A 55,241-nucleotide genomic window follows, 5' to 3' on the forward strand; every position below is an offset into this window, starting at 1 on the left:
ATTTGGCCGATGTGCAAGTCGGCGAGATCATGACCCATCGCAAAGGCGTCAGCGCCATCAATGCAACGGATCCGGTTGAGAGCATCATCACCCAAGTGCTCGAAAGCCCCTATTCCCGTCTGCCCTTATGGCGTGATGAACCGGACAACATCGTCGGCGTTTTGCACGCCAAAGCCCTGTTGCGCGAAGTGCGTGAACACGCCAACGATCCTAAAAAACTCGAGCACCTCGACATCCTTTCGGTTGCCGCCAAGCCGTGGTTCGTTCCCGAATCCACGCAGCTTTTGGATCAATTGCAGGCGTTTCGTGCGCGGCGCGAACACTTCGCCATGGTCGTCGATGAATATGGCAGCCTGTTGGGTATCGTCACCCTTGAAGATGTGCTCGAAGAAATTGTCGGTGAGATCGACGACGAAACCGATATCTTCGTGCCCGGTGTGCACATCCATACCGACGGCACCTTGGTGGTTCAAGGCGACGTCACCATTCGCGACCTCAACCGTCAATTCGACTGGGAACTGCCTGACGAAGAAGCCGCTACCATCGCCGGATTGATCTTACACGAATCCCGGCGCATTCCCGACGTTGGGCAATCGTTCCGCTTTTTTGGGTTCCGCTTTGAAATTATGCGGCGCTATCACCACCAAATCAAAACCATACGCATCACGCCGCCCGTCAAAGACGATACTGCGCCCTAGCTCGAAAAAAGACTGGAACCATTGGTGTTATCAAACAGCACATGACTTTCACCAAATAATTCTGTAAAAAAGTGCAGCGCAGCATTCTTTATGAGAGCATAATGGCGGCTGATCAGTTCGGAAGGAAGACAACCCAAATGGGGAGAACCTCTGTCATGCAACGGCGCATCATTCCCGACGTTGTGTCCGCCCAAGACGTTGTGGCGCTCAACACGTCCAGTTCCGTTCACACCGCCGTGCAGGCCATGAGCACGCACAACATTGCGGCCATCGCTGTAACGGATGGAAACCAGCGCCTGCTGGGCATTGTGACCGAACGCGACATCACTCACCGCGTTCTTGCATGTGGGCTCAACCCACTGAACACGCCATTGAGCGATATCATGACGGAAAATCCTGAACATCTGCGCCCCACGGACAGTTGTTTAGATGCCATCGAATTGATGCTGTCGCGCAACATTCGTCACTTGCCGGTTATCGACATGGACCGTCGGGTCATTGCGGTGGTGTCCATGCGAGACCTGTTGGAAACCGCGTTGGAAGTCCTCAACATCGACATTGACGAAGCGCGCTACGACGCATTCGCCCCTGAAGAAGAATAGTCCTCAAGAACAAAACACACCGGACCAAAGGCGCAATGCCATCAGTCTAACAATGAGCCTGTGCGGACCACACCCTGGGATTTCGGGCTCCGCTCCCGCTTTGCCAGACGTCCATGCCCCACACGCGCATGCCCGGCATCGGACGCCGCAGCGCGGAAGTAGCCGAGAATAAAGGTCCGAACTGCCGCCGTCCGGCTAGAGCCTTTGCGGTGCTGGTCGACGTGAGTGCAGGTCTCATGCACGGTCATCTTTTCGCGTTCGCAAATTTCTTCGAGCGCCTCCCAGACATCTCTTTCTAGACGCAAGCTGGTGCGATGGCCATTTACGGACACGTTTCTGCTTTGAAGACGGCTATTCATACCTGCGCGAGCCTCATTATTGATTGTTTCAATGTTTGGAAAGCAACATGCTTTCCCCATCCACATCGATCACGCGACAAGCGATATCCACCGATGTAACAAACCAACAATACGGACATGCAACGCACTTTTCAATTGTATATATTATCTACTCGTCAACCTTTTATAATAACAAAATGCACTTGTTCAGAAAATTTGCCCCCATAATCGCGCCATAACGCTTTAAAGGCCCATTTATTCCTTAACTTCGCTTGGAGAGAACGTCTTCAGTTCCAAAGCATGAATTTGAGCGGTCATTTCTTGGGCCAAGGCCGCATACACCATGCGCTGCCTCTGTACCCGACTTTGACCTTCGAAAGCGCTGGAGACCACGGTTACGGCAAAATGGCTTTCCCCACTGGGGTGCGCACCGGCATGGCCAGCATGCTTGGCACTGTTATCAATAACTTCAAGGTGCTCGGGGCTTAATGCCGCCGTCAATTTTTGTTCGATGGTCGTGCACACGCGCATAATGTCATCCTCAATAGGGCTGTTCCTGGAAAGAGAAGTAAGGTATTTGTCCGCAAGATCAAGACCCAATGCAGCTCAACGCCCCCTATCGTGCGTCTTTATGCACGCAGGTGTGTGCAGCTTGCATGACGAACACGGAAGTCCCATAGTTAAAATATGGCCAACCAAGCACGCAAACCTGGGCTAGACGCCCCGTTTAAAACGCGTTCCAAGCGTGCTCGTACGGAACAAGCGCCCAGTATGCGCGTCTGTGATCGGCAAGGCTGCTCACAAGAGGGCACTTTTCGCACCCACCGATCACCGCGCGAAATGGGCAGTCATGTGTGGTATTGCGACGACCACATCCGCGAACACAATAAGGCGTGGAATTATTTTGACGGCCTCACCGACGAAGAAGTCGAAGCCGTCATCAAAAACGATACCGTCTGGCAACGCCCCACGTGGGAGCTGGGCTCCAAGGCCGACCAAGCGAAGGCCCGCGCTTTTGCCGCGGGGGGGCGCATTCAAGACGACTTTGGCCTGTTTAACGATGCAACGGGGCATACCCAAGATCAAAGAAAAAATCGCATTTTCCACCCCGACACCCCGGAAGCCAAGGCTTATGCGATCCTTGACCTGTCGCCCCCCATCACCATCGAAGATTTAAAGGCGCGCTATAAGAAGCTTGTCAAACGCCACCATCCCGACGCCAACGGCGGCAGCAAGGAGGCGGAAGAGGCGTTCAAAGAAATCGCCCTTGCATATCAGACGATCCTGAAACACTTTAGTGGCTAGGGCAACGCCCCCTAAATCGTCTTTACTTCGCCTCCCCTGGGCACCGATACCCAAGCGCCATCGGGCCCAACACACAAACGGAATGCATTATGACCGTCGCCATCAAAACAGCCGCGCACAAGTCCGCCTTTCCCTTAAGCGCCCCAGACATCAGCGTTGATGTGCGCCAGACCTTCGGTCTGGACGTGGACATGGAAACGCCCGCCTTTTCCCAAGGTGAAGAGCACGTGCCCGCCATTGATGAAAACTATCAGTTTGATTTCGACACCACGTTGGCCATCTTGGCGGGTTTCAAGCACAACCGCCGGGTGATGATTCAAGGCTATCACGGCACCGGAAAATCAACCCATATCGAACAAGTGGCGGCGCGTCTGAACTGGCCCATGATCCGCGTCAACTTAGACAGTCACGTCAGCCGCATTGATTTGGTGGGCAAAGACGCCATCGTCTTAAAAGACGGTCAACAAGTAACGGAATTTCGCGAAGGCATTTTGCCGTGGGCATTGCAAAACCCGGTGGCGATTGTGTTCGACGAATACGACGCGGGCCGTCCCGACGTGATGTTCGTGATTCAGCGCGTTTTGGAAGTCGAAGGCAAACTGACGTTGCTCGACCAAAGCCGCGTGATCAAACCGCACCCCTACTTTCGCCTGTTTTCCACCACCAACACCATCGGTCTGGGCGACACCACGGGGCTGTACCACGGCACCCAGCAAATCAACCAAGGGCAAATGGACCGTTGGAACATCGTCGCAACGTTGAACTACCTGCCCCACGATGATGAGACGAAAATCATTTTGTCCAAGGTCAAAGACTATCAAAATGACGAAGGCCGGGCCATCGTGTCCGCCATGGTGCGGGTGGCCGATCTCACCCGTGAAGGCTTTGTCAGCGGCGACATCTCCACCGTTATGAGCCCGCGTACGGTTCTGACGTGGGCGGAAAATGCACAAATTTTCAGCGATGTCGGCACCGCATTCCGCATGAGTTTCCTCAACAAATGCGACGAGATGGAACGCGCCATCGTGGCTGAATATTACCAGCGCTGCTTTAACAAAGAGCTGCCCGAATCGCTGATCAAAACCAAAACCTGAGCCCAGCTGGAGAGCCCCTTAGGCCATGTCCAAGGCAGAACCGCTCAACGAAACGCTGAAACGCGCCACCGCGTCAACGCTCAAGGCCATGAGCCAAAAGCGCGACATGGTGGTGAGCTTCGCGCGCGGTCAAAGTGGGGCGTCGTATACGAACGCAGCCGCCATCTTGCCGGAACCCGAACCTGAACCGCATTTGAAGCCCAACGATATTTTGCGTCTGCGCGGCCAATCGGATGCCTTGGCGATGCGTTTGCAGTTTCATGACAAAAATCTGCACAACCGTCTAATGCCTGCGGGTGACGAAGCCCGCAGTGTTTTCAATGCCTTAGAACAGGCGCGCGTCGAAGCGGTGGGTGGCCGCATCTACCCCGGTGCCGGACACAACATGGCGACCATGCACGAACAGGCCGCCGCCCCATTTCGCACCGTGTTTGATCGCGACCCTCAACACATGGCCCAGGCTTTGGCCATGATGGCTCGCGAACGTTTTACGGGGGAAACTATTCCCGAAGCGGCAGGGACGCTGATTGAACAATGGCGTCCTTGGTTGGACACCAAAGCCCCTGGGCAACTGGACAAGCTGGCACAAGCGCTCGCCAACCAAGCCGACTTCGCGCGGGAAGCCGGCATGTTGATGAAAGCGCTTGAACTGCTGAACGAACTGCCCGGCGAAAGTGAATCCGACGCACAATCTGACAACGATGCACAAAACCAAGACCAGGACGATCAAACGTCCGATGACGAAAGTCCGGAAGGCAGCGACGATCAAGACGGTGCGGGCGCGGTGGGCACTGATGCGCTCAGCGCTGAGTTTTCCGACGGCCTTGACGGCGATGGTGGACAAGACGAAGACATGATGACGGGCGGCGAAACGCCTGCGGGTCCCACCGAGCATGACGATGCCTGGCCGCTGAACGCCCCCAACGACAACAAGCCCTACCGCCCTTACACCACCCAATTCGATCAAGTGATCGACGCGGAGGACTTAAGTGAAGCGGACGAGTTGCACCGCCTGCGTGAACAGCTCGATCGGCAATTGGACAAACTGCAAGGGGTGGTGACCAAACTCGCCAATCGCCTGCAACGGCGCTTGCTGGCCAAGCAAACCCGATCATGGGAATTCGATTTGGAAGAAGGCTTACTGGATGTCGCGCGGCTGTCGCGGGTGGTGATTGACCCCTATGCGCCGCTGTCGTTCAAAGAAGAAAAAGACGCTGATTTCCGCGATACCGTGGTGTCGTTGCTGATTGATAATTCCGGCTCCATGCGCGGACGGCCGATCACCATCGCCGCCATCAGTGCAGATGTCATGGCGCGCACCCTGGAACGCTGTGGCGTCAAAGTCGAAATCTTGGGATTTACCACCCGCGCCTGGAAAGGCGGGCTGTCGCGTGAGCATTGGGTTGAACAGCACAAACCGGAAAACCCCGGTCGCCTGAACGATTTGCGCCACATCATCTACAAAGCCGCCGATGCCCCATGGCGGCGCGTGCGGCGCAATTTGGGGCTGATGCTGAAAGAAGGCATTCTTAAGGAAAACATCGATGGTGAGGCCTTGATGTGGGCGCACAACCGGTTGCTGGCCCGCCCCGAACAACGGCGTATTTTGATGGTGATTTCCGACGGTGCGCCGGTCGATGACGCCACCCTCAGCGTCAATCCCGGCAATTATTTAGAACGCCACCTGCGCGATGCCATTGAATGGATCGAAACCAAATCCTCGGTTGAACTGATCGCCATCGGCATCGGTCACGATGTCACGCGCTATTACAAACACGCCGTGACGCTGCTGGACGCCGAAGACTTAGGCGGCACAATCATGTCGGAACTGGCTGATTTGTTTGATGAAGACAGCAAAACTTCCGCGCAAAAGAAGCACCGGAAACATCGCGCTTTATAAAAACAGCGAACATAATTCTTGCCTCTTGTCCTATATCGCATAAGATCAATGTAATGAAAGCGAACGTAAAGTTCGTATACGATTTGCAACGGGACATTGAACCCGGCCGATAGAGTGGCCGACCATGAGTCCATGAAAAGGATGAACTTGATACGCGTGCAGTTCTCACGTGCAATCCGGTACATGCGCAACACCCTTCAGATTTCACATCGGGGTGCGGCGCAAATGGCGTTGTTCGCCATGCTTTTCCAGGCCATGGTCCCGCTGAGTGTGGCCATCCCGCTTCCGGCGGATTCGGACCTTCATGATGGTCGTTCCGCCTCCAACTTCTACCTCGTAATTTGCACGGCCTTTGGTGCACAGTCCCAAGCGGACGTTTCCGGGGAACCTCTGGACAAGGTTCCTTCCGACGTTATGCCTTGGGACTGCCCGGTCTGCCAAGTGCAGACCATCGCCCAAGGACTGGTTCCGCCGTCGCCCCAGGTGACGTTCATCCCCTCCTTCCTCCCTCGGGGATGCCCATTACCTGATGCGCGCGACCAACGAACTGCGCTTTGGAGCGCCGCGCCCGGCCAAGCCCGCGCCCCGCCCCTGGCTTAACCCACACTTACTTCCCAACCAATCCGCACTCAGGCCGGCAATTAGGACGGTCGGCCTGGGTGTGTGATGGTGCTAATCTATTCACTGTTTTTATGCCGCCCATGCCCCGCGCCACCGCGCTGAATGGTCTGAGCGATGCTCTGCAAAATTTTAAGGATCACACAACATGTACACGTTCAAATCACTTTTTGCCGCCACCGCACTTGCCGCCGTGACCTTTTCGGGCGCTGCCCTGGCCGGTGACATGACGATCTCCCAGCCTTGGGCACGGGCCTCTGCAGGCATGGCCAAAGCAGGCGCGGCATTCATGACCCTTCACAATGATACGGGCATGGACGACACCCTGATCGCCGCAAAATCTGACGTGGCATCGCGCGTTGAACTGCACACCCACCTGATGGAAGGCGGAGTGATGAAAATGCGCGAAGTCAAAGGTGGCATTCCCGTCAAAAACGGCGCGTCCCAAGACCTTAAACCCGGCAGCTACCACGTGATGTTTATGGGCCTGAAGGCGCCGTTTCAAGAAAACAGCACCTTCCCCGTGACATTGGTGTTTGAACACGCGGGCGAAAAATCCATTGTCGTTGAAGTCAAAGGCCCCGGCGCCATGTCAGGCGCCATGTCAGGTGATATGACGCCGCACAATATGGGCGGCATGAAGCAAATGAAGCAGATGCAGGAAATGCAACACTCCACCATGCCTCCGATGAAGTAATCGCTTTTAGCTTCCATTAAAAAGGCCGGGGCTTATCGCTCCGGCCTTTTTTTCTGCATTTTTTCAAATGAAAACGGGGGCGTCAGGAAATCGCCATGCTGACCCCGGCAGCCGCGATCGCCGCACCACCGACACGCGCCACAAGCATCGCAGACTTTTCAATATACGCGCGCAGAGCCAGGCTGAGCCCCATCCCCAAGGCGTGAAGCGTCGCCGTTACCAGAATGAAGCCAATGCTGTATTGTGCGCCGTGTGCATTCATGGGCATTTCCGTGCCGTGTGCATATCCATGAAACAAGGCGAATACCCCGACCAGCGCCATGGCAGCCGACAACGGCATTTTGCCGCCCCAAGCAACCACAGCGCCCAAAATAATCACGGAACCAATAATGCCTTGTTCAACAAAAGGCACACCAACACCAGTGACACCAAGAACGCCCCCCAATGCCATCACCGACACAAAGCTGGCAGGCACCAACCACAGGCCACGCCCCCCCAACTGGACCGCCAAAACACCCACCGCAACCATGACCAAAATATGATCCAAGCCGCTGATCGGGTGAGAAAGGCCTGCCAGAAGGCCACTGACCTCACCGGCCCCCGTATGCGCCATCGCCGGGCTCGCCAATAAAGTCACCAATCCTGCAAATCCAAAAATCACACGTTTCATCTTCAATCCCCTGTATAGTTAGAAACTTATGTTTCAATAACAAAAAGCGAGTATGACGAATCTTATATTAATCATATTCAGATTTTTGGGGCGTGCAATGAAAGAAAAAAAAATGATGGAACGGGTCACCATCACACTCGATGCAGACCTGTTGTCGCAGTTCGATGCTTACATGGACAAACACGGCTATGACAATCGTTCGGAAGGCATTCGTGATGCGATTCGCCAACTTCTGGCCGATGACCGGATCGCCGCCGACGAAAACGCCCCGTGTGTAGGGTGTGTCACATACGTCTACGATCACCAAGAACGCCTGCTGTCCTCACGACTGATGGAAGCCCAACACCATCACCACGACGTTCCCGCCGCAACGTTGCATCTGCATATTGATGAAAGAAACTGCCTAGAGGCCACGGTGCTGAGAGGCTCTGTCAAAGATGTGCGCCACCTGTCCAATCACTTGACCTCACAGACCGGGGTCAAGCATGGCCGCCTGCACCTCATTCCCGTGGACGCACCGAAATAAAAGACGGCCCTAAGCCCAAGGCCCTCGTTTGCCTGGGCGGGCGCGGGTACGCGCCCCGGCGCGGGGCACGGAACTGGATCGCCGAGAACGTTGCTCGGGCCTTTCTGGGTGGGGTTGGTGGGCACGTACAGATGTGGGCGCCTCTTGGGCCATGTCTTCCGCCAACGCCTGCAACCGGGCGATGCGGTTTTTCATGTTGGGGTGGGTGGAAAACAGATTGTCCATGGATTTGGTGTGCAGCGGATTGACGATAAACATATGCGCCGTGGCTGGATTTTGCTCGGCCCGCGCATTATCGATGTGCTTGGCCCCTTGCTCCAATTTGGCCAGTGCGGACGCCAACCACGATGGTTGGCCACATATTTCGCTGCCGATACGATCGGCCTCGTATTCCCGAGTACGGGAAATGGCCATCTGCACCATCATTGCCGCCAGCGGAGCCAAGATCATCACCAAGATGACACCGACGATCCCCAACGGGTTATTGCGACTATCGCCGCGGCCAAAAAACATCGCGAAATTGGCGAGCATCGACAGCGCACCGGCAATCGTTGCGGTCACGGTCATAATCAGCGTATCGCGGTTTTTCACATGCGCCAATTCGTGCGCCATAACCCCCGCCAACTCGCTGGGGCTCAAAAGCTTCAACAGCCCTGACGTTGCCGCCACGGCAGCATTTTGCGGGTTGCGCCCGGTGGCAAAGGCATTGGGCTGGTCTTCGTCAATGATGTAAACCTTGGGCATCGGCAGGCCGGCTTGACGCGACAACATCGCCACCAAGTCGTAAAACTCAGGCTGCGCGCCCCGGCTGACTTCGCGCGCGCCATACATCTTGAGGACCATTTTATCGGATGACCAATAGGCCCAGAAATTCACCCCAATGCCAAACACCAGGGCAATCGCCATACCCGTCTCGCCGCCCAGCATCAGGCCTGCGCCCATAAATAGCGCCATCAGGCCTGCCAGCAAAATGGCCGTGCGCATGTAACCCATCAAAAGTCCTTTCGCCTAAGCATCAAATGCTGTGCATCAAACGTATTGTGTTCCTAGCCCGTGAGATAGGCGCGCCCCCCCTTGGGCGTCAAGACCCGTACTTCACAATAGACCGCATCAGGAAATGCGGGTTTTGCTTTACCGTTTGCCTGAAACCCAGTTAAAATGCCCTCCACTTTGGCCCACGTCTCAATCAACAATCGGACAACCGATGCAAATGACTTTTAATCTTGATCTCATCATCCCCGCGCGCGAGCGTTTGGCCCGACATCCCGTTTACGAATCCGTGCGTACGGTCAACGATTTACGCGTGTTTATGCAGCACCATGTCTTTTCAGTGTGGGATTTCATGTCGCTGGGCAAAACCCTGCAAAACGAGCTCGCCCCCATCCAGGTGCCCTGGGCCCCCAAGGGTGACCCGGTGGTGCGCCGCTTCATCAATTCAATTATTTTGGAAGAAGAGACCGACGTGGGCCTGCCCGACAGCGGCCCGGAATTTCTCAGCCATTATGAGCTCTATCTAACCGCCATGGGTGAAATTGGCGCAAACACCGATACCGTGCAAGCTTTTGTCAACGTGGCTGCCAGCAAAGGCATTCACAAAGCCCTCAGCACCGAGGCTCTTCCCGATGCGTCGCGGGCCTTTACATCCCAGACCTTTGCCTTCATTGAAACGGGCAAACCCCATATTGTGGCAGCGGCGTTTGCGCTGGGACGCGAGCACATCATCCCCACCATGTTTCGCTCAATCCTCAAAGACATGTCGATCACTGCCGATGATGCACCGGCCTTTCACTTCTATCTGGAACGCCACATTCATTTAGACGAAGATTTTCACGCGCCATTGTCCTTGCGCATGTTGGACGCCTTCATCGATGGCGATGCCAAAAAAGCCCGCGAGGCCGAAGAGGCCGCCCTGCAGGCGCTTGAGGCACGGACGCGGTTTTGGGATGGTGTCTTTGAGGCCCTGCCCGGCAACCAGGAAGCCGCAGCGCAGTAACGCGCTAAAGGTTCGACTTACGGTTTGAACGCAGGGTCATAACGGGTGTATGGCGGTGCCCCGGGCTCGTCAAACGGCGGTATGCGGTTCACCAGCGCTTCCAGCATCCGCAGCTCGGCGTCTGAGTGATCAATCACTTTGGCCTTCTCAATGGCAATCGGCGCGTCCGGACCGTAGATGTAGCGCGGCATATCGTGATGTCTGCTGAACACGGTTTCCAGCGCTTGGCCGCTGACGGCACTGGCCAAATCGGCGGTGCCATAACACACACACGCGTAGGTCCTCTCAGGCTCTATGGACGTGTAACAGGCGGTGCCGCGAATGCCGATGGTGGCCATCGGCGTAACGATGGACGTATCGGTTTTGCCAAACACCGCCAGCATCGCCCCCGCCGCCATCTTGATGGAGCCCGATAGGGCGCTGGCAGCTTCTGCCGCCTCTTCAAAGAGTTCGGGATAAAATTCGACTTCTGACATTTCGCGCAGCAAATAGACATGCTCTCCCAAAACGATCACACAACTGCTTTCTGCGCCCGTCATGCACACATCGCCGGGACGGACCACTTGGCCCACCTTTGCGGGCCGACCATTCAAGCGTACATCGCCCACAAGCTCTTGCACCCCGGCCTTAATCGGCAGCTGAGCCGCCTCTGCTGCCCCGGCACGCGCAACAAGGCTGAGCAACGCAGGCGCAAAACCTGATGCCAACAGCACGGAACGGATAAAGCCCCGTCGGGTGGGATGAAATTTTGAAAGATCCATTGTCAAAGTGTGCACGCCAGACCGTTAGAGATCAAGCTCTCTTGAAACATAGGTCCACAAAACAAAAGACCCGCTCAAATGAGCGGGTCTCTTGAATCTCTTATCCACAAAAGCGTGGATGAAGCACTTTTTACCGATTAAGCGGCTTTCGCAAGAGCGCGACGGATGCGGCGCTTCAGCTTCTGGGCTTCTTCGGTCAGCTTCAGATTGGATGTGCCCAACAGATAGGCGTCGAGGCCTCCATTGTGCTCAATCGTGCGGATGGTGCTGGCGCACACGCGCATGCTGACAGCATGGCCCATGGCGTCGCTCATCAACGAGACGTCCTGCAAATTCGGCAGGAAACGGCGGCGGGTCGTGTTGTGTGCGTGAGACACATTGTTACCGGTCTGAACGCCACGGCCGGTTAGGGCGCATTTACGGGCCATTGTTCGGCTCCTCAAGTGAAAACGGTGCAGGGCTACACCGCGTGCAGCCCCGAGTGCGCGGGTTTTACGTAATTTAGGACTATCCGTCAAGGGGGAAATGCCCAAAATCACGCAAGTTCTGATGAGAAAATGCCTACTATTTCCCCGCCTTGCGAATAAAGGACATCAATTCAAGCGAGAAGCGCGGGCCTTTTTTGATCAAGGTGGTGTGCGGCGGCAACGATTCGAGCGCTTCGTCACTGATCTCGTCAGCGGTCACCACCGCCACTTTGACGCTACGGGTCATTTTAAACATTTGCAGCACCCACGCCAGTTCGATGCCGGTCATCCGCTCCAAGACTTGGGTGGTGATGACATAATCGGGTTTCAGCGTCAGCGCCATATCGATGGCTTCAATGGCATTGTCCACAATCGTCACCTTGTAGCCCAACTGGGCCAATTCTTGAGAGATGATTTTGCGCTGCACGCCACGCGGCATGATCATCAGGGCCGAACCCTTGTCCAGGGCCCGAACGCCGCTTTGGCGTCGCCCGGTGGGCAAACTGCGCAGCATCATGTGAGCGAGATCGGTGTCCGGTTCTTCGCCCGAGATCAAAATGTCCGTGATGGTGTTGACGAACACCAGCAAATCTTCGCCCGCGACGGTGCTGACATCCCCGGTGGTTTCCAAATAATCCTCTAAACCGTGAGCCACCTTGGAAATGGTCGGAAAACCAAAAGACCCGCCGGCCCCTTTGATGGAATGAATGATGCGCTTAATTTCTAAAATATTGCGTTCACAATCGCCTGTACCAGAGCGCAAAGCCTCAATCTCGTCCTCGACGAGTTCCAATTTATCGCGCGTATGTTCAATGAATTCCTGGCGCATATCCGCCAGGATCATCTCAAGATCTGGATCAGTTGACGACATGAACACCCCCGCGTTCGACACTCAAATTCATAAGCCATCATCTTATATAGCTGACAGGGGCTCGCAAGTAAAAACCCCACCGAAATATTCGGTGGGGTTTAAAATTTTGCAAATCACCAGAAGCTCTTACCACGTGGCCATTTCAGCTTTGAGGTTTTCGTCCAGTTTTTCCAAAAATTGAGTGGTGGTCATCCACGCTTGATCCGGACCGATCAACAGCGCCAAGTCCTTGGTCATGTGTCCGGCCTCAACGGTGGCGACGCAGACCTTTTCCAAGGCTTCGGCAAACTTGACCACGTCCGGAGTACCATCGAACTTGCCGCGATAGGCAATGCCGCGGGTCCAGGCAAAGATCGACGCGATGGGATTGGTCGAGGTTTCTTTGCCGGCCTGATGTTGGCGATAATGGCGCGTCACGGTGCCGTGGGCCGCTTCGGCTTCGACCGTTTGCCCATCCGGCGTCAACAACACTGACGTCATCAGTCCCAGCGAGCCAAAACCCTGGGCGACGGTGTCGGATTGGACATCGCCGTCATAGTTTTTACACGCCCACACAAAACCGCCGGACCATTTCATGGCGCACGCCACCATGTCATCGATCAAACGGTGTTCGTAGGTGATCCCTGCGGCGTCAAATTTGGCTTTGAATTCAGTATCGAAGACCTCTTGAAACAGGTCCTTAAAGCGTCCGTCATAGGCCTTCATGATGGTGTTTTTGGTCGACAGATACACCGGCCAGCCCAAATCCAGGCCATAGTTCATGCAGGAGCGGGCAAAACCTTTGATAGAATCATCCAAGTTGTACATGGACATGGCAACGCCCGAGCTGGGGAAATTGAACACTTCGCGTTCAATCACTTCACCACCGTCTTCGGGCACGAACTTCATGGTCAGCTTGCCAGCGCCAGGCACCCGAAAGTCGGTGGCGCGGTACTGATCGCCAAAGGCATGACGACCAATTACGATGGGCTGGGTCCAACCTGGCACCAAGCGGGGCACGTTGGAACAAATGATCGGCTTGCGAAACACGGTGCCGCCAAGAATGTTGCGGATGGTGCCGTTGGGGCTTTTCCACATGGTCTTGAGACCAAATTCTTTGACCCGGTCTTCGTCAGGCGTGATGGTCGCGCATTTCACACCAACACGATAGGTCTTAATGGCTTCGGCGGCATCGATCGTGATCTGATCATCGGTCTCGTCGCGTTTTTCCATACTGAGGTCGTAGTATTTCAGATCCACATCCAGGTAAGGCAGGATCAGTTTGTTCTTAATGAAATCCCAGATAATACGGGTCATTTCATCGCCATCGAGTTCAACGATAGGATTGGCGACCTTAATCTTAGACATCCGCAATGCTCCTTAAGTTTTCCCCAGTTTATACGCAAGCGTCGGCATTCTGTTTCCGACAACACCCCCGGCGCTGGTTTCTCAGAACCTTTTGGTCAGGGCTTTTCCAAGCTGCTTATTGTGCAGATGCAACATAAGGTGCCCCACACACTTTGACAAGAAGAGAGCAACGCCCCAAGGCTTTCGTCCTAAATGTCCAAAGGACGCAACGACGTAGGCTTTACAAGTGGCTGGTCAGCACGATGTTATCGGCGTCGGGGGCCGCTTCAATGGCATCAAAAATATCTTCAACATCATCGACCACCTGGAAAAGGTCTTTGATTTTGTGGTGGCCGAAGCCGCCTTCGACAACGCGATCAATCAAGGCCAGATACGGGTCCCAATAGCCGTTGGTGTTGACAAAAATAATCGGCTTATTGTGCTGTTGAAGCTGCTTCCAGGTGATGATTTCAATGCTTTCATCCAACGTGCCGAGGCCGCCGGGCAAGGCGACAAAGGCGTCGGAAAGCTCGAACATTTTGGCTTTGCGGTTGTGCATACCGTCCACCACGACCTCTTGGGCCCCTTCGACCACGCCGACTTCATAGGCGCGCAAAAACTCCGGAATGATGCCCAAAACTTCGCCCCCGGCCGCGACTGCGGCGTTCGCCACCACCGCCATCATGCCAATGCCGCCACCGCCGTAAATCAGTTTCACGCCCCTTTCCCCCAGCAACCGGCCCAATTTTTCGCCTTCCCGGGCATGGGCCGGATCGGAACCGATCCGCGATCCACAAAACACACACAGTGACGTCAATTTGCTCATAGCTATCCCCTTGGTCTATTCGAAAGCCTTTGTAGCGCGCCCGTCATTCCTGTCCAAGTGCTCTCATCAACGACACAAAAAATTAAAATGCTTTTCTTCAAACGATACTAAACTACATCTTAGTTGTGGGCGGTCTTTGCCCGAAACGTTAGGGAGTATTTTTCATGACCTTCAAAAAACACCTTCTGTTCGTCACAGCCATCCTCGCCGTAAGCGCATTCACGCCCCCCGCGATGGCCGATGGCGATGGTGAAATCAAATACCGCAAATCGGTGATGAGTTCCATTGGCGGCCACATGGGCTCCATGGCGGCCATCTTGAAGGGGGCAAGTGCAAACGGCGCAAATTTTGCCGTCCATACCCAAGGCATGGCTGAGCTGTCAAAAATCGCCGGATCGATTTTCCCGGAAGGCTCTGATTTCGGCGAAACCGAAGCCCTTCCCGCCATCTGGGAGAAACCCGCCGATTTTGCTGGGGCCGTCAAAATGTTTCAAGGCGCCGCCGCAAATCTCAACACGGCAGCCATGTCGGGCGACATGGCCGCAAGCGGCGCGGCTTTTGGCGAACTTGGCAAGGCGTGCAAAAACTGCCATGAAAACTTCCGCGAGAAGAAAAAACAATAACGTGACCAGACCGCACAAAACGGACCAACACCGCAACAAAGCCCAGGTCATTTGCGTGGCCGGGGCTCTGGCGGTGGCGGTTTTTTTGTGCGCGCTTCCCGCCTCTACCCAAGACCTCATGGCCCAAAACCGCGGAGCCCAAGACCTTGTTGCTAACGGTGAGTACATCTTCAATCTTGCGGGGTGCGTAGGCTGTCACACGGACAAAAAAACCAGGGGGCCCCGCCTGGCGGGGGGGCGGGCCTTTAAAACCGACTTCGGTACTTTTTTCAGCCCCAACATTACGCCCGATTTAGATACGGGCATCGGCAAATGGACCTTCGCTGACTTTCGCCAGGCCTTGCGCGACGGCCTTCGCCCCGATGGCGCGCATTATTTTCCGGCCTTTCCGTACACGTCTTACACCCACATGACGGATGACGACATCAGCGCCCTGTGGGCGTATCTCCAGGCCCAGCCAAGCGTCTCAAAGCCCAATCAAGCCCATCAACTCAATGCCCCCTTCGGCTGGCGTTGGCTGGTCGGCTTTTGGAAGGCGCTCTATTTTGAAAAAGGTCCAAAGTCTGCGTGGCCGCGCGGACGCTATATCGCCGAGGCGTTGTCGCATTGCCCCGAATGCCACACCCCGCGCAATTGGCTCGGCGGTCAGAAAACCGACATGGCCTATGGGGGCACCCAGAAAAACCCCGAAGGCCTCACCATTCCCAACATCACACCTGACTTGGAAACCGGAACCGGGAAATGGAAATCCGGTGATTTTGAAATGCTTTTTTCCATCGGCATGTTGCCCGACGGTGACTTCGTTGGCGGGGTGATGGGCGAATCGGTATCACACTCCACCAGCAAAATGACCCTTGAAGATCGCAAAGCCCTGATCACCTATTTGCAATCCGTGGCCCCCGTCCACAATCAGGTCAAACCTAAGAAAGCGGAGAAATCAGGGACAGACGCGTGGTAATATCCCGAAAACCTCACCTTTTGGCGTAAAATATAACACCCCCTCTATCAGGGTGATTGCAGTGCACTCTCTGTGCATTTAGTGTTATAGACATGATTAAGAAGGGCCACCCTTAAGAACCAGGAGTTGGGGGACAGTGCAGAAATCCGTCATAGTAGGTGCGCTCGGTGTTGTGATCATCGCCGTTGCGGTTGGGCTCAGCGTCATGCTGGGCGATTCTGACGCGCCCATGACGGAGGCGCAAAGCCCTACAACTTCCCCTGCAACAGCCCAAGTTGAAAAAATCATCCCCCCGTCCTTTGACGTGGTGCGGGTGAACCCCGAAGGCAACGCGGTGATGGCTGGTCGCGCACATCCCGATAGCCACGTCGAAATCTTGGATGGTGAAACGGTTTTTGGCACCGTGGCGACGGATGGTCATGGCGAATGGGTATTTGTCCCCGAAACGCTTTTGCAACCCGGAGAACGCCGCCTGGGCCTGCGCATGCTGATGGACGGGCGTGAACCGCTGTTATCTGATCATGTGGTCATTTTGGTGGTGCCCGAACGCGGTGTCAGCAGCGACGGAGCCTTGGCGCTGAAAGTGCGTCGCGATGGCACCGGACCCAGTGAAGTTTTGCAAAAACCTGGCCCCGAAGACGTCTTCGGCGTTGATGCCGTGGATTACGGCGGCGGCAATTTAACCATCAGCGGCCATGCCAAACCGGGTCATGCGGTTCAGCTTTACGTCGACAATCACTTCATTGGCCGCTCTCTTGCCGATGAAGCGGGGCGCTGGCACATCACCCCTGAAACCGACATTGCACCGGGCACCTATAGCCTGCGGGCCGATATGGTTGATGATAGCGGCCAAGTCATCGCACGGCGTGAATTGCCCTTCCAACGCGCCGAACCTCAAGACATTGAAAGCCTGGCCCCGGGAAGTTTTGTTGTTGTACAGCCCGGCAACAGCCTGTGGCGTCTGGCCGAGCGCACCTACGGCAAGGGCCTGCGCTATCATATGATTTATGAGGCCAATCAAGACCTTATTCGCAATCCAAACCTGATTTACCCGGGCCAACTTTTCCGCCTTCCGGGTCAATAGGCTATATTTTGCGCCCCGTATTTGTCTAAAAATTCAAGACTTAACCTATTGCATCCGTGCAACTACAATGCGCGCAAACAAGATCGGGCCGCCGTCATCGGCCAACACATAAGGAATTGCATTTCGTGAAGACCATCTTGGTACCTATCAACCGCGCAGGTTGGCCGTTTATCGCTCTTTTTGCCGTCATCGCCTTGGCGCTGGGCGCTTATGCTGAGCCGTTGGGTTGGGTTGGCCTCGTGCTCACCTTGTGGTGCGTTTATTTCTTTCGCGATCCCGACCGCATGACCCCCACCCGTCAGGGCTTGGTGATTGCCCCCGCAGACGGGCGCGTGTGCTTGATCGACGAAGCCGTTCCCCCGGCCGAATTGGAGATGGGTGACGAGGCGCGCCCCCGGGTGTGCATCTTCATGAACGTCTTCAACGTGCATGTAAACCGTGCACCCATGGACGGGGTGATTTCAAAAATTGCGTATCGACCCGGCAAGTTCTTCAATGCCGAGCTCGACAAAGCCAGTGAATTTAACGAACGCATGTCGCTTTCCATGCACACGAAGACGGGGCACGACATTGCGTTTGTGCAAATTGCCGGACTGGTGGCGCGGCGCATCCTGTGCCAAGTCGAAGAAGGCACGCACATGCAAGCCGGACAACGCTTTGGCCTGATCCGCTTTGGTTCGCGCGTTGACGTTTATTTGCCCAAGGGTGGGCAATCGCTTGTGGCCGTCGGCCAGTTGACAACCGCCGGCGAAACCGTGATTGCGGATTTAGAGACTCCTGAGTCTGCCCGCACAGGTGAGGTACGTTGATGACGGATGTGAGCCCTGCGCTTCCCGAACACCCCAAGCGCCCAAAGCGTAGACGCTTGTCGCTGAATGTGATGATCCCCAATATGCTGACGCTGCTGGCGTTAAGCTCCGGCTTGACCGCTATTCGTTTTGCCTATGAAGGGCGTTGGGAACACGCGGCGCTGGCGATCCTGGCCGCCGCCATTTTGGATGCCCTGGACGGTCGCATTGCCCGACTGCTCAAAGGCACCTCCAAATTCGGCGCAGAACTGGATTCCTTGGCCGACATTCTCAGCTTTGGCGTCGCACCGCCCATGATGCTGTATTTCTGGTCATTGAAAGATATGGGCCGTGTTGGCTGGATTGTGGTGGTGCTGTTTGCGGTGAGCTGTGCATTGCGCCTGGCGCGCTTTAACACCGCTGCCGAAGACCCCAATCCCCCGGCGTGGTCGTCCACATTTTTTTCCGGCGTTCCGGCCCCCGCTGCGGCGGGGCTGGCCTTGCTGCCCATGATCATTTCGTTCAACCTGTTCGAAGAGTATGTGCGGCGTCCCGAGGTGGTTGCTGTTTTCATGGTGGTCGTGGCGTTGCTGATGGTCAGCTCCATCCCCACCTACTCGTTCAAAAAGGTCAAACTTCGCCCCAAGTGGGTATTGCCGTTGATGGTCACCGTCGGTCTGGTGATCGCCAGCATGCTCAGCGCACCGTGGGCGACATTGTCAGGTATATTGGCGGTGTACTTGGTTTCCATCCCGTTCGCCATTCGCAGTTACCGCACCATCTGCGCGCGTACCGGTAAATGCGACACCCAAGACGAAGACGACTTGGATGACGACGAAACCGACGACCTTTAAGGGGCCTATAAAAGGGAGTTTCTTTCCGGCACCAAATCACGAATTGCAGCCAGATAGTCTTTATCGCGACGCCACAAATCCAGGACTTTGAGCGCTTCCGCCCGATCTATGGTGCGGTAGATGTCCAATAAGATATTCACTTCGGCGCGGGTGGCGTCTGCGCGGCCGGGAGCGACCCGGCGGCTTTTGCGGTAGATGCTCACAAAATCATACTCAGAAAAATCTATGGCCTTGCACGCGATGGCAATCCCTTCGCCCGCCTTATCAAATACGATCCGGCGAATGACGACGTCGCTCAACTGGGTCAAATCTGAAAAGATCGCCAAAAACAGGGGGATTTCCCCATCCAACAGGGTTTTCACCAACATTTCCGGTGTGATCATGCCCCGTTCACGCAAACTTTTGATAAGTTCTGAGGAGAGGTCTATTTTTTCCATCAGGGTGGATTCATAACCTTCACGGGCCGCTTGCTCCAACAATCGATCTACGGAAGCGGTATCGATGTCATAGTGCTCAATGATGTGAAGGCGCAGAGCGGCTGAAACCCACATAAACATTTTTTTCGCCAACTCTTGCGGCAATTCCGTGCGCCTCAACAACGGCTCTTGGAACGTATCGACCCGTTTGGATTGATCGACCAAATATTCAAACGCCGCGTGGGAAATTTGTGCACTTTCATTTTCCAGCAACTGGGTAATCACGCCCTCATTTTGGGTTTCAATCAAGGCATCTGAGACCACCTCACTGATGCCATCGCGGAGCGTGATGGCCAAATGGAATTCTTCCGTGCGCAAGCGAATGATTTCAATGAGATCTTCGTCGCGCAGCACTTTGCTTTTGGTCAAAATGGGATAGGCCACTTCCAATTCGTCCGAAGCCAGTTCCTTAACCAGAGCTCTCGGGACGTCGTCATCTGTGGCGAACTTTTCGCTCAACTTCTTGCGCACCGAAACCTCAACCTCGCGCACAAGCTGATGGATGATGTTGAACATAAGGCTTTTTTCACGATCGCTCAGCACAGTCCCTTGATCTTCAAAGAGACTGTCAACGATCGCAGCGAGTTCCGTCTTGCTCTCGGCCGTTTTTTCGCGAGCCAAATCCAGCAAACGGCCCGCATCCAGCGTCGGTTTCATGCTGACCTCGTGATCATGGGTATTCTCAGGGCTCCATCGTAGAGTAGCATAGCTGCTTTTGCTGTCGCGGTCATTAGATGCATTCACATGTACCATAACGGCAAAGGCGCTGCCGCTTCTCTACACTCAGTTGTTATATATTGTGCATAAATTGCCCTTATTAAATGAAATATTCTCTTTATAATCCTTATGATTTATGGTTAATGATAATACCCGTTCCGAATCATTTAAGGTGTTACGACCAGTGAATGCGCTTCGTGCCCGCAAGCCCAGGAATTGGCCCTCATTCTCCGGCAATGCCGAAGAAAGGGCATCGAGTGCGCTTTCGCGGCTTGAAGATATGTCGCGCCTCGTTTCCGAAGTGATTTGGGAGATCGATAAGGCTGGCGCGCTGGTGTTCGTGTCCAAACGCTGTACCGAAGTTTTCAATCTTTTACCGCAACAAATGATCGGTAAAAAGCTGACCGATTTTGGCACCTTTTACGGTTCGGACGACGCTGAAAAAGAACCCGATTGGTCTCTCCCCTTTCGTGATCACCTGTTCAAGATTGAAAATAAAGACGGCTCTGTGCGGTCCTACATGTTTAATGGCTTGCCGCATTTTGACAAAGATACATGGCAGCTCATGGGCGTTTACGGCACCGCTGAGGACATCAGCGAAAAGCTGGAGGCGAACAAGCAACTGCGCATGCTGTCGGAAATTATCGAACAAAACCCCTCCATGGTTTTTGTCACCGATTTGACCGGCACCATTGAGTACGTCAACACCATGTTCACGACCATGACGGGCTACACCAAAGAAGAAACGATTGGGCAAACTCCACGCATATTGCAATCGGGCCTTACACCGAAAGCGGTCTATGAAGACATGTGGGCGGCCATCTTGTCCGGACAAAAGTGGCAAGGTGAGATTCAAAACAAGCATAAAGACGGCAGGGTTTTTTGGGCCAACTTAACCGTCAATCCAATTGCGTTGTCTTCGAAGACGATCAATCATTTTGTGGCCGTGCACGAAGACATCACGGAACGTAAACTGGCCGAAGAGCGCCTCACGTTGGCGAAAGAGCAGGCGGAAATTGCGTCCAAGGCAAAGTCCGAGATTCTCGCCAACACCAGTCACGAGTTGCGCACCCCCTTGAACGCCATCATCGGGTTTTCCAGTTCGATCAAAAACGGCATTTTTGGTCCTCTCAACAATCCGGCGTACGACGATTACATTGATATCATCAAGGAATCGGGCGAGCATCTGCTGTCATTGATCAACGACATCTTGGACGTCGCCTCCCTGGAAGCCTCACAGATCCATTTGTACACCGACACCTTCAAATTGATCGACGTTTTGGAATCTTCTTTGCGTTTGGTCTTGCCGCGCGCCCAACAAGCGGATATCACCATCACCTATCCGAATATCGACAAAAATCTTTATCTGTGCGCCGATGAACGGCGCATCAAACAAGTTTTCATAAATCTGTTGTCCAACGCCGTGAAATTCACCGCCAAAGGTGGATCAATCGTCATTTCTGCGACCTTAGAACAAGACGGCGGTTTAACCATCGCCGTGACCGACACTGGCATCGGCATGGATGAAGCCGACATCACCAAAGCCATGACCCAGTTCGGCCAAGTGGAAAGCGACCACACGCGCAAATATCACGGCAACGGCTTAGGACTGCCGCTAACCCAAGGGTTGGTGGAACTGCATGGCGGCACCCTGCACATTGACAGCCAAAAGGGCACAGGGACGACGGTGAGTGTGCAACTGCCCAAGGCCTGCGTCGCCGAATTCGCAGGACTTGAAATTTAATCATAATCTCAAGGGATGAGCAGAATGCAAATGGATGCGCATACATATGTGTTGCACCCACCGCTCAGTTCGAGGACAATCCTAGATGAACGTGGGGGCGTTCAGAAAACAAAATAGGCGTTAGTGTTCATATGGTTGATCTTGCTGCCCCCGCACAGCGACCCCACCCCACCAGATCTGCCCGCGTACAATATTGGCCCGGAACACCCATTCCTGTTGTGGCCGTCCTGATTGTCATCGCAGCCAGTGTCTTAACGTTTGACTTAATCATGCCGCTTGGTGTGGCGGGTGGTGTTCCTTATATCGCGTTGGTGCTCGCGGGGTATTGGCTCAATGATCGTCGCCACATTTACACCTTGGCCGTCATCGGCTCCGTGCTCACGATGGTGGGCTACCTCGGATCACCGGACGGGGGCATTCCTTGGGTGGTTTTGACCAACCGCGCCCTTGCGCTGTTTGCCATTTGGACCGCAGCCTTTTTGACCTATTCTTACAAAAAAGCCGAACGCCGCGAGCGCATCCTGTCCCATGCCGTTGAACAAAGCGGCGACTTGGTGTTTATCACCGATCTCAAGGGCGACATTATCTATACCAACACACAATTCACGGCTGTTACGGGATACGAACAATCCGAAGTGCTTGGCAAAAACCCTCGTTTTCTCAAATCAGGGCACACGCCTTCCGAAACCTATAAACATTTGTGGGAAAATTTGCTGGCTGGGAAATCTTGGCGCGGTGAAATTCAGGACCGCTGTAAGGATGGCAGCTTGTATTGGGCCGCGGCCCGCGTCACCCCCATCCGCGACAGAGATGGTCAAATCACCCATTTCCTCGCCATGCACGAAGACATCACCGCACGCAAAACCGAACATCAACAGCTCATCACCGCCCGTGTAGAAGCGGAAATGGCCAACCGCACCAAATCTGAATTTTTGGCCAACATGAGCCACGAATTACGTACCCCACTCAATGCCATCATCGGTTTTTCCAATTTGTTGAAGAACAAAACCGTCAGCGGCATTTTGGGGAATAAGCAACTGGAATACGTCAACGACATTCATGAATCAGGCGAACATCTTCTGGAACTCATCAATGACGTTTTGGACGTGTCCGTGATTGAAGCCCAAAGCCTCAATCTCCAAGAAGAGCTCATCGACCCCATCAAAGCCGCCAGGGCCGCTTTGCGCATTGTTGCCGGGCGCATTGATGACGGACAGTTGAACCTGGTGGAAAGCCTCGACGTGCCTGACGTTGAAATTTACCTCGACGAAAGGCGCTTTAAACAAATTTTGCTCAACCTGCTGGCCAACGCCGTCAAGTTCACCCCCGAAGGCGGACGTGTGGAACTCTTAGCCAAATACCAACCGGGCGATAAGCTTTGTTTTAGCATCAAGGATACAGGCATCGGCATGGATGCCGATGAATTGGCAAAGGCGCTCACCAAATTCGGCCAGGTTGATAGCAGCCTCGCGCGGCGCTATGAAGGCACCGGGTTGGGTCTGACGTTGGCCACCGGACTTGCCGAAGCCTTGGGCGGAAGCCTGAAACTCACCAGCGAAAAAGGCGTCGGCACAACGGCCACGCTGACGTTTTCTGCCAAACGCATCGCACACCGCCCTGATCAAACTTCACATTAAGTCTCGGCTAAGCTGGGGTGATCTTTCGCGCCTGCCACCACGTGGCAACATTCGCCCGCAGCATCAACATTGCGGGGGTTAAAATCAACGTCAAGATCGTCGCAAATCCCAATCCAAAAACGATGGAAATGGAAAGCTGCACCCACATCTGATTTGCCGGCGCGTCGATGACAATGGTTCGACCGATGAAATCGATGCCGATGTTCATGGCCATGGGCAACAACCCCAGCATGGTCGTCACCGTGGTCAGCAAAACCGGACGCAGCCGCTGCGCACCCGTTTGCATAATGGCTTCGCGGGTATTAGAGGTGGTCTGCTTCAAACGATCAAAGGTATCGATCAGAACAATGTTGTTGTTCACAACAATGCCCGCCAGCGCAATCACACCAATCCCCCCCATCACAATGCCGAACGGTTGCCCGGTGATCAGCAGGCCGATAAATACGCCAATGGTGGACATCACCACGGCAGACAAAATCAACAAGCTGGAATAAAAACTGTTGAATTGAGTGACCAAGATAATCGCGATGAGAAACAGCGCCACCCCAAACGCCTTCACCAAAAAAGCTTTGGCCTTATCTTGTTCTTCGTCTTCCCCCTTAAAGCGGATGGAAATGCGGGGATCTAAATCGGCGGCGGCAATATAGGCCTGAATGCCTTTCACCACCGCATCCGCCAACACCCCTTCCACCACATCGGCTTTTACCGTCACCACGCGTTTCACGTCGGTGCGGCTGATGGTGCCAATTTTGGCCTGTGGTTCCATGGTGACGAAGTTGGCGATCGGCACTTGTCCCGCTGGCGTTTGAACCCGCAAATTTCTCAGCTGATCCAAATTGCGATACGATTTTGGAAAGCGCGCGCGAATGTCTAACTCTTCATCTGTATCCGTGGGTCTGTATGTCCCCAGTTTAATCCCCGACGTGGCCAAGCGAACGGTGCTGCCGATCGACGACACATTGGCCCCAAACTTAGACGCTTGGGCGCGATCGACATCAAACACCCAGTCGATGCCGGGCAATGGCAGGGTATCTTCGATGTCTTTCAAATTTGCATTTTTGCTCAACTCGGCAACGATGTGCCAGGCTGTCGGTTCCAGCAGTTCGGGATAGCGCGATGAAATTTCGATCTGTACCGGCTTACCCACCGGCGGACCACCTTCACGCTTCGCCATGTTCACGATGACGCCGGCAATGGGTCGCGTGCGTTTGCGGATTTCATCCAAAATCTGATCGGCCTTGGGGCGCTTGTCCCAATCGTCAAATTCCAAAAACACCGTACCGACAATATCTTCTGCCGCTTCGCCGGTGGGGTTGGAGCGGGTCCGGGTGTAGACCGTTTCGATGCCCCCGACTTGCAATATTTCCATCTCGATTTCGCGCATCAAGGCGTCGCGTTCCCAAATCGATAAATTCCCCCGCGCCCGAACCTGAACCTGAGCGGTGCTGGGTTCGGTTTTGGGAAAAAACTCAATCCCATTTCCAAACAACCCATAGATCAGCAACACACCAACCAGAGTGGCAAACGCCGCCAGCGAAACCCATACCGGGTGTTTCAGGGCTTTATCCAACATGTTGAGATAGGTCTGGGTTATCACGCCAAGATGCTCGGCATCGCCGACCTTGAGGACTTGAGCGCCTTGGGGATTAACCGTGTTGGCTTTGCCAATGTACGCCCCCAATGCCGGAACGAACACCAACGCCATCAACAGCGATGCCGACAAGGTGGCAATCAGCGTGATCGGCAGGTACTTCATAAACTCCCCCACCACACCGGGCCAAAACAACAACGGTAAGAACGCTGCCAGCGTGGTCAAGGTGGCGGCGATGATCGGCCCTGCCATCCTTTTGGCCGCAAGCGCATATGCTTTTTTACGGTGTAAGCCCTCAGACATTTTTCGATCAGCGTATTCGGTCACCACAATAGCGCCATCCACCAACATGCCGACGGCCAACACCAGACCAAACAGAACCACGATGTTCATGGTCATACCCATGGCGTTCAGCACCAACACGCCGGTCAAGAACGAACCCGGTATAGCCACGCCCACCAATCCGGCAGAGCGCAATCCCAACGCAGCCACGACCACGATCATGACCAACAGCACCGCACTGATGACCGAGTTTTCCAGGGTAGAAAGGCGCTCTTTGATATCTGTCGACTTGTCTTGAGCATAGGTGACGTTAACGGCGTTTTTTAAACCATCGGGCCAAGACGCACGCTCATTCTCGACCAGCGCACGCACCTTGGACACGGTTTCAATCAGGTTCTCACCTGAGCGTTTGGAGATTTCCAACGTCACCGCACGAGCACCGTTGATACGGGCAAAGCTGGACGGGTCCTTGAACGCGCGTCGCACTTCACCGATATCGCCCAAGCGCACCACCGCATCGCCATCAACGGTGACCGGCAAAGCCATGATATCGCGAACGTCCTTCAGCAGCCCCGGAACCTTGAGGGTAAAACTACCCCGTCCCGTATCTTGAGCGCCTGCCGCCACCAATTTATTGGAGCTTTTCACATTGGCGATCGCGGTGTCGGGGCTAAGGCCGTAGCTCTCAACCTTGACCGGGTCGATGAGGATTTCCACCATCTCGTCCCGAGTGCCCGTCAGTTGCGCTTTCAAAACCGGGGTTAAACCTTCCAGTTCGTCTTTTAAGTCGCGCCCCAATTGAAGCAAGGCCCGTTCCGGCACGTCGCCCGACAAGCTCACGACCACAATCGGGAACTCTGAAAAATTGATTTCTTCGATGACGGGGTCTTCGCTGTCCGCTGGCAGATCGGGTTTGGCGTCATCGACTTTTTCGCGCACATCCGAAAGGGCTTGCTTAACGTCGAACCCGGCTTCAAATTCCAACACGATGTTGGCTCCGCCCTCGTAGCCCTTGGCACGCATTTCTTTGAGCCCTTCGACCGAGCGCAGTTCCAATTCCAAGGGACGGATGATCAGGCTTTCACTGTCTTCAGGCGAAATGCCTTCGTGGACAACGCGCACAATGACCAGCGGGATATTGATATCGGGCTCCGCTTCTTTGGGGATTTCAACATAAGCAACGCTGCCCGCAATCAGCAACAGCAATAACGTTGATATGGTGGTGCGGGCGTGATGAAACGCCAGGTCGATAATGCCCTGCATGGCTTAGTTTCCTTCGCCATTGAGGACGCTGTTGGGGGCGGCGTTAACGTCGCTCATGGTTTTCAATTCCCCCTCAACAACGCTGACGCTTTGACCCGGCGTGACGAATTCTTGCCCAACGGTGATGATGCGCGCCTCATGGGGCAGTCCCGTCAGCCAGATGCCGTCCTCTGTATCGGAAACCATTTCGACGGGGTGAAATTCCACGACGTTATCCCCATTCACCGTTTTGACACCGACCGCCCCAACGTCGTTCAAGGTCAACAGGGCTGGTGATATGTTGTGCGCGACCACCTGGTGCATGGGCAGGTGCAGTTCCGCCGTCATGCCTTCCGACACCGACTGATCGGGCACGGGTATGGTGACTTCGACGCTAAAAGTACGCGTTAAGGCGTTGGACGATTTGGCGATAAAGCTGACGGCCCCCTCCAGGACCCGTTGGTCCGGCAAACGCACGTGGGCCGCGCCGCCCAACTCGATGGCATGGATGTCGCGTTCCGCCACCTCGCCGATGGCCAACATGGTGGTCAAATCGATAACCCGTGCCACAATGGCTCCCTCTTTGTCGATATAATCTCCCGCTTTTAAGGGCAGTTCATCAACGATGCCGCTGAACGGAGCCGTAATGGTGGCATTTTTGAGATCTCGCTCGATCCCCGACACTTGCGCCCGTGCAGCTTCCAAGTCCGCTTTGGCTTGGGCCACGTTGAGTTGGGAGCCGTAACCGCCCTTGCTGAGTTTTTTGGTTGAATCGTACGCAATTTTCCGCTGTTCAAAACGCGCCCGCGCTTCGGCCAACAGCTCCGGTCGGTTTTCGGAATCGATTTTCACCAACACATCGCCTGCGTTGACTTGTGCGCCTTTTTCAATCGTGATTTCAGACACCCGGCCAGGCACTTCGGCTCGCACGGAGACAGCTTTGTCGGCTTCGATACGACCCAAAACAGACAGGGTGCGAATATGGTCTTGGCTCACGACCGTGCTGACGCGCACGCGTGTCAGAGTCGCGTCTGCGGGGGCGTCTGCGGGAGCTTCACCCGTCACCGCTTGGGTGGCATCATCATTGAACACGCCAGACACCATCCACACCCCGGTCAGAAGGGCAATGGCTATGGCAATTTTATGTGATTTTTCAAGACGCATCGGTTTTTTCCTGGGCTTTGGCAGCACTCTAAAAGGTCGTCATATTGAACATGCGGCGAGAACTCATTGGTCCTCCTCCCTCTGTTTATCCAAGCATTCGCGCAGGGCTTCCATATCCCGCCAACCTTCCCCTTTGGGCGCGCTCAACAACGCTTCGCGGTTGCCGTCCATATACTTCAAAACACCTTCGGAAAAGGCCAAGCCGTATCCGCGAACAAATCGACGTCCGCGCGACACCCCCTCGTTATCCAAACTTTTAATCTTGTCGACAATGGTCCGGTGCAGTTCGGCATAGGCATCAAAAACATCTGCCAAATGATCGTCTTCCATTTGGTCGGCAAAAAACATCATGAAGAGCGTTTCGGATCGCACCCGATCCATTTCCGGGTTTTTTTTCAACGCGGCGCGAAAAGCCTCCAGTCCCATTGGAGAAATGGCATAGATTTTTTTATCGGGTCTGCCATCTTGCGCTTGAACCGTACACGTCACGTCACCGCTTTTGAGCAGTTCGGCCAAGGCTGGATATATGGAGCCATAACTGGCTTGATAAAAGTACGCGAACCGCCCTTCTTCAAACATTTTACGGATTTCATAGCCGCTGGCATCGCCAAGGCTCAACACGCCCAGACACAAGGTCTTCACGTTCATAACTCAAACTCCGCAGGTGCTGCAAACACACAAGAACACAGCCCCAAAAATGAAAAGGAGAGCGTGCCCAGACACTTCAATATATCAGCCATTCATATATCAGACCGATATATGAATAACAAGCTCAGTTCTGCTCATATCGGACCTAATGGACCAGATGGAGCCTGCATTTCGCCTGGTCGCGACTTCAAAAATTGACCTACGCATAAATGTTGGTTTTACAAACGAGATAAAAATTACACCCACAACATCCATTTTTCCTAATATAATAGAATGAAACTAAACTGTTATGTCAGAGACCTGCATTCTAAAGTTTGCAGATAAAAAATTACCCCCTCATGACATGAAATTGGAATGATACTTAAATGTCTTTATTGTTAATCGTCAATTTCTGCCGACGCGCCCCTATCCTAACAAAGGGTGTGACGTTTGCGCTCTTGCTTTTGCTCAATGCTCATGAAGTTTCTGCCACAGATTTGATAAAAGTCGGCATCTATCGGTTCCCCCCATTTGTGGATTTTAATGCGCTCGGCGAACCCGAAGGCCTGTCGCTGGAGATGCTGAAACGCTTGAATGAGATTCAAGACGACTATCGGTTTGAACCGGTCGTCACATCACCCGGTGCCCGTTATGCGGACTTTTCAGCGGCACGGTTCGACATGATGATCTTTGAAAACATCAATTGGGGTTGGACACAGCGCAAGTTGCCAATCGTACAAACACCCGAATTCATGTCCGGAGGGGAACGCTACATCACTTTGGCCCAACCGGGCCGAACGCAAAACTATTTTGACGATTTATCCAACAAGACGATTGCCTGTATTGTCGGTTATCACTATGGCTTTGCCGGTTTTAAGGACGATCCCGGTTATCTGCGCGAAAAGTTTGGTGCCCGCTTGGTGCGCAGAGCCGATGAGCTTATCCTTGCCCTCTTATCCGGTCATGCCGACATAGCCGTCGTCACGGAAGCCCTGCTTTTCAAAAACTTTGCCGACACCCCTGGATTGAAGGGCAAAATTCTGGTTTCAGACCGTTACGACCAAGTGTATTCTCACCGTGTTGTTTTACGAAAGGGCATAGCCCTGAGCGTTGCGGATATGTCTGAGTTGATGGATCGCATGGTGACCGACCCCGCGTATTTGTCTTTAATCGAAAATTACAGGGGCGAACCATGAGCATCTATTTCAAGTCTGCATGCGTTGCTCTGCTCTGTGTGCTGTGTCTTTCAACAGCCTCTGCCCAAACGCTTCAAGACTATTGGACTGTTGATGAATACGTCACGCAGAACCCTAACCAAAAGGACCTGATGGAAGACCTCTCAAAACGGGTCCGAGAAGCTCCCCAGCCGTGGACAAGACATCTCAAATCTCCAGTCAAAATTGCCGCCGTATATCCGGCCCTCCAAAGCTCCGATTATTGGCGACGCAGCCTTAAATCTTTTGAGCAGCGGATGGAAGACATTGACATTCCGTTTGAAACCCAACTGTTTGCATCAAGCCCGAGTGACTCCTTAGAGGTTCAAAGGCGGCAACTGACCGAGGCTTTGTCTTGGGATCCTGATTACCTCGTCTTCACCTTGGATGTGTTGCGTCACCAGAACATGATCGAACGTGTGCTTTTGCGGGGCAAGCCAAAGCTGATTTTGCAAAACATGACGACGCCACTGCGCAATTGGGAGGACCACCAGCCGTTTCTGTATGTCGGATTTGATCACGCCTTAGGCACGCAGAAGCTTGCCTCTGAATACATTCGCCAAACCGGTGGCAACGGCAAGTATCTGATGCTGTATTTCACCCGCGGATTCGTCAGCACCATGCGGGGCGATACGTTCCAGAATTACGTTTCAAAACACTCAGACATGACCATGGTGGACAGTTACTTCACCGATGGCGATCAAGAAAAGGCCCACAAGAGCGTCTTAGACGCCATAACACGCAACCCGAACTTAAGGTATTTTTACGCCTGTTCTACGGATGTGGCACTTGGTGCCCTTAAGGCTCTTGATGAATTGGGTCTGACCAACGAGGCACTGGTCAATGGATGGGGTGGCGGCGATGCGGAATTGAGTGCCCTCAAACAAGGAAAACTCGATTTTACGATTATGCGCATGAACGACGATAACGGCGTGGCCATGGCGGAAGCAATTAGAATGGACCTGAGCGGCCAAGAAACTCAGGTTCCAACGATCTTCTCTGGCGATATGGAGCTTATCACGCAACAAACCTCAACTCAGCACATCAACAATCTTATCGCTCACGCCTTTCGATATTCCGGGATACCCAAATAATCTTATGTCCTTACGCTTTAGTTCACTGGTTATACTGATCCTTTTACCCGGTCTGGCTTTGATGCTGGGGGCCTTGTTCTTTATTGGTCAACGCAGTTTTGAGCATGTCATAGACATGCAGACCATTCGGGATTTTGAACACACCCGAACCCTTATGGCGTTGATGGTTGATGATCGGCTGCAAAGCGGCGCACAAGAAATGGATAGCAGCGTACGCTCGTCAAACATTACAGCAGCCGTGGAAAATGACAATAAGGCCGATGTCCGAAAAATATTAAATCAAATTCTGGAATCCAGATCCGGCAATTTATTTGATCGCCTCGTCGTCGAACGGGAGGCGGATCACACCTGGACCAGTGTGGACATGAGCTTCAATTCCAGCGCGCACTGGTCTCCTCGTCCACGCACGGAGACTTGTGGTTCATGGAACCATCAACTGCAAAAATTAAACGGAATAACTTGGCATTCATTGGTCTACTGTACCGAGATCGTGTCTCAGATCAGCGGCCGCGTCCTTGGTCGGTTGCATGGTGGGTTGGTTCTGAACGAAAACATTCCTTTGCTCTTGGACATAGGACATGCCATCGGTGTCGATAATTTGGCCTTGCGTGATGGGAACGAAATCATCTCCGCTCTATCCCATTTTTCATCGGACGGGACCGTCAAGACCATTTCACAACACCCCTCATTGACGATCAAACGCCAGAATGAAAACGTCTTTGCATCGTTTCCCTTTGCCCACCCTTCTCCGGGAACAAGGTCATGGCAGACCTCCTTAGAGGTGGTTGCCGTGAAGCAGGCCCCACAATTTGGGCAGATGGTTGACGCTTTGATGAAGGATGCTTATTGGGCTGCACTGGCGGTGCTGATTTTAGGTGGCGTGACGACCCTCATTCTGCATCGTGCGATTGGCTCATCCCTTGGTAAACTGATGCAGTACGTTGAAGCGGTTCGCGTCGGCCAGCACAAATCAAGAGCACCTTCCAGCACCATTGCCGAAGTCAATGAACTTGGCTTTGTCCTTGACGACATGGTCCGAACGCTGCGGCAATCTGAACAATCCCTCATATTGACAAAAGATGAAGCGGAAAAGGCCAGCAAAGCCAAATCAGAGTTTTTGGCCTCTATGAGCCACGAATTGCGCACCCCCCTCAATGCCGTTCTGGGGTTTGCCCAAATGCTTCAATACGACCCACAATACCCTCTGTCTGACTTACAGAATGAACGCGTCGAATACATTCTGAGCGGCGGCCACCATCTTTTGAGTCTGATTGATGAAATCCTTGAATTGGCGAAAATTGAGGCGCATCAACTCACCATTTCCCTTGATGAAGTCTCCGCCAGGGAGGTCATCGTAGAGTGTGTCTCTTTGGCGACATCGCTGAGCCTTCAACACGAAATCAGCATTATCAACAACACCTTCACAAACCTGGATGCCACCTTGCTCACAGACCGGATACGGTTCAAGCAGGTTCTCGTCAACCTGTTGTCCAACGCGATTAAGTTCAATAGTCCAGGCGGCACTGTGACAATCGATGCTGAAGAAACACCAAATGGTTTTTTGCGCCTGTCCGTCAGCGATAGCGGAATTGGTATTGCCGAAGCGGATCGTGATAAAGTCTTCCAGCTATTTCACCGTCTGGGCGCGGACCCTGCAATTGCGCGCGAAGGAACCGGAATTGGCCTGACGATCACCAAAACCATTTTGGATCATATGGCGGGCAGTATCAATTTCATCAGTAAACTGGGCCAAGGCACGACCTTCTGGATTGAGTTGCCATTGTCGTCAAACAACAATGTCCTCATCTGGAGTGAAGCGATGATCACAGGGGTCGAAGCCATCGACAAAGACCATCGTGTGCTGATGAAACTTTTGAACAAAATTACCCGCGACACCGTTGGCCGCACCGACATCGGTGACATCGTCGACAAACTCGTTGACTACACGCACTTTCACTTCAAGCGTGAAGAGACCATCATGGAAGTCTGTGCTTATCCCGGGTTGGAAGAACACCGCGCCATTCACAAATCCATTGCCGCCAAGGTCGATCAACTCGCCATCAAGTGGCGCGAAAAGCCAGAGCCTGAACTTTTGGCACACCTGCACAAATTTCTGCGTGATTGGCTGTTCTCCCACATCATCCTTGAGGACACCAAAATCGAAGGGCTCGCCAAAGGCAAAAAACGTGAGATTAAGCACGCGCTCGACATGCTCTCGTCCGTAGAAGGAAACAACCTGGATGTATTAAACAACGACTAAAACGGAGCATGAAACGTCATGAAGATCGCCCCACCCGCTTTATTCGGGGGGAAGCTTGGTTCGGGCACGATAACTTTCCGCGTCGCCATACTCATAAAATTCATAGTAACGTTGATGAACGCCCTTAACGCGGCGGGCGTGTTTGATCGGGCACCATCGCTTTTCCGTTCGGCTGGCAATTTCCCTGGCAAAAGCAATAATCCCGTTAGCATACCCACAGTACGCGCAATTCAATTTTTCCACACCGTTCAAGTACGCTAGATGGTGGCGATCAATGACGACGAAGTCCGCACGGGGCACACGCTTGATGCCGTAAATGGGAAAGCATATCCATTGAAACAAACACAGCGACACATCAAGCAGCACCAACGGCACCACCAGAGCATAAATCACGGGGGCTGCGATGACGTTGAGAAGAGAGGACTCTCGCCAAAAGGCCAAAAGCCCTTTGCGCATTGCCAAGTGACGGGCTCGAACTTCTTGCTCAAACCTGACTTTGCGCCGTTCCAATTGGTAATGAAACTGGGCGCGCTTGACTTCATACTCCTGCTCCAAATCGTTTTGCAGGGTCTTGATTTTATCGATAATCTCAACAATCGCTTCGTTCATAGCAAAATCCTTTTCATACGACGAGCAGCATACGCCCATCCGCATAAAAAAGATTGTATTCTAAAAGCTGCTTATGACCTGGGTTTTTGGCGCAAAGGCTCTTGCCCATCGGGTTTGTACTGCCCTTGGGCATCTTCAATTTCAATCACCCACAAATCGGTGTCGATTTGAAGTTCCCGGGCGATATAGGCGTCACACGACGCCTCAGACTCAGGCTCTGACCCTCCCGCAATCACGGTCCAAACGCGCTCCCCATCATCGTTAAAGCGCCGCCCCAACAATTCGCACCCCCGCCCCAACCTGTTCACCTTAATCAGCACCAGGCCGGCATCTGGGTCCCCCCGGCGCACCACCACGGCAGGCAAAAATGCCATATCACACAGGCGCAATTGCGCCTTCACCCACAATTCGCTTTTGACGCGCGGTTCTGTCATCTGGCATTGTCCTCATTGTGCATTCAAGGCCATACTGCCCGCAAACAGCCGCAAACCAAAGAGATGATCGCATGAGCACACCTGACTTCACACTCGATCCCCGGTTGGTCAAAGACACCGTCCCCATCACATCCTTAAAGATCTGTCAGGTGTTGTTGATGCAGGACAGCAGCTATCCGTGGCTCATATTGGTGCCAAACATCCCCGATTTGCGCGATATCGATGAATTGAATACGGCACAACGCAATCAGGTGATGGCGGAAATCGATCTCGCCAGCAAAGCCCTGAAAACGCTTTTTGCACCCGATAAGATGAACGTCGCCAACCTGGGCAACATCGTCGAACAGCTGCACATCCACATCATCGCGCGTTATAAAACGGATCTCGCATGGCCGGGACCGGTGTGGGGGAAGCGCCCGCCCGTCGCGTATGAGGCCCAAGCCCTCGACGCCCTGGTCGAAAAGCTGCGCACCGCATTGACGATTGCATAAACGGTATCGAGCACACTGTTCAGATCAAATCCGTTCGCGTATTGTTGCGTTCAACCATTGGGGAACATCCTGTACAAAAGTCGGGTATATGACGTGAGCACTCGTATCATCACATCAATCAACCATCCACAGTTGGGGGGTGTATATCTTTCATGAGCCATCCCTCATTTCTCAACTTGCGCACGATCCGCACGCTGCCCATCCGAACGAAACTCTCGTTATTGTCCATCTTGGTCGTGGTGTCTTTGTCTGCAATTGTGTATCTGAGCTGGTATCGGGATGCGTCGCTGCGTCAGATGAACGAAACCCGCATCGCCATCATGTCCATGGACATGCAGCTGCTGAACCTTCGGCACACTCAAAATGATTTCGTCAATCTGTTTGAGCCGCGCTACCGTGAAGACTTCAGCACCACATTTGAGCATTTTGTGGAAAGTATCGAAAACCTTAAAGACCGCTTTTGGGCGTTGGACTTGCCCATTGATACATTGGAGCATTTGGTCGTACTCACCAGCGACTATCAATACTTGTTCGAAGTCATGGCCGAGCTGCAAACCAAAATCGGTCAAGATCATACTGAAGGGCTCCGCAAACGTCTTGCTATCGCCATTGCCGACATCGAGGCTGAGCTGCAAAATGTCCCCAATGGGGACAGCACTCGGCACATTTTGAATTACCAATTGGCCAAACTGCAAATCTTCACCAAAGACCTCCTGCTGCACAAGCAGATTGAAGACGTTGAACGTTTTGAAGACAACTACGCCGGAATCATGCTGGATGTACGCCGTCTGGTTCAAGACGCGGATGTACGTCAAAGGCTTGAGGTGGCCCTGTCCACATACCGCCTCACGTTCTTGGAATTGGCCCATGTATCCGTCGAAGTCGGACTCGATTTCAAACACGGCCTGCGCGCTGATATTGAGCGCACGGTCAGCGCCGCAGGGGATGCGCTCACCCGTCTCACCACCGAAGTGAACACCGCAATAGATCGCCAGGAACAAAACCTCTACATCCTCATCAATTCGATTGCCGCGGCGTTCTCGCTGGTTTTTCTGATTGCACTGATCTTCTTGGGACGTTCGATCTCCATCCCGATCCGCAGTGTCACCAGCGCCATGACCAAGTTGGCCGATGGTGATTTACAAGTGGAAATCCCGGATCGGCCCCGTCGCGATGAAATCGGCGACATGTTTCGTGCCCTTCGGATCTTTAAGATGGGCGCAATCATCCGTCGCCGCACCCAAGAAGAACTCCGCAAAGCCCACGACGAATTGGAAGATCGGGTTATGGAGCGCACCAAAGCGCTTTTTCAAGAAGTCGAGGAACATCGACAGACCGAAGCCGATCTTCAGCAGGCGCGCGAACTGGCGGATGCGGCCAATAAAGCAAAATCGCAATTTCTTGCCAACATGAGCCACGAATTGCGCACCCCTTTGAACGCCATCATCGGCTATTCCGAGATGCTTCAAGAAGATGCTAGCGACCTAGGCTATGCCCTCATCACGCCGGATTTAGAAAAAATCAACACCGCCGGACGGCATCTGCTCAGCACCATCAACGAGATCTTGGACCTGTCGAAAATTGAGGCTGGGCATATCGATATCTCCGTGGAGGAATTCTCCATTCAAGAGGAACTCAATACCGTTGCCGATACCGTCCAACCGCTGATCGACATCAACGACAACGAACTGATCGTTCACTGCGCACCCGACTTAGGACAGATGGGGACCGATCTCACACGGTTTCGACAGATTTTGTTCAATTTTCTGTCCAATGCCGCTAAATTCACGCAAAATGGCACCATTACCCTGACAGCACGGCGTGAACCGAAAACGGATATGGACTGTATGGTTTTTAGCGTTTCAGACACTGGCATTGGCCTCACAGAGGACCAATTGCAGCGCATCTTTGATCCGTTTATTCAAGGGGATGCATCGACCACCCGCAAATATGGCGGAACCGGGCTTGGGCTGACGATTAACCGTGAATTTGCTCGCCTGTTGGGGGGGGAAATTCACGCCGAAAGCACGCCAGGTGCAGGAGCAACATTCACCGTCCGCCTGCCCGCCTACATTGACGACAAGCTGGACATCTGACATGAGCACACTTCTTCTCGTCGAAGACAATGAACTCAACCGAGATATGCTATCAAGGCGCCTTGAAAAAATGAATTACGATGTGCTCATAGCCGTCAATGGACAAGAAGGCGTTGAGATGGCCCGTGTGCATGCGCCGGATTTGGTCCTCATGGACATCAATATGCCGGTTATGGACGGCTGGACGGCCCTGCACCACTTGAAAAGCATCTCGGAAACCCGCGAAATCCCTGTTATTGCCCTCACCGCCCATGCCATGACATCAGACCGAGACAAAGCCGACGAAATCGGCTTCAATGACTACTCGACGAAGCCGGTGGACTTTCCAGCCTTGGTTCACAAAATTGAATCATGGCTGCACTACGCCAGCACCAAGACGGCTGACACTTCTGAGACGATTGCGTTAAACCAAACGGATGGGTCGCACGGACAAAATGAACGAAATGACACCTGACACACATGTCCTGGTCGTTGATGACAACGAGATGAATCGCGACCTTTTGGTACGCCGTCTGGAGCGCATTGGGTTTCGCACAGACACGGCCAACGGCGGCCTCTCAGCCGTGGAAAAGATCGCGCATAATACTTATGATTTGGTGTTGCTTGATATCAACATGCCCGACATGGACGGCATTGCCGTGCTTGCCCAAGTGCGCAAAACCAAAGATCAGTCCGAACTGCCCATCATCATGGTCAGCGCACGCGATGCCAGCGACAGCATTGCCGAAGCCATCAACACCGGGGCCAACGATTACATCACCAAACCAGTCGATTTCCCGGTTGCCTTGGCCCGCATCAACACCCAATTGGAAATTTTACGCACGCATCGAAAGCTTAAAGTCAGCGAAGAACGCTACGCGCTGGCTTTTCGCGGTGCCAATGACGGGCTTTGGGATTGGGATCTGCAAAGTGGGGAAGTTTATTATTCCGACCGCTGGAAAGAGATGCTGGGCTACAACGCCGACGAATTCGGCAATACCCCTGACGACTGGTTCAACCTTATACACCCCGAAGAACTTGACCGTCTAAAAGCCATCCTTGAACATCACCTGATGGGCAAATCCGAAGTGTTTGAGCATGAATACAGAGCCCTGCACAAAGACGGCACTTTTCGCTGGTTGCTGACCCGCGGTGTCGCCTCACGCGGCACTGACAATCAAGCGGTGCGCATATCGGGATCACAAACCGACGTTACGCGCTCCAAGGTTTACGACCCCATCACCTTAATCCCCAATAAGTTCTTGTTCATGGACCGGTTGGAATGGTTGCTCGACAAAGATCGTCGCAAACGTCCTGGGCGCTACGCCGTATTCTTGATCCACATTGACCGTCTCGATGAATTACGCCAAACCTTGGGCCCGGTGGCCGGGGAAGAAGTTCTCATCAACATCGCACATCGGCTGCTCGATTGTTTGCGCGTCGAAGACAGCGTCTCGCGTATGTTTGAAGCCGAAGCCACCACCGTCAGTCGCCACGACGAAGCGGACTTCGCCGTTCTTGCCGAAGGCTGTCGCGATGAAGCCACCGCCCCAAAACTGGCGGAACGCCTGCGCCAAACCGTCAGCAAGCCGATGAAAGTTGGAGACAACAATTTGGTGATGACGGCCTCGCTGGGCATTGTCGCAGGGGCCATGGAAGAAGGACTGGATGCTCCCGATGTGATTTCACATGCGGCATCCGCCTTGGCCCGGGCACGGCGCAAAGGCCCCGGTAATTTTGAGCTGTTTGACAAGCACATGCAAAAACGCGCCCTCAAACGTCTGAAAATGGAAACCGATTTGCGCCGCGCGGTGGCCGAAAATCAACTGGCGTTGCACTACCAGCCGATCGTCAAATTGAACTCCGGGGCGATTGCCGGGTGTGAAGCCCTGGCGCGCTGGCGGCACCCGGAACGCGGCAACATTCCGCCGACCGAATTTATCCCGCTTGCCGAAGAATGCGGCCTCATCGACATCATCGGAGACTGGGTCTTGGAAGAGGCCTGCACCCAGCACCAAAAATGGACCGATGGGCGTGCCGAAACCTTGGACCTATCGGTGAACTTTTCCTTGCTGCAGATGCAGCGCGACGGCGTCGAAGACCGGATCATGGACATCCTCAGCAAGACCGGAATGGACCCCAAACGCTTAAAAATTGAGATTACGGAATCCATTTTTATGGAAGATATGGACCGCGTTAAAGGCATCTTGTCGGCGCTGAACAACGAAGGCATCGGCATCGCAATTGACGATTACGGCACCGGATATTCTTCCTTGTCGTACCTCAAACGCCTGCCCATCACCCACCTGAAAATCGATCGTTCGTTCATTGGCGATGTTTCAAGTGATGTCGCCGCCCAAGCCATCGTGCAAAGCACGCTTCTGATGGCCCAAAGCCTTGGCATCGAAGTGGTTGCGGAAGGCATCGAAACTGTTGATCAAGAGGCTCTGCTGAGGGTTCTTAAGGCTGAATACGGTCAAGGCTACCATTTCTGGCGGCCGATTGAGGGTGATGTTTTTTCCGAGTTGGTCAATCGCCCACTCGTGGTTTGATGAACCAGCCCTAATTCAAAGACGCCAGCGAAACTTCGCCCGCCCTTAAGCGAACGCGTGTTTGGGATTTAGCCTGTTCGCCTTGGCTCAGCTGCGTGGATGCAATTGGGTTTTTCTGCGTGTCATGTACGAAAAAGATATGCTGACCAATGCGCTTGGTTTTGACCATGCGTTCTGCCCACGTGGGTTTGACGTAAGTGGCATGATAAAACAACGCGCCGTGGGTTGGGTCGTCCATCTGCTGTTTGTCTTGATCAATCAAAGCCAAGCGTGCGATGCGTTGGGCGCTGTCCCACGCCTTGACGTCGTTGGGATCATCTTTTTTGCCGTCACACCACCACGAGAACTGACAGCGATTGCGCCGCTCACCGCCTTGACGAACGACCGCGCAGACATCGTTGGGGAACGCTTCGCTTTTGACCCGGTTCAACGTCACTGCCGCGACGGCCCGTTGCCCCAGTTCCGGCTCCGAGCGCGCTTCCCAATAGACATTAAGCGCAAGACAGCGTTGCGCCTCTAGATCAACAGACGGTGCCTCGAACTGAGTGCGGATATTTGCCGACGCAATCGACAACGTCACGACCACACCGATCACTGGTGCGACGAGAAAGGTAGGCAAACGGAACAACCGCATGTCCTAAAACTCCATCTAATTTCCGGTCACAATGACCAGTTCAATTAACGGCCCAATTCTCAGCCACAGTGAGGCCATAAGCAAAAACTACATTAGTTTTATCTAATGTTTTAATCCCCCTTGTCTAGCCCTGATTAAACGCAGGCACACGCATTACGGCTAAGTCGTTGAAACACAATCGACAAAATACACATATAAATACGTATTTTGGGCTTCTCACGGCCGAGAATTCCACCTTCACACCAAAAATCAGGAAAAAGCCCAAACGACGCAGTGAAAAACACCCGCGACAAAAGCATCCAAATCCGCGCAAAAATGGGAATTTTACGCCATGTTTGAATCCAGCTTAATCGTCTTGCCGTCGATCACAAACTTGCCATAGCCGTGATGGTGGATGGTTTTGGGGTTCTTTTGCTCCGGGTCGGTCCACGCCTTCACCACTTCAAGGACGAACAGATTGTAAGCGTTTACAAGGCGCGTATCGACCACTTTGCATTCGAGATTGGCGAAACACTCTTTGATCAAAGGCGCGGCCACTTCGTGGGCTGGAATCGGCGTCAGGGCAAAGCTTTCAAACTTATCGACATCGCGCCCGCTGCAATTGCCGACCTCAACGACCTTGGGTGCCAGCTCCACCGCCGGAATGGCGATCACGCATGCCTTGGTCGCACGCAACGCCCTGAAACTGTGATCGGCGTTACTGACGACACAGGCCACCAGCGGGGGCGTGAACTCGACCATCATGTGCCAAGACATGGTCATGACATTGGCGCGCCCTTTGTGGGCGGTGCTCAGCAGCACGACGGGCCCCGGCTCGAGCAATTGATAGACTTGAGAGAGAGGGAGGTCCTTCATCGCATTCACGCCTCCTGACGATTTTGATAGGCTCCACGAGACGCAGAGCGTTCGAAAAAAGGGATCGTATCAAGGATATACCCTTTCGCGTCGGGCGCATAACAAAGGCCGCATCCCCTTCCAGGGATGCGGCCTTTGTGTCGGGTGCGAAGGCGTTTAAGCCGACGTTGCCACCTTTAAGGCTTGGTCCAAATCGGCGATGATGTCGTCGATGTGCTCAATCCCGATGGACAGGCGCACGTAACCATCCGTGACACCGCTGGCCAGTTGTTCTTCCGCATTCAACTGGGAATGCGTGGTGCTGGCCGGATGGATGGCCAGGGACCGGGCATCGCCGATGTTGGCGACGTGGTAGAACATTTTCAGCGCCTCGATAAAGGCACAGCCCGCTTTTTTGCCGCCTTTCAGCTCAAAGCCCATAAGGCCACTGTAGCCCCCTTTGAGATACGCATCGGCACGACGTTTGTCTTCACCGCTTTGCAGACTGGGATAAATGACTTTGGTGACGTCCGCATGGGCATTCAGCCAATCGGCAACCTTGGCGGCATTTTCGCAATGGGCACGCATGCGCAACGGCAGCGTTTCCATACCTTGGATGATTTGAAACGCGTTGAACGGGCTCATGGCCGAACCGATGTCGCGCAGCAACGTGGTGCGGGCTTTGATGATATACGCCACCGGACCGATGGGTTTCACCGCATCCACCCACACCGCGCCGTGATAGCTGGGGTCGGGTGTGTTGAGGGCCGGTTGACGTGCAGCACCCGCACCTTCCCAATCGAACGCACCACTGTCGACAATGATGCCGCCAATCGAGGTGCCGTGACCGCCGATGAACTTGGTGCCGGAATACACAATCACCGCCGCACCGTGTTCAAACGGACGGCACAGGGTGGGAGCGGCGGTGTTGTCCATAATCAAAGGAATGCCAAATTCTTTACCGATGTCGGCGACTTCCTTGATGGGGAAAACCCGCAGCTTGGGATTGGGCAAGGTTTCCGCGAAATACGCACGGGTGCGATCATCGGTCGCGGCGCGAAAGGCTTCCGGATCCTGGGGATCGACAAAGCGCACTTCGATGCCTTGATCTTTCAAGGTGTTGGCAAACAGGTTGTAGGTGCCGCCATACAGATCGGTGGAGCTCACCACGTTGTCGCCAACTTTCGCCAAGTTCTGGATGGCCATCGCCGTCGCCGATTGACCCGATGACGTCGCCAGTGCCGCAACGCCGCCTTCCAAAGCGGCAACGCGCTTTTCCAGCACATCATTGGTCGGGTTCATGATGCGGGTGTAGATGTTACCCAGTTCCGATAACGAAAACAGATTTGCAGCGTGTTCCGTGCTGTCGAATTGATACGACGTGGTCTGATAAATGGGCACCGCGACTGAACCTGTCGTCGGATCGGCGCGCCAACCGGCGTGTAGGACCAAAGTTTCCGGATTTCTGCTGTCGGTCATAAAGACCTCCTCCCTATAAATAAACATGTAGACCAGCATTTGGGCCGATCCTGGCCGCCTTAAGGCCGAAAAAGTGCGAATATCCCCCAGGACATTGTCGACGGCGCAGCGCCAACGAGGCCTATTAAGCCCAGTTTAGCCGCCCCCTGCAAGCGCTGCCTGCATCGAAAGGGCTTTGACGAGATAGCTGTTTTCTACAGCGCTCAAATGGGGTACGTTCTGGGCACTGAAATCACTCAGATTCTCATAAAATTCCATAAAGAAGGCCCTTATGAAAGTTCTTATCACCGGCAGTGCAGGCTTTATCGGCAACCGCGTTTCGCAGCGCCTCCTTGAGCGCGGCGACCAAGTGGTCGGCATCGACAATATGAGCCCCTATTACGACGTTAAGCTCAAAGAAGCCCGCTTGGCGCAGGTTATAGATCATGAAAACTACGTCGAGGCGCGTATCGACTTGGCGGACCGCGACGCTGTGGCCAAGTTGTTTGAAGAGCATCGCCCCAACCGGGTGATCAATCTGGCCGCCCAAGCGGGCGTGCGCCATTCGCTGATCGCACCGCACGATTATGTAGACACCAACTTGGTGGGCTTTGTGAACATCTTGGAAGGCTGCCGTCACGCCAAGGTGGAACATTTCGTTTACGCGTCGTCCAGTTCCGTTTACGGCACCAACACCGATATGCCGTTTTCGGTCGCTGACAAGGTCGATCACCCCATCAGCCTGTACGCCGCCTCCAAGCGCGCCAATGAACTGATGGCCCACACCTATTCGCACCTGTTTGAAATCCCCTCCACGGGATTGCGGTTCTTCACCGTTTACGGCCCTTGGGGTCGTCCCGACATGGCGTTGTTTTTGTTCACCAAAGCGATTTTGGCGGGCGAGCCCATTGATGTATTCAACAACGGCGAAATGTCGCGTTCCTTCACCTATATCGACGATATTGTCGAAGGCGTGATCCGGGTGCTCGACACACCGCCTTCAGGCCCCACCGCCACGCCTGAAACCGAGGCCCCCGCCAACAGCAAGACCGCACCGTTCCGCGTTTTCAACATCGGGTCGGACGAAGCCGTCAGCTTGATGCGCTACATCGAAGTGCTGGAAGAAAATCTGGGCCGCAAAGCGATCAAAAACATGTTGCCGATGCAACCCGGTGACGTGGCTTCCACATGGGCGGACGTGGGTGATTTGAAAGCGACCGTCGGCTATGAGCCCACCACCACGGTCGAAGACGGCGTGAAGCGCTTTGTCGAATGGTATAAAGACTACTACGGCGTTTAAGACCCAAGCGGCAAGGGGAGCAAAATGCCCAAACTGCTGTTCACGGTGACCGAGGACTGGGCGTTTTGGTCGCACCGACTGCCCAGTGCCTTTGCCGCGCGGGATGCGGGCTATGACGTGGTGGTCGCCGCGCGCATGGCGAACCATCGCCAACGCATCGAAGCGTTGGGCTTTCGCACCGTCAACTGGGCAATCAAACGTGAAAGCCAAAACCCGTTCAGCGAGCTCGCGGCGCTTTTCGATTTGATCCGCATTTACCGCCTTGAGCGACCCGATGTCAGCTATCACGTCGCGCTGAAATCCATTCTCTATGGCTCCATTGCGGCGCGCATCGCCAAAGTCGGCGCGACGGTTAACTTGTTTTCCGGCTTAGGCATCGTGTTTATTTCTCAAGCGCCAAAGTTCCGCCTGATCCGCGCTTTGGTGACGCCCCTGTTGCGCTGGGCTTTAAAGCCCGCCCGCACACGGCTTCAAGTGCAAAACTCTGATGATCGTGCTTTGCTCAATAGCTTGGGCGTCTCAACCCCTGAACGCACCGACTTGGTGCCCGGTTCAGGCCTGGACATCGAAAACTTCCCCGAAACGCCTGAGCCGCCAATTCGTCTGCCCCAAAGCCCGCCCGTCGCCGTCCTGGTGGCGCGCATGTTGTGGGACAAGGGCATTGGTGAGTTGGTCCAGGCGGCACACATTTTGAAACAACGCGGCGTCCCTTTGCGCCTTGTTTTGGTGGGCAACCCGGACCCGGCCAATCCGGCCTCCATCCCAGAAGCCCAGTTGAAGGCTTGGCAGGACGAGGGCCTGTTGGAATGGTGGGGACGGCGCGAAGACGTGGCCGACATTTTGGCCCAATCGCACATTGCCGTGCTGCCGTCGTACAGAGAAGGCATGCCGCGCAGTCTATTGGAAGCGGCCAGCATCGGTCGGCCTTTGGTGGCGTTTGACGCTGTGGGCTGTCGCGATTTGATCCGCAGTGGTGAAAATGGCGTCTTGGTGCCGTTCAAAGATGTCCCAGCCTTGGCCGACGCATTGGAAACCCTGGCCACAGACGCCCCGCTACGCCTGCGTTTGGGACACCAAGCGCGCTTGGATATCGAGCGCACCTACAGCGCCGACGCCATCCGCGCCCATATCGCCCATATCCTCACGTCCCTCAAACCCAAATAATTGGTTCACAACACGCCCCGTCCGGCGTCCATCTCTCAGGTACCGTAAAGTTTAATGGACAAGACCATTAAGCGCGTGAGCCGGGTTGCCGATACAAGGGGAGAACGGACATGACTGACGACACTGTTATAAACGCCGAAGATCCGTTGCCGTCGGATGCCGTCGCCAAAGAGGCCGGCTTGGTGGTCGGCGAAGGCGAGGCGGTTGAATGCCTCACCAACGCGTTTGAACGCTACATTCAAAATTACCAAGACAGTTGGCAGAAAGATTGGCAAGACGGCATTACCGCCTTCGAGCAAGAAGTCGAGACCTGGCAAAACAGCATCGCCGCCCTCGAAACACCGTTACTGATCACTCCCCCTGTTGCCTCCCCTTCAGGCTCGGCAAAACCGGCGCCAAAACCAGTAACAACACCAGCGCCTATACCAACGCCTGATCCAGCGCCTGATCCAGCGCCCAAGAAAAAAACGCCGCCGCCGTCCGGAACCTAAACGATGGCTGACAAGACGACGAAGCCAGAAATGGATGATTTGGTGAATTCGATTGTCGGATCGATCCAGATGACCAGCGCCATTCAAACGGCTGTGCAAACGCAACTCGAAGGCGCATTGAACGCCGCCGCCACCGTCACTGCAGATCTGGTCAAGAGCAACGTCAGCAATCCCCAATTGGCAGAAGAAAATCTCAAGATCCAAAAGGCCGTAATTGATCTGACCCTCACATCTATCAAGGCTTTAGGCCCCAAACCAACGCCATCGTCCGGATCTGACACGTAAGGAAGCGCCGTCATGAGCCCCCAACAGCAGCAGCCTGCTCCCGCACCGACCTCCCCCATTGAAGGCGGTCCCGAAATCGCTATTCCACACACGGCGATCCCGCATTTGGGAACGTCACAGGCACAGGTCACCAACCCCACCACATCGCCCGATGGAACCATAACGCCGCCGAAGGTTGCCCCGCGCACGGTCACGGTTGAAATGCCGCCCCTTCCCCAAGGCGTCACCCAAGACGCCATCAACAGCGCCATCAAACAGGTGGAGCAAACCGGCAGCACTGAAGGCATTCCCCCTGAAGTTCTTGGCGCGGCGTGCGCCCAGCTTGAAGCCCAAGCCAAAGCGCAGGGCATCGATCTGACGCAAACGTCACCCCAAGAAGCCCCCCCGCCGCCTGGCCCCAGCAACTATGTTGAAGCCGCCGTGCTGGACAAAAAGAGCGTCATGGACGGCTTCAGCGCACAACGCGATCGGATGAAATCCGCCGTCTCCGATCAACGCGATGCCATGCAACAACCATACAAGGACGCCCTTCTCAAAGCGGGGCAAACGTCTCCTGCAGACACCCTTGGGTCACGCTCTCTTTCCCCCGAAGTGATCGGCGAACTGGCCTCAATGGCAAAGGACCTTGATCCGGCCACCATGGCCATCATCAACGCGGTCAGCGCCATGAGCAACAACCCCTCAATCCTCAACAGCGTGATGTGGATTGAAATCATTCGCTCGATCCGGCGCTTGATCGCCGACGAAGCCCGCAAACAACTCCAACTCATGCTCAATCCCAATTCGGTGTGACTGAACACCTAGCCTCTCCCACAAGGTATACGCCCCTTAACCTTGATCACCGGGACCATTTTTCCAAAAAATACACTCATAACGAGCGTTTTATTCACCTATTCGCAATGTTCGTGGTGCACCCTCAACATGTGTTGCCCCGCGGCGCCACCAAAGACAACACAACCCTTAATACATTAAATGCGTTGAGCTGACATTTTTATCCTCACAAAACACAAAGCTCGCGCGTCATTAAGGACAAGGTTGCTCCAATCACTTCAAAAATACGCACAACCTTAAGAAACAAAACAGGGCATCAGCAGGGAGGAATGCGCGACCCAGATGAACAACTTATGCATGCACATAATAAATGTTCATTTTGCATGCATCATGGCGCAAATGGCAGCGGTGCCTCATCCGGGAAAGCGCGTATGTAATCAATGGGGTTTTTTAAAATTCATGGACATCCGGGATTTCGCACCAGCGGAACGCGGCCAGTGCGCGACAATAATGAGCACGACGAAAACGCGCACGACGAAAGCGCACACCCAGAAACTTTAAACAACGCCATTACCGAGGTTCCGGGGCCAGGGACACCGCGACAATCCCGCAGGAAACAACGCCTCTCCCCGGCGGCGGTGATTGCAAGGTCCCTGGCGCCGGACGCCGCCCACCTTTCCCCGGCCGACATCATTGCCCGATCGATGCACAGCGCCTTTGGCCTGCCGGATCGTCATGCGCAATTGGCTTCCCCCGTTCGCACACAAAATGCGCTGCCCCCGTCGCCCCCCCCGCCCGTATCAGAGCCGGAGCCCTTTGCACAATTCTGGAATGTCTGGATGCAGCATCACGACTACCTGTTCAAACAGAGCTTGCGCTTTATGTCGGGCAATATGGCCGATGCCGAAGACGCGCTGAGCCAAGCCATGCTCAAGGGATCACAGTATTTTGACGCAGAATCAATTCGCAACGAACGAGCCTGGCTGACCCGCTTGGTGCACAATGCCTGCATGGATCAACACCGTTCACACAAGCGTCAAGCCCGCTTCGGCGATGAGATCGACGGCGATGACCCGGACCAGGCCCCCAACGTCACCCCACGACCCATGCGCTCTCCTGACGAAGCGTTGACCATGCGCCAGACCTTTGATCATCTCGAAGATCAACTGCTTTCGCTGCCCGTATCGCTCTTGGAACCGTTGCTGTTGCGCGTGGTCGAAGAAAAATCCTACGAAGAAATCGCCGGCAAGATGGGGCTGTCCAACTGTGCCGTGCGCAAACGCATCCAGCTGGCGCGCGATCGCCTCAAGCAAGCGAACATTCCCTAACACACCTCTCCCCCGATCGCCTCCCCTTGCCGCCTGCATTCAACACGACACAGCCAGCCCCACAAAAAAAAGGCCGCCTAACTTGGCGGCCTTTAAGTTGATTGGCGCGGGCGAAAAAAGGCGGCTAACTCTTGGTGGCGGGAAACTCTGTAGCGATGGCTGTCGCCGTTGTCCCGACCGTGGCCAAGTTGACGCTGGCGGCCACGACCATTTCTTGCAAGGTGGCCAGCACCGGCGTGTAGACCGGAATGTTGGATTGGTCTTCCAGCATTTTGGCGACGATGACACCTTGTGCGGTCATGGCAATGTTTTCAATATTGCGGGAATAATCAGTGGCGTCCTGGACGGCAAACGCGGCGGCTTGGGCGACCTTTTGATACGCCGTGGCCGCTCCTTGATTGGCGGCCGACCCCATGACGGCTTTGTTGGTCTGATTGACCGCATCGACGATCTGCGCATTCACCCCGCCGCTCGTCGCAACAAGGGCCGTGCTACCGCCACTTGACGAAGGGGGGCTGTCCGAAGACGTGCTCTCAGACGATGAAGAAGAAGAGGCATCTCCTGAAGTTTGCTCAGAGTTTTGCGTGTCGTCGTTTTGGGTATCATCTGTCATGCTTCACCTCTGGACCCGGTGCGGTCCCCCTTCTTTTGTGAACGTCTCTCAAATCCGTCATTAGCCGCCGGACTTGGTGCCGTTGGCTGCGTCGAAAATCATCCGCACGCCGCTCGACGTCACGGCATTGCCGATTTGCTGCAAACCACCTTGGGCTTGCATCGCATTTTCCATCGCCAGCGAAATCGAGTGGGCCATCGTCTGATAGACCATGGCCATACTCTGAGCGGGCGCTTCGGCAACCACCTTGACGTTCGTCTGTGTGACGGCGTCTGTGATTTGTGAATTAACACTGGTGCTATCCGGCATTTTGATACCCTAGAGTTTAGAGTTGCATTCTGACGACCTCTTGATTTTGGTCGCCCCCGTTTTCCCCGACTATTTTTTACTTGCCGCCAATGCGATCAGCAAAGCCATCATCAGATCCGGCGTGTCACTGGTCGCAATTTTATCCATCGCCATCGCACTGGCCATCGAACTGGCCCCATACAACTGCATCACACCTTGATTGGTCGCCGCCTGGGCACAAACGGCAGCGTGCTGCTGCATCATCGTGTTGTTTTCAAACATCACGCTCAACGAATGCGCCGCCGTTTGATAGACATTGCCCATGGCCTGGGCCGGTGCCGACCCGAGCACGGCAACATTGGTTTGCGTAACCGCATCGGTGATCATGGCATTGAGTGGTGTCGACATGGCCATAAAGGTGTTTCCTTACTCTCCCCGCCGAGCACAGGTGTTGCGTTCGGGTCTTTGGTCTTTATCAGTGACGCCGGTGATCGTGACTTGTGATCGCGGGCACACTGTTTCTTTTGTCCCTAGGACGACACGCCGGCCTTGGTGATCATCGCCATGAGTGCCGCAGCGGCAGAATTGCCGATCTGTTGCATACCGCCTTGGGTTTGCGTTGCATTTTCCATCGCCAAGCCCATCGCGTGCGCCATCGCTTGCGAGGACACCCCCAGGGCACCCGCAGGACTTTCGCCTAAGACCTTGACGTTGGTCTGGGTCACGGCATCGGTGATTTGTGAATTTACAAGATTTGCCATGATTTCAGTCTTTCACATCAAGTCAAAATGTTAAGCGCTCTGCCCTGTTCGGGATCATTTGCCGGATTGCAGACGAACCGGATATCACGTCACCGTCATGGTGTTCTGGCTGAGTTCCGAATAATTTTTGGTGAGGTCGTTTATGTGTTCACCCAGCATATCCAAGACCGCCGTCAAGTGTTGATCCGAAGATGAAGGATTTGGGTCAGCAGCGCCTTTGTTGAGCAAATTTTTCAAATCATCAAGATTGTTGGTCGCCCCGAACGAGGCCGTATTGGTGTTGGAACCGCTCCCCTCTTGGGCTTGTGGCTTTTTCGCATAGGGAATGTCGACGGCCACGGCTCCGCAGTTTTCGGTGGCCGCCAGAATTTGTGCCAAAGCCATGGCCAACGCTTGCATCTGCAGGGGATGAGACAACTCGTGATCACGCACCATGCCAGCGGCCAGAAGAGACTGGGTGTTGACCATGTTGAACATGGATTCCAGCGCCGCCAATCCGATCCCGCTGCCCATCATCAAGGCGTTGGTGTTGCTCAGCCTTCGTTCTGTTCGTTTCGACATGACCAGCCTCCCCAGTCGCGATCCGTTGGTTTCAGTCTGAATCGTGACTGTTGTTGTTCAAGTTCAAAAGTTGTTTCACGCACGCACTGGTACACAGCAGCCCCACTTGGTCGAGCTGGCGCTGCATCTGCGTCGCGTTCATCAAGACCGAACTTTGCGCCGTGGTGTTGGCCAGCATCGATCCCAAGGCGGCAAATGCGGGGCCGGAACCCAGCACCATGCTCACACCCTGAGACGCATTGTTGAATTGATCCGCATCCCAATCGTTGTTGTTCAAATCTTCGAAGACCCGCGTCAACACATCAAGGTAATCACCACCATCGCCTTGCACGTTGGCAAATCCCTTTGAGGGCTTTGTGGGCGGTTCGGCAGTTGCCTGCCGATTGGAATTGTTTGTTTGTGAAGTGCTTTGCGCTTTTTTCTGAGCGGCAAGGGCGGCTTGTTGCGCCAGGTATTGCGCCTTCGCCTGGACGGCAGCCTGGCGGGCCACAAAATCGGCTCTCGCTTCCATCGCCGCTTCGACTGCGGCTTCCGTTTCGGCCACACGCTGGTTGAGCATAGCCAGCTCATCTGCGTCAGAGGCAAACACCTCTTCATCATTGTCATCATCATCTTCATAAGGTGGGGCGGCAGGGCTGGCGGGTTCTGCAGTTGGCGTCTTTTGAGCAGGTTTGGCGCTGGTCTTTGTTCCTTGTCCCGCTCCCTTTGACTTAGGGCCACTCGTCGTTACGTTCGCCATCTATCGTCTCCTAAACCGTACTGTGGCACCTTGCTAAGGCGGCGCTTCTTCGCCATGAGCGCCGACAACCTGATCGACCTCTCCCCTGTGCTTGACGCTCACAAATCCACTTCGTGAACAAAAAGCATTTTATTTTTGAGGAACCAGACCGCCGCAACCGAAAGATAGGCTCTGTCGATTGCGGCGGCCTTAGGCTCTTGCAAGCCATCAGGTCCGCAAAAATTGAGCTTAGCTGACGCCGGAGGTGCTGGCGCGCAGGGCCGACATCAAAGCCAGCATGTTGTCGGGCACATCGGAGCCGCCGATTTTCGACGTCGCCACTGCACCGGCCATGGTATCGACACTGTAAATCTGAATCACGCCCTGGTTGGTGGCCGCCTGCGAAGCGATCGCCAGCTGCTGCTGTGAACTGACGGCGTTTTCATACAAGATACCGGTAGAGTGAGACAGCGACTGGTACAAAGCACCCATTGCCATTGCGGGCGCTTCGCCCAAAACTTTGACGTTTGCCTGGGTAACTGCGTCGGTGATCTGACCATTTACGGGTGTGGGTAATGCCATTTGAATTCTCCTGTTAAGACCTGATTGCTTGTCTGAGTGATGCAAGTCCAATATGCGTTGGGTTGCATCTTGCTTTCCCTAAACTGACGGTTCCAAGGGCCCTTTGTGATGCAATTCATGTATTTTTTTATCTTTTATTTCCAATCCATTAACCCAAACACAACAAACCCGTCCAACCACCAGGGCGAGACGGGTTTGGTCGTAAAATAAGGGCCTGAACTTAGACTGTTGTAGCCCGCAGTGCGCTCAACAGAGCCAACATGTTGTTGGGAACATCCGACTGTGCAACTTTGGCTGTCGCGGCCGCCCCCGACATGGTGTCGACACTGTAGATTTGAATAACACCCTGGTTGGTCGCGGCTTGTGCCGCAATCGCCAACTGCTGCTGGGAGCTGACGGCGTTCTCATAAAGAATGCCGGTAGAGTGTGAAAGCGATTGGTACATTGCACCCATCGCCATGGCCGGAGCATCACCAAGAACCTTAACGTTGGCCTGGGTGACAGCATCCGTGATTTGGCCGTTTACCGGAGTGGGTAGAGCCATTTTCGATCTCATTCATCGCTTAGGACTGCCAAGCACCGTCGCCAAACCATTCGGCTGTGTGGTGCAGATCTATCACGCTAATGACGTATGATGCGGACAGTTGTGATGGACAAAATGAATCTTTTTATTGAATCTGAAAGAGGAAAAGAAAACCTGACCCGTCCCCGACATCGGGCCAGAAATTCCTTTACCGGACTTAGGACGTGGTTGCCCGCAGGGCCGTCATCAAAGACAGCATATTGTCCGGCACGTCGGAGTTGGCGATCTTCGAGGTCGCAACCGCAGCCGACATCGGCGGTACGGAATAGATCTGAATCACACCCTGGTTGGTGGAAGCCTGAGCAGCGATATTGAGTTGCTGCTGTGAGCTCACAGCGTTTTCAAACAAGATGCCCGTCGAGTGCGAGAGCGATTGAAAAATTGCCCCCATTGCCATCGCGGGGGCATCGCCCAACACTGAAACGTTTGCCTGAGTAACGGCGTCCGTGATCATTCCGTTCACGGGAGTCGGCATGGCCATAAGCTGTCTCCATTCTTTGGTTAAAGGTGTTCCTCTCCCCTACAGCTGTTAGACGCAAGCCATCTCCGTTTGTGATACCATTTCCGTTTCTGAATTCTCTCCTATTGGCCGCCGCGCGGACCAAAAAGAATAACCAGCGCACCGATGACACACAGGGCGGCACCCATCCCATCCCAACGATCCGGCTTCGAACCTTCAACCCCCCACATCCACACCAAGGACGATAGGATATAGATGCCGCCATACGCGGCATAAGCGCGTCCCGCCAAGTCCGTGTTGATGTACGTCAACGCCCATGCGAACGCCGCCAGACTGACCATGCCGGGGATCAGCCACAACGGCGTCTTGTCCAACCGCAGCCACGCCCAGAACGCAAAACAACCGCCGATTTCCGCAAACGCAGCGAGGAAATAGATAGGAAGTGTCCGCATATGCTTGGTCCTTAAAAGGGTGCCGAACGGTGGTTCGGCAGCTCACAAAAAAGAAGCCCCCTGACAGAACTCAATCTGCAAGGAGGCTCCCTTAATCGAAAAGTCTATGAACGGGTTTTAGCGTTCAAACACCACTTCAACGCGACGGTTCATGCGTTCGCGCATGCCGTCATCGGTGGCGACTTGCGGGCTGGTTTCGCCGGCGTGTGACGACTGGACTTCAGCCTTCGGCAAGCCGTACGACATCAATGCCTTCGCCACGGCTTCGGCGCGTTTTTGCGACAGAGCCATGTTGTAGGCGTTGCTGCCGGAACGATCCGTATGACCGATCAAAACCGCACGTTTGACTTTGGCAGCCATGGCCGCCTTAGCAGAACGTTCGATGATGGCGTTCGCCGCAGAGGTCAATTCAGCACTGTTGTGGGTGAAATAGACAATAAAGGGTTCCGGAATAGCCGGCATTGCCATCGCCATTTCGCCTTTGCATTCGGGCATCGCTTTTTCAAACGCGCTGCGCTCGTTGGCGATATGATCGGGTTGATGGCCTTCTTCAGCCTGTTCCATCCAATGCTCAAAGGACGTTTGCGCGCGGGCACATGCATCGGGAGCAACTTGCGGTGCATTGGTCTTCAAAGCCGCCATCAAAGTGTTGCTGGCCTGTCCAATAGCGTTGACATCGACTTTGAGTTTACGCTCTGAAGGCATTTGTGCCGTCGGGATTTTGCCCATCGCAGCCATTTCGGCGCGAGAGTTGAAGAAGCCAACCGACGCCCAGTCGCCTTCGCCTTTTTCAAATTGCGCGTGCTCTACGTAGTGCTTATGCAGGGCTGAAGCAAAGGCCCCCCCTTGATCAGGCATCATCGAAACTTTTTCAATGTTATAGTTGCCAGCACAAGCTGCCAGCAGGGCTGTCGCACCAACGACAACGCTCGCTTTCATCAGTATATTCATTGGGATCTCTCCTTCATATTGACAAACTAAGAGTGATAATGAGTCTAGCAACTCACGAATAATGATACTCGGTACAGTATAAAATGTGAATAATGCAGGATCATTACAATGATTGAATCGGACTATGTTCAAAAATGACGCAAAACAAACTACATGTCTTTTTTGTCAAAAATGTTGACAGTGGGGTCCTCAGGTTTTGCGCCACAACCGCTGCACCCGCCACAACCTGAACCTTTTTTGGAAAATTTAGCGATGGCTTTGCGCACAATGTACAAAACGCACAGGGCAAATACGATCGCCAGTACGACGGATTCAATCACTTGATAGTCCATTAGACGAACACCCCCCCGATCGTGATGACGCCAAACGCCAAGATCCAGGCCAGTGACATGGAAAACCCCACGGAGAACCCCGCCCACTTCCAGCTTCCCGTTTCCCGGCGAATGACCGCGATGGTCGCCAGGCAGGGGACATAAAGCAAAACAAACACCATAAAGGCAAAGGCCACCAGCGGTGACATGGTTCCCGCTAAAGCATCGCGCAGGCTGTCTGATTCTTCCGTGGCGTCCTCGCCTTGGGCATAAATGACGGCGTAACTGGCCACCACCACTTCTTTCGCAACCACCCCCGTCAAAATCGCCACGGTGTCTTTCCAATTAAACCCCAAAGGCTCAAACACCGGTGCAACGGCGAGCGCCGTGCGGCCCAGATAACTTTTTTCCAGATGCTCACGTTCTTGTTCATGGCGCAGCTTCGTCACCGCCGCATCGCGGACTTCGCTTTGAACACCCGCTTCAAGCGTGGCAATTTGGCCCGCATAGTCTTGGGTCCAATCGACGTCTTTAGGGTACGCCTGCAAGAACCACAATACGGTCGAGCCAACCAAAATCACGCCACCCACTTTGCGCAAAAAATCAGAGGCTTTTTCCCACATGTGATAGAGCACCGCCCGCATAGACGGCATGCGGTAGGGCGGCAGTTCCATAACGAAGGGCTCCGTGCCACCCCGCACCACAAAGCGCCCCAAAAACACCGCCGCGCTAAACGCAATCAAGATGCTCAACAGATACATCAAAAACACCACGGTCCCCGCCCACTCGGCAAAGAACGCACCGGCAAACAAAATAAACACCGGCAGACGCGCGGTGCACGCCATAAACGGATTGACCAAAATGGCGATCAGGCGCGCGCGCTCACTTTCGATGGTGCGCGTCGCCATGATGGCCGGAACATTACAGCCAAAGCCCATCACCAACGGAATGAACGCTTTGCCATGCATGCCAAAGGTGTGCATCACCCGGTCCAACAAAAAGGCAGAGCGCGCCAGGTAGCCGCTTTCACTAAAAAACGCGAGAAAGAAGAACAAAATGACAATATTGGGAAGAAAGATAATGGTCCCGCCGACCCCGGCGATAATGCCTTCGACCAACAGGTCTTTGATCATGCCATCAGGCATGACCGAGCCCACAACACCGGCAATCCAACCCACGCCTAAATCGATCCAATCCATAGGATACGCGCCGACGGTGAAGGTGGTTTCAAACATCACCCACATCAAACCCAAAAACAACGGCATGCCCAAAGTCCGGTGCAGCAAGACGGAATCCAACAGGCGTGTGGTCTGCAACCGCTTCGCCGGGTCCATCGTTTGCTGGCGGGCTTCCAAAAGCAAGCCGTGAATAAAGCCGTAGCGGGCATCGGCAAACATGATTTCCACGTCTTCACCATGAGACTGGGCTAAGGCTTCACGCTCCCGGCGCACCAAATCGATCAAAACGCCATGTTCGCCTTCACGGCTC

61 protein-coding genes (1 of these 61 only partly in view) are annotated in these 55,241 nt (G+C 54.1%); 29 read left to right on the forward strand and 32 right to left on the reverse strand.

Features of this window, described 5'->3' with window-relative positions; translation table 11 throughout:
- Positions 1–698: the 3' portion of an HlyC/CorC family transporter gene (locus BEN30_RS14195; protein ID WP_069958986.1), read on the forward strand. 586 nt of this gene lie to the left of the window's left edge; 698 of the gene's 1,284 nt are visible here — the last part of the coding sequence; the start codon falls outside the window, past its left edge; the stop codon is at positions 696–698.
- A gap of 137 nt (positions 699–835) precedes the next feature.
- Complete coding sequence (locus tag BEN30_RS14200; protein WP_170827073.1) at positions 836–1,300, forward strand: CBS domain-containing protein; 465 nt, start codon at positions 836–838, stop codon at positions 1,298–1,300.
- A gap of 41 nt (positions 1,301–1,341) precedes the next feature.
- On the opposite strand, the gene BEN30_RS18025 is transcribed toward BEN30_RS14200, so the two are convergent.
- Positions 1,342–1,725: a ribbon-helix-helix domain-containing protein gene (locus tag BEN30_RS18025; RefSeq protein WP_322091075.1), complete on the reverse strand. Its 384-nt coding sequence runs from the start codon at positions 1,723–1,725 to the stop codon at positions 1,342–1,344.
- A gap of 168 nt (positions 1,726–1,893) precedes the next feature.
- Positions 1,894–2,169: a BolA family protein gene (locus BEN30_RS14205; protein ID WP_069958988.1), complete on the reverse strand. Its 276-nt coding sequence runs from the start codon at positions 2,167–2,169 to the stop codon at positions 1,894–1,896.
- A 156-nt stretch (positions 2,170–2,325) separates the two neighbouring features.
- Here BEN30_RS14205 and BEN30_RS14210 point away from each other — a divergent pair, with 156 nt between their 5' ends.
- From BEN30_RS14210 to BEN30_RS14230, 5 genes are all read left to right on the forward strand, one after another.
- Positions 2,326–2,943 (forward strand): J domain-containing protein, encoded by a 618-nt coding sequence (locus tag BEN30_RS14210; RefSeq protein WP_084005597.1) that lies wholly within the window; start codon positions 2,326–2,328, stop codon positions 2,941–2,943.
- A gap of 89 nt (positions 2,944–3,032) precedes the next feature.
- Positions 3,033–4,037 carry a cobaltochelatase subunit CobS gene (cobS, locus tag BEN30_RS14215; protein ID WP_069958989.1) on the forward strand — a complete coding sequence of 335 codons (1,005 nt, stop codon included), beginning with the start codon at positions 3,033–3,035 and terminating at the stop codon, positions 4,035–4,037.
- A gap of 25 nt (positions 4,038–4,062) precedes the next feature.
- Positions 4,063–5,937, forward strand: a complete 1,875-nt coding sequence (cobT, locus tag BEN30_RS14220; protein WP_069958990.1) for a cobaltochelatase subunit CobT — start codon at positions 4,063–4,065, stop codon at positions 5,935–5,937.
- A gap of 183 nt (positions 5,938–6,120) precedes the next feature.
- Positions 6,121–6,537, forward strand: coding sequence for a DUF2946 family protein (locus BEN30_RS14225; protein WP_139135045.1), 417 nt, complete (start codon positions 6,121–6,123; stop codon positions 6,535–6,537).
- A gap of 166 nt (positions 6,538–6,703) precedes the next feature.
- Positions 6,704–7,252, forward strand: a complete 549-nt coding sequence (locus BEN30_RS14230) for a copper chaperone PCu(A)C (RefSeq protein WP_069958992.1) — start codon at positions 6,704–6,706, stop codon at positions 7,250–7,252.
- Between the two features lie 82 nt (positions 7,253–7,334).
- On the opposite strand, the gene BEN30_RS14235 is transcribed toward BEN30_RS14230, so the two are convergent.
- The gene (locus BEN30_RS14235) at positions 7,335–7,922 is read right to left on the reverse strand and encodes a HupE/UreJ family protein (protein ID WP_069958993.1); all 588 of its coding nucleotides are present in this window, start codon (positions 7,920–7,922) and stop codon (positions 7,335–7,337) included.
- 97 nt (positions 7,923–8,019) lie between these two features.
- On the opposite strand from BEN30_RS14235, the gene nikR reads away from it, so the two are divergent.
- Positions 8,020–8,448, forward strand: a complete 429-nt coding sequence (nikR, locus tag BEN30_RS14240) for a nickel-responsive transcriptional regulator NikR (protein ID WP_211563423.1) — start codon at positions 8,020–8,022, stop codon at positions 8,446–8,448.
- Positions 8,449–8,457: 9 nt separating this feature from the next.
- On the opposite strand, the gene htpX is transcribed toward nikR, so the two are convergent.
- Complete coding sequence (gene htpX / locus BEN30_RS14245) at positions 8,458–9,441, reverse strand: zinc metalloprotease HtpX (RefSeq protein ID WP_069958994.1); 984 nt, start codon at positions 9,439–9,441, stop codon at positions 8,458–8,460.
- 217 nt (positions 9,442–9,658) lie between these two features.
- On the opposite strand from htpX, the gene BEN30_RS14250 reads away from it, so the two are divergent.
- Entirely contained in the window at positions 9,659–10,441 is a 783-nt protein-coding gene (locus tag BEN30_RS14250) for a DUF3050 domain-containing protein (RefSeq protein ID WP_084005609.1), read from the forward strand.
- Between the two features lie 17 nt (positions 10,442–10,458).
- Here BEN30_RS14250 and BEN30_RS14255 read toward each other — a convergent pair whose 3' ends face one another.
- From BEN30_RS14255 to BEN30_RS14275, 5 genes are all read right to left on the reverse strand, one after another.
- Positions 10,459–11,202: a hypothetical protein gene (locus BEN30_RS14255; protein ID WP_069958996.1), complete on the reverse strand. Its 744-nt coding sequence runs from the start codon at positions 11,200–11,202 to the stop codon at positions 10,459–10,461.
- 137 nt (positions 11,203–11,339) lie between these two features.
- Positions 11,340–11,630 carry a 50S ribosomal protein L28 gene (gene rpmB / locus BEN30_RS14260; RefSeq protein WP_069958997.1) on the reverse strand — a complete coding sequence of 97 codons (291 nt, stop codon included), beginning with the start codon at positions 11,628–11,630 and terminating at the stop codon, positions 11,340–11,342.
- Positions 11,631–11,766: 136 nt separating this feature from the next.
- Positions 11,767–12,540, reverse strand: coding sequence for an Hpt domain-containing protein (locus BEN30_RS14265; RefSeq protein ID WP_084005598.1), 774 nt, complete (start codon positions 12,538–12,540; stop codon positions 11,767–11,769).
- Between the two features lie 126 nt (positions 12,541–12,666).
- Positions 12,667–13,887, reverse strand: a complete 1,221-nt coding sequence (locus BEN30_RS14270; RefSeq protein ID WP_069958999.1) for an NADP-dependent isocitrate dehydrogenase — start codon at positions 13,885–13,887, stop codon at positions 12,667–12,669.
- Between the two features lie 220 nt (positions 13,888–14,107).
- Positions 14,108–14,692: an LOG family protein gene (locus BEN30_RS14275; protein WP_069959000.1), complete on the reverse strand. Its 585-nt coding sequence runs from the start codon at positions 14,690–14,692 to the stop codon at positions 14,108–14,110.
- Positions 14,693–14,856: 164 nt separating this feature from the next.
- Between BEN30_RS14275 and BEN30_RS14280 the strand changes: the two genes are divergently transcribed.
- The 5 genes from BEN30_RS14280 (at position 14,857) to pssA (ending at position 18,999) form a co-directional block, all read left to right on the forward strand.
- Positions 14,857–15,315 (forward strand): c-type cytochrome, encoded by a 459-nt coding sequence (locus tag BEN30_RS14280; protein ID WP_069959001.1) that lies wholly within the window; start codon positions 14,857–14,859, stop codon positions 15,313–15,315.
- 1 nt (position 15,316) lies between these two features.
- Positions 15,317–16,273, forward strand: coding sequence for a c-type cytochrome (locus tag BEN30_RS14285; RefSeq protein ID WP_084005599.1), 957 nt, complete (start codon positions 15,317–15,319; stop codon positions 16,271–16,273).
- A 136-nt stretch (positions 16,274–16,409) separates the two neighbouring features.
- Positions 16,410–17,357, forward strand: coding sequence for a LysM peptidoglycan-binding domain-containing protein (locus BEN30_RS14290; protein WP_069959002.1), 948 nt, complete (start codon positions 16,410–16,412; stop codon positions 17,355–17,357).
- Between the two features lie 56 nt (positions 17,358–17,413).
- Complete coding sequence (locus BEN30_RS14295) at positions 17,414–18,166, forward strand: phosphatidylserine decarboxylase (protein WP_281201840.1); 753 nt, start codon at positions 17,414–17,416, stop codon at positions 18,164–18,166.
- Positions 18,166–18,999, forward strand: coding sequence for a CDP-diacylglycerol--serine O-phosphatidyltransferase (gene pssA / locus BEN30_RS14300; protein ID WP_069959004.1), 834 nt, complete (start codon positions 18,166–18,168; stop codon positions 18,997–18,999). The genes BEN30_RS14295 and pssA overlap by 1 nt, the downstream gene beginning before the upstream one ends.
- 5 nt (positions 19,000–19,004) lie before the next feature.
- Here pssA and BEN30_RS14305 read toward each other — a convergent pair whose 3' ends face one another.
- Complete coding sequence (locus BEN30_RS14305; RefSeq protein WP_069959005.1) at positions 19,005–20,132, reverse strand: DUF2336 domain-containing protein; 1,128 nt, start codon at positions 20,130–20,132, stop codon at positions 19,005–19,007.
- Positions 20,133–20,376: 244 nt separating this feature from the next.
- Between BEN30_RS14305 and BEN30_RS14310 the strand changes: the two genes are divergently transcribed.
- Both BEN30_RS14310 and BEN30_RS14315 read left to right on the forward strand, forming a co-directional pair.
- Positions 20,377–21,936, forward strand: coding sequence for a PAS domain-containing sensor histidine kinase (locus BEN30_RS14310; protein ID WP_170827074.1), 1,560 nt, complete (start codon positions 20,377–20,379; stop codon positions 21,934–21,936).
- 131 nt (positions 21,937–22,067) lie between these two features.
- A complete protein-coding gene (locus BEN30_RS14315) occupies positions 22,068–23,573 on the forward strand; it encodes a PAS domain-containing sensor histidine kinase (protein WP_084005602.1) in 1,506 nt (501 codons plus the stop codon).
- Between the two features lie 7 nt (positions 23,574–23,580).
- Here BEN30_RS14315 and BEN30_RS14320 read toward each other — a convergent pair whose 3' ends face one another.
- The 3 genes from BEN30_RS14320 to BEN30_RS14330 all read right to left on the reverse strand — a co-directional run bounded on the left by BEN30_RS14320 (position 23,581) and on the right by BEN30_RS14330 (position 28,500).
- Complete coding sequence (locus BEN30_RS14320) at positions 23,581–26,709, reverse strand: efflux RND transporter permease subunit (RefSeq protein ID WP_069959008.1); 3,129 nt, start codon at positions 26,707–26,709, stop codon at positions 23,581–23,583.
- 3 nt (positions 26,710–26,712) lie between these two features.
- On the reverse strand, positions 26,713–27,852 hold the full coding sequence (locus tag BEN30_RS14325; RefSeq protein WP_069959009.1) for an efflux RND transporter periplasmic adaptor subunit: 1,140 nt from the start codon (positions 27,850–27,852) through the stop codon (positions 26,713–26,715).
- Positions 27,853–27,915: 63 nt separating this feature from the next.
- Complete coding sequence (locus BEN30_RS14330) at positions 27,916–28,500, reverse strand: PadR family transcriptional regulator (protein ID WP_069959010.1); 585 nt, start codon at positions 28,498–28,500, stop codon at positions 27,916–27,918.
- 365 nt (positions 28,501–28,865) lie between these two features.
- Between BEN30_RS14330 and BEN30_RS14335 the strand changes: the two genes are divergently transcribed.
- From BEN30_RS14335 to BEN30_RS14345, 3 genes are read left to right on the forward strand one after another with little or no spacing between them, the layout of a single operon-like run.
- Positions 28,866–29,675: a substrate-binding periplasmic protein gene (locus tag BEN30_RS14335; protein ID WP_084005603.1), complete on the forward strand. Its 810-nt coding sequence runs from the start codon at positions 28,866–28,868 to the stop codon at positions 29,673–29,675.
- Positions 29,672–30,787, forward strand: a complete 1,116-nt coding sequence (locus BEN30_RS14340; RefSeq protein ID WP_069959012.1) for a substrate-binding domain-containing protein — start codon at positions 29,672–29,674, stop codon at positions 30,785–30,787. The genes BEN30_RS14335 and BEN30_RS14340 overlap by 4 nt, the downstream gene beginning before the upstream one ends.
- A gap of 4 nt (positions 30,788–30,791) precedes the next feature.
- Positions 30,792–33,047 carry a bacteriohemerythrin gene (locus BEN30_RS14345; protein WP_084005604.1) on the forward strand — a complete coding sequence of 752 codons (2,256 nt, stop codon included), beginning with the start codon at positions 30,792–30,794 and terminating at the stop codon, positions 33,045–33,047.
- Between the two features lie 39 nt (positions 33,048–33,086).
- Here the strand turns inward: BEN30_RS14345 and BEN30_RS14350 are convergent, their stop codons facing one another.
- Both BEN30_RS14350 and BEN30_RS14355 read right to left on the reverse strand, forming a co-directional pair.
- Positions 33,087–33,656, reverse strand: a complete 570-nt coding sequence (locus BEN30_RS14350; protein ID WP_069959014.1) for a hypothetical protein — start codon at positions 33,654–33,656, stop codon at positions 33,087–33,089.
- 71 nt (positions 33,657–33,727) lie between these two features.
- Complete coding sequence (locus BEN30_RS14355; protein WP_069959015.1) at positions 33,728–34,090, reverse strand: DUF1491 family protein; 363 nt, start codon at positions 34,088–34,090, stop codon at positions 33,728–33,730.
- A gap of 71 nt (positions 34,091–34,161) precedes the next feature.
- Between BEN30_RS14355 and BEN30_RS14360 the strand changes: the two genes are divergently transcribed.
- From BEN30_RS14360 to BEN30_RS14375, 4 genes are all read left to right on the forward strand, one after another.
- Positions 34,162–34,581 carry an HIT family protein gene (locus BEN30_RS14360; protein ID WP_069959016.1) on the forward strand — a complete coding sequence of 140 codons (420 nt, stop codon included), beginning with the start codon at positions 34,162–34,164 and terminating at the stop codon, positions 34,579–34,581.
- Positions 34,582–34,733: 152 nt separating this feature from the next.
- On the forward strand, positions 34,734–36,677 hold the full coding sequence (locus tag BEN30_RS14365; protein WP_069959017.1) for a sensor histidine kinase: 1,944 nt from the start codon (positions 34,734–34,736) through the stop codon (positions 36,675–36,677).
- 1 nt (position 36,678) lies between these two features.
- A complete protein-coding gene (locus BEN30_RS14370; protein WP_069959018.1) occupies positions 36,679–37,131 on the forward strand; it encodes a response regulator in 453 nt (150 codons plus the stop codon).
- On the forward strand, positions 37,121–39,208 hold the full coding sequence (locus BEN30_RS14375) for a putative bifunctional diguanylate cyclase/phosphodiesterase (protein ID WP_170827075.1): 2,088 nt from the start codon (positions 37,121–37,123) through the stop codon (positions 39,206–39,208). The genes BEN30_RS14370 and BEN30_RS14375 overlap by 11 nt, the downstream gene beginning before the upstream one ends.
- Positions 39,209–39,218: 10 nt before the next feature.
- On the opposite strand, the gene BEN30_RS14380 is transcribed toward BEN30_RS14375, so the two are convergent.
- From BEN30_RS14380 to BEN30_RS19125, 4 genes are all read right to left on the reverse strand, one after another.
- Complete coding sequence (locus tag BEN30_RS14380; protein WP_069959020.1) at positions 39,219–39,842, reverse strand: cell wall hydrolase; 624 nt, start codon at positions 39,840–39,842, stop codon at positions 39,219–39,221.
- A gap of 324 nt (positions 39,843–40,166) precedes the next feature.
- Positions 40,167–40,697 (reverse strand): flavin reductase family protein, encoded by a 531-nt coding sequence (locus tag BEN30_RS14385; protein ID WP_069959021.1) that lies wholly within the window; start codon positions 40,695–40,697, stop codon positions 40,167–40,169.
- A 156-nt stretch (positions 40,698–40,853) separates the two neighbouring features.
- Entirely contained in the window at positions 40,854–42,155 is a 1,302-nt protein-coding gene (locus tag BEN30_RS14390) for an O-acetylhomoserine aminocarboxypropyltransferase/cysteine synthase family protein (protein ID WP_069959022.1), read from the reverse strand.
- Between the two features lie 135 nt (positions 42,156–42,290).
- Positions 42,291–42,413, reverse strand: coding sequence for a hypothetical protein (locus tag BEN30_RS19125; RefSeq protein ID WP_281201841.1), 123 nt, complete (start codon positions 42,411–42,413; stop codon positions 42,291–42,293).
- Positions 42,414–42,426: 13 nt separating this feature from the next.
- On the opposite strand from BEN30_RS19125, the gene BEN30_RS14395 reads away from it, so the two are divergent.
- The 6 genes from BEN30_RS14395 (at position 42,427) to BEN30_RS14420 (ending at position 47,473) form a co-directional block, all read left to right on the forward strand.
- The gene (locus BEN30_RS14395; RefSeq protein WP_069959023.1) at positions 42,427–43,434 is read left to right on the forward strand and encodes an NAD-dependent epimerase; all 1,008 of its coding nucleotides are present in this window, start codon (positions 42,427–42,429) and stop codon (positions 43,432–43,434) included.
- 24 nt (positions 43,435–43,458) lie between these two features.
- The gene (locus BEN30_RS14400; RefSeq protein ID WP_069959024.1) at positions 43,459–44,598 is read left to right on the forward strand and encodes a glycosyltransferase family 4 protein; all 1,140 of its coding nucleotides are present in this window, start codon (positions 43,459–43,461) and stop codon (positions 44,596–44,598) included.
- Between the two features lie 110 nt (positions 44,599–44,708).
- Entirely contained in the window at positions 44,709–45,089 is a 381-nt protein-coding gene (locus tag BEN30_RS14405; RefSeq protein ID WP_069959025.1) for a hypothetical protein, read from the forward strand.
- 3 nt (positions 45,090–45,092) lie between these two features.
- Entirely contained in the window at positions 45,093–45,374 is a 282-nt protein-coding gene (locus tag BEN30_RS14410) for a hypothetical protein (RefSeq protein WP_139135047.1), read from the forward strand.
- A 12-nt stretch (positions 45,375–45,386) separates the two neighbouring features.
- Positions 45,387–46,166, forward strand: a complete 780-nt coding sequence (locus BEN30_RS14415) for a hypothetical protein (protein WP_069959027.1) — start codon at positions 45,387–45,389, stop codon at positions 46,164–46,166.
- Positions 46,167–46,642: 476 nt separating this feature from the next.
- Positions 46,643–47,473, forward strand: coding sequence for an RNA polymerase sigma factor (locus BEN30_RS14420; protein WP_069959028.1), 831 nt, complete (start codon positions 46,643–46,645; stop codon positions 47,471–47,473).
- Positions 47,474–47,597: 124 nt separating this feature from the next.
- Here the strand turns inward: BEN30_RS14420 and BEN30_RS14425 are convergent, their stop codons facing one another.
- The 13 genes from BEN30_RS14425 to feoB all read right to left on the reverse strand — a co-directional run.
- Positions 47,598–48,086, reverse strand: coding sequence for a RebB family R body protein (locus BEN30_RS14425; RefSeq protein WP_139135048.1), 489 nt, complete (start codon positions 48,084–48,086; stop codon positions 47,598–47,600).
- 60 nt (positions 48,087–48,146) lie between these two features.
- On the reverse strand, positions 48,147–48,395 hold the full coding sequence (locus tag BEN30_RS14430) for a RebB family R body protein (RefSeq protein ID WP_069959030.1): 249 nt from the start codon (positions 48,393–48,395) through the stop codon (positions 48,147–48,149).
- A 69-nt stretch (positions 48,396–48,464) separates the two neighbouring features.
- A complete protein-coding gene (locus BEN30_RS14435) occupies positions 48,465–48,788 on the reverse strand; it encodes a RebB family R body protein (RefSeq protein WP_069959031.1) in 324 nt (107 codons plus the stop codon).
- Between the two features lie 116 nt (positions 48,789–48,904).
- A complete protein-coding gene (locus tag BEN30_RS14440; protein ID WP_069959032.1) occupies positions 48,905–49,135 on the reverse strand; it encodes a RebB family R body protein in 231 nt (76 codons plus the stop codon).
- 84 nt (positions 49,136–49,219) lie between these two features.
- Entirely contained in the window at positions 49,220–49,696 is a 477-nt protein-coding gene (locus tag BEN30_RS14445) for a hypothetical protein (RefSeq protein WP_139135049.1), read from the reverse strand.
- A 31-nt stretch (positions 49,697–49,727) separates the two neighbouring features.
- A complete protein-coding gene (locus tag BEN30_RS14450) occupies positions 49,728–50,435 on the reverse strand; it encodes a hypothetical protein (protein WP_069959034.1) in 708 nt (235 codons plus the stop codon).
- A 228-nt stretch (positions 50,436–50,663) separates the two neighbouring features.
- On the reverse strand, positions 50,664–50,996 hold the full coding sequence (locus tag BEN30_RS14455) for a RebB family R body protein (RefSeq protein WP_069959035.1): 333 nt from the start codon (positions 50,994–50,996) through the stop codon (positions 50,664–50,666).
- Between the two features lie 220 nt (positions 50,997–51,216).
- Entirely contained in the window at positions 51,217–51,540 is a 324-nt protein-coding gene (locus BEN30_RS14460; RefSeq protein ID WP_069959051.1) for a RebB family R body protein, read from the reverse strand.
- A gap of 196 nt (positions 51,541–51,736) precedes the next feature.
- Positions 51,737–52,060 (reverse strand): RebB family R body protein, encoded by a 324-nt coding sequence (locus BEN30_RS14465; protein WP_069959036.1) that lies wholly within the window; start codon positions 52,058–52,060, stop codon positions 51,737–51,739.
- A gap of 101 nt (positions 52,061–52,161) precedes the next feature.
- On the reverse strand, positions 52,162–52,491 hold the full coding sequence (locus tag BEN30_RS14470) for a YnfA family protein (RefSeq protein ID WP_069959037.1): 330 nt from the start codon (positions 52,489–52,491) through the stop codon (positions 52,162–52,164).
- 117 nt (positions 52,492–52,608) lie between these two features.
- Positions 52,609–53,442, reverse strand: coding sequence for an OmpA family protein (locus BEN30_RS14475; RefSeq protein ID WP_084005606.1), 834 nt, complete (start codon positions 53,440–53,442; stop codon positions 52,609–52,611).
- A gap of 149 nt (positions 53,443–53,591) precedes the next feature.
- Positions 53,592–53,774, reverse strand: a complete 183-nt coding sequence (locus BEN30_RS14480; protein ID WP_069959039.1) for a FeoB-associated Cys-rich membrane protein — start codon at positions 53,772–53,774, stop codon at positions 53,592–53,594.
- Positions 53,774–55,241, reverse strand: a 1,468-nt coding sequence (gene feoB, locus BEN30_RS14485) for a ferrous iron transport protein B (protein WP_069959040.1), incomplete at its 5' end; no start/stop codon positions are given. The genes BEN30_RS14480 and feoB, both read right to left, overlap by 1 nt.

Source organism: Magnetovibrio blakemorei (assembly GCF_001746755.1).
GTDB classification, from domain to species: Bacteria; Pseudomonadota; Alphaproteobacteria; order Rhodospirillales; family Magnetovibrionaceae; genus Magnetovibrio; species Magnetovibrio blakemorei.

Coding starts and splice junctions, on each gene's coding strand:
- BEN30_RS14200 (WP_170827073.1), top strand. CDS start 836: ATGGGGAGAACCTCTGTCATGCAACGGCGCATCATTCCCGACGTTGTG.
- BEN30_RS18025 (WP_322091075.1), bottom strand. CDS start 1,725: ATGTGGATGGGGAAAGCATGTTGCTTTCCAAACATTGAAACAATCAAT.
- BEN30_RS14205 (WP_069958988.1), bottom strand. CDS start 2,169: ATGCGCGTGTGCACGACCATCGAACAAAAATTGACGGCGGCATTAAGC.
- BEN30_RS14210 (WP_084005597.1), top strand. CDS start 2,326: ATGGCCAACCAAGCACGCAAACCTGGGCTAGACGCCCCGTTTAAAACG.
- cobS (WP_069958989.1), top strand. CDS start 3,033: ATGACCGTCGCCATCAAAACAGCCGCGCACAAGTCCGCCTTTCCCTTA.
- cobT (WP_069958990.1), top strand. CDS start 4,063: ATGTCCAAGGCAGAACCGCTCAACGAAACGCTGAAACGCGCCACCGCG.
- BEN30_RS14225 (WP_139135045.1), top strand. CDS start 6,121: ATGCGCAACACCCTTCAGATTTCACATCGGGGTGCGGCGCAAATGGCG.
- BEN30_RS14230 (WP_069958992.1), top strand. CDS start 6,704: ATGTACACGTTCAAATCACTTTTTGCCGCCACCGCACTTGCCGCCGTG.
- BEN30_RS14235 (WP_069958993.1), bottom strand. CDS start 7,922: ATGAAACGTGTGATTTTTGGATTTGCAGGATTGGTGACTTTATTGGCG.
- nikR (WP_211563423.1), top strand. CDS start 8,020: ATGAAAGAAAAAAAAATGATGGAACGGGTCACCATCACACTCGATGCA.
- htpX (WP_069958994.1), bottom strand. CDS start 9,441: ATGGGTTACATGCGCACGGCCATTTTGCTGGCAGGCCTGATGGCGCTA.
- BEN30_RS14250 (WP_084005609.1), top strand. CDS start 9,659: ATGACTTTTAATCTTGATCTCATCATCCCCGCGCGCGAGCGTTTGGCC.
- BEN30_RS14255 (WP_069958996.1), bottom strand. CDS start 11,202: ATGGATCTTTCAAAATTTCATCCCACCCGACGGGGCTTTATCCGTTCC.
- rpmB (WP_069958997.1), bottom strand. CDS start 11,630: ATGGCCCGTAAATGCGCCCTAACCGGCCGTGGCGTTCAGACCGGTAAC.
- BEN30_RS14265 (WP_084005598.1), bottom strand. CDS start 12,540: ATGTCGTCAACTGATCCAGATCTTGAGATGATCCTGGCGGATATGCGC.
- BEN30_RS14270 (WP_069958999.1), bottom strand. CDS start 13,887: ATGTCTAAGATTAAGGTCGCCAATCCTATCGTTGAACTCGATGGCGAT.
- BEN30_RS14275 (WP_069959000.1), bottom strand. CDS start 14,692: ATGAGCAAATTGACGTCACTGTGTGTGTTTTGTGGATCGCGGATCGGT.
- BEN30_RS14280 (WP_069959001.1), top strand. CDS start 14,857: ATGACCTTCAAAAAACACCTTCTGTTCGTCACAGCCATCCTCGCCGTA.
- pssA (WP_069959004.1), top strand. CDS start 18,166: ATGACGGATGTGAGCCCTGCGCTTCCCGAACACCCCAAGCGCCCAAAG.
- BEN30_RS14305 (WP_069959005.1), bottom strand. CDS start 20,132: ATGAAACCGACGCTGGATGCGGGCCGTTTGCTGGATTTGGCTCGCGAA.
- BEN30_RS14315 (WP_084005602.1), top strand. CDS start 22,068: ATGGTTGATCTTGCTGCCCCCGCACAGCGACCCCACCCCACCAGATCT.
- BEN30_RS14320 (WP_069959008.1), bottom strand. CDS start 26,709: ATGCAGGGCATTATCGACCTGGCGTTTCATCACGCCCGCACCACCATA.
- BEN30_RS14325 (WP_069959009.1), bottom strand. CDS start 27,852: ATGCGTCTTGAAAAATCACATAAAATTGCCATAGCCATTGCCCTTCTG.
- BEN30_RS14330 (WP_069959010.1), bottom strand. CDS start 28,500: ATGAACGTGAAGACCTTGTGTCTGGGCGTGTTGAGCCTTGGCGATGCC.
- BEN30_RS14335 (WP_084005603.1), top strand. CDS start 28,866: ATGTCTTTATTGTTAATCGTCAATTTCTGCCGACGCGCCCCTATCCTA.
- BEN30_RS14340 (WP_069959012.1), top strand. CDS start 29,672: ATGAGCATCTATTTCAAGTCTGCATGCGTTGCTCTGCTCTGTGTGCTG.
- BEN30_RS14345 (WP_084005604.1), top strand. CDS start 30,792: ATGTCCTTACGCTTTAGTTCACTGGTTATACTGATCCTTTTACCCGGT.
- BEN30_RS14350 (WP_069959014.1), bottom strand. CDS start 33,656: ATGAACGAAGCGATTGTTGAGATTATCGATAAAATCAAGACCCTGCAA.
- BEN30_RS14355 (WP_069959015.1), bottom strand. CDS start 34,090: ATGACAGAACCGCGCGTCAAAAGCGAATTGTGGGTGAAGGCGCAATTG.
- BEN30_RS14360 (WP_069959016.1), top strand. CDS start 34,162: ATGAGCACACCTGACTTCACACTCGATCCCCGGTTGGTCAAAGACACC.
- BEN30_RS14365 (WP_069959017.1), top strand. CDS start 34,734: ATGAGCCATCCCTCATTTCTCAACTTGCGCACGATCCGCACGCTGCCC.
- BEN30_RS14370 (WP_069959018.1), top strand. CDS start 36,679: ATGAGCACACTTCTTCTCGTCGAAGACAATGAACTCAACCGAGATATG.
- BEN30_RS14375 (WP_170827075.1), top strand. CDS start 37,121: ATGACACCTGACACACATGTCCTGGTCGTTGATGACAACGAGATGAAT.
- BEN30_RS14380 (WP_069959020.1), bottom strand. CDS start 39,842: ATGCGGTTGTTCCGTTTGCCTACCTTTCTCGTCGCACCAGTGATCGGT.
- BEN30_RS14385 (WP_069959021.1), bottom strand. CDS start 40,697: ATGAAGGACCTCCCTCTCTCTCAAGTCTATCAATTGCTCGAGCCGGGG.
- BEN30_RS14390 (WP_069959022.1), bottom strand. CDS start 42,155: ATGACCGACAGCAGAAATCCGGAAACTTTGGTCCTACACGCCGGTTGG.
- BEN30_RS19125 (WP_281201841.1), bottom strand. CDS start 42,413: ATGGAATTTTATGAGAATCTGAGTGATTTCAGTGCCCAGAACGTACCC.
- BEN30_RS14395 (WP_069959023.1), top strand. CDS start 42,427: ATGAAAGTTCTTATCACCGGCAGTGCAGGCTTTATCGGCAACCGCGTT.
- BEN30_RS14400 (WP_069959024.1), top strand. CDS start 43,459: ATGCCCAAACTGCTGTTCACGGTGACCGAGGACTGGGCGTTTTGGTCG.
- BEN30_RS14405 (WP_069959025.1), top strand. CDS start 44,709: ATGACTGACGACACTGTTATAAACGCCGAAGATCCGTTGCCGTCGGAT.
- BEN30_RS14410 (WP_139135047.1), top strand. CDS start 45,093: ATGGCTGACAAGACGACGAAGCCAGAAATGGATGATTTGGTGAATTCG.
- BEN30_RS14415 (WP_069959027.1), top strand. CDS start 45,387: ATGAGCCCCCAACAGCAGCAGCCTGCTCCCGCACCGACCTCCCCCATT.
- BEN30_RS14425 (WP_139135048.1), bottom strand. CDS start 48,086: ATGACAGATGATACCCAAAACGACGACACGCAAAACTCTGAGCAAACT.
- BEN30_RS14430 (WP_069959030.1), bottom strand. CDS start 48,395: ATGCCGGATAGCACCAGTGTTAATTCACAAATCACAGACGCCGTCACA.
- BEN30_RS14435 (WP_069959031.1), bottom strand. CDS start 48,788: ATGGCCATGTCGACACCACTCAATGCCATGATCACCGATGCGGTTACG.
- BEN30_RS14440 (WP_069959032.1), bottom strand. CDS start 49,135: ATGGCAAATCTTGTAAATTCACAAATCACCGATGCCGTGACCCAGACC.
- BEN30_RS14445 (WP_139135049.1), bottom strand. CDS start 49,696: ATGTCGAAACGAACAGAACGAAGGCTGAGCAACACCAACGCCTTGATG.
- BEN30_RS14450 (WP_069959034.1), bottom strand. CDS start 50,435: ATGGCGAACGTAACGACGAGTGGCCCTAAGTCAAAGGGAGCGGGACAA.
- BEN30_RS14455 (WP_069959035.1), bottom strand. CDS start 50,996: ATGGCATTACCCACACCCGTAAATGGTCAGATCACCGACGCAGTTACC.
- BEN30_RS14460 (WP_069959051.1), bottom strand. CDS start 51,540: ATGGCTCTACCCACTCCGGTAAACGGCCAAATCACGGATGCTGTCACC.
- BEN30_RS14465 (WP_069959036.1), bottom strand. CDS start 52,060: ATGGCCATGCCGACTCCCGTGAACGGAATGATCACGGACGCCGTTACT.
- BEN30_RS14470 (WP_069959037.1), bottom strand. CDS start 52,491: ATGCGGACACTTCCTATCTATTTCCTCGCTGCGTTTGCGGAAATCGGC.
- BEN30_RS14475 (WP_084005606.1), bottom strand. CDS start 53,442: ATGAATATACTGATGAAAGCGAGCGTTGTCGTTGGTGCGACAGCCCTG.
- BEN30_RS14480 (WP_069959039.1), bottom strand. CDS start 53,774: ATGGACTATCAAGTGATTGAATCCGTCGTACTGGCGATCGTATTTGCC.